Origin of the sequence: Streptomyces sp. NPDC097619, assembly GCF_040302735.1 — a bacterium.
GTDB lineage: Bacteria > Actinomycetota > Actinomycetes > Streptomycetales > Streptomycetaceae > Streptomyces.
Window position 1 is genome coordinate 1 of sequence record NZ_JBEOSD010000003.1, and the last position, 56,372, is coordinate 56,372.

Consider the following 56,372-nt stretch of genomic DNA (forward strand, 5'->3'; position numbering starts at 1 on the left):
CTGCCCGCCCTGTGCCTGAGGGCGCTCCGGATCCGGCGCGCACAGCAGCTGGGCGACCGCAAGGCGGCCGGGGAGCTCTGGCAGGACGGCCGCGGCCTGGTCTTCACCACGAAGTACGGGACGCCGATCGAGCCGGGGAATCTGACCAGGATGTTCCAGCTGCGGGCCGCGCGGGCCGGGATGCGCGTGATCCCGCTCCGGAACACCCGGCACACCTGCGCTGCCCTCCTGGTGGTCCTCAAGGTCCACCCGAAGGTGGCCCAGCGGATCCTGCGGCACTCACAGATCGCGATGACCCTGGAGGTCTACGCGGAAGCCAGCGAGGAAGCTGTACGGGACGCCCTCGGCAAGCTGTCCGAAGCGATGGGTGGCAGCGGCTGAGGCGGTTGCTGTACTTCGCTGCTGTACCGGGACAAGCAGAAGGGCCCGGACTTTGGTCCGGGCCCTTCTGGCTGGTGCACTCGGCAGGATTCGAACCTGCAACCTTCTGATCCGTAGTCAGATGCTCTATCCGTTAAGCTACGAGTGCTTGTGCTTCCCGGGGTTTTTCGCCCCGTTGGCCTTGCGAGAACAACAATACATGGACCTCGCCGAGAGACGAAATCCATTAGCCAAACCGGCCCTGACCTGCGGAAACGCCGCTGCGGATGGTTTTCGGGAGGGCGCGGCGGGCGTCCCGTGGGGCTGACCGGGCGATCGGGAGTGCGGATCCGGAGGGGTGAGGTCCACCGGGGCCCGGCGCCTCCGCGCAAGAGGGCGGAGCGGGCCGGAGCGGGCACGTGAGGCGGGGCGGGTCCCCGCGGTGTCCTGGTGAGGCTGAGCCGTCCGGGTGATCCGCCGCGGGACGGAGACGGCTCGCGCCGGAGACAGCCCGGGACGGACCGGCGGAGACGGACGCGCGGCACCAGGACGCGAGCAGAACGAGACGGGGCGGCGCAGGACGGCGCGGGGCAGCACGGCGCGCACAGGGCGAGGCACTCGGCTCGGCCCCGCTCGCGGGCGGTGCTGCGGGCCCGGAACGCGTCGAAGCCCCGGTCCGTGGGACCGGGGCTTCGACGACCTTCGCGCGGAGGCGGAGGGATTTGAACCCTCGATGGGCTTTAAGACCCAAACCGCATTAGCAGTGCGGCGCCATAGACCGGACTAGGCGACGCCTCCAGCACACCCCCGCGTACGTGGGGTGCGTGCAGATGATGACACAGGGCGGTGGCCCCTCACCAATCCACCCCCACGGTACTAGCCACCGGGTGGCTGGGGCAAAGCCTTAATCACCGGTTCGGGAACCGGTGTCCGCCGCAACACGCACGCGGGCGGGCTCGTTGGGCAGGGCATGTTGCGCAGCCTCGTCCTCGCCTCCGTCGCCTCGGCCGCCCTCGCCTCCGGTCCGCTGCCCCCGCTGCCGTTGGGGCTCCTGCAGGAGCCGGCACCGAAGCCGGACCAGCTCACCGTGACGGTGTCCCGGACCGGCAACCCGCGCGCGGACGGTTCGTACGAGCTCACCTGCAAGCCGGTGGGCGGGACGCACCCCGAGGCCAAGCGGGCCTGCGCGCGGCTGGAATCGTTCGCCGCGGAGGACACCGACCCCTTCGCGCCGGTCTCGACCCGCTCCCTGTGCACCCAGCAGCACGGCGGCCCGGCGACCGCGCGGGTCACCGGGACCTGGCGGGGGAAGCCGGTGGACGCGGCCTTCGACCAGAAGAACGGCTGCGAGATCAGCCGGTGGAAAGATTTGGAACCTGTCCTTCCGAGCGTGCGCTCCTGACCAGCGCGGATGCCGGAGGTCACGTACTTCGGCCGTCGCGCCGCGGGACAGTGCCCTTAGACTCCTCCCGTGACATGCCGGTAGTCAGGGAGGAAGCGTCGTCGTGAGCAGCAGGCCATCCCGAGGCGCTGCTCGCCTCGCAGCAATACTCGACGCGCTCCCGGACGCGCTCCTCCTGGTGAACGCCAACGGCACCGTCGTGAACGCGAACTCCATCGCGCTCGACATCTTCGAGTCACCCGGCACCGGTCTGGTGGGCCGCGGGCTGCTCTCCCTCCTCCCCGAGTTCGACTCGAAGCTCATCCCCGGCTCCATGCGCCGCCCCGGTGACGAACCGGAGGACAGGACGAAGCCGAAGCGGATGACGGCGCGGCGGACCGACGGCAGCGAGTTCCCGGTCCAGGTGACCAGCGCCAACCTGGAGGACGGCCGCGAGGCGTACGCGGACGGGCACCGGTTCACCGGGGACGAGCTCCTGATGCTCGTCGTCCGCGACCTGTCCGGCACCGTGGACACCGAGGTCGAGCTGGCCCGGTCCCAGCGGCAGACCGAGATGATCCTGCGCGCCGCCGCCGAGGGCGTGGTGGGCACCGACACCGACGGCCGCGTGGTGCTGGTCAACCCGGCCGCCGCGCAGATCCTCGGCTACCGGGCCACCGAACTCGGCAACCGCGAACTGCACGCGCTCGTCGTCCACTCCCGCGCCGACGGCTCGCCGTTCCCCTTCGAGGAGTCCCCCCTCGCCGACACCCTGCGCTCGGGCCGCAAGCACCGGGTACGCGGGCAGGTGCTGTGGAACAAGGCCGGCAAGGCCGTCTCGGTGGACCTGACCACCTCCCCGGTGCGGGACGGGGACCAGCTGGTCGGGGCCGTGATGACCTTCACCGACCGGCGCCCGTACGACGCCCTGGCCGCGCGGCACGCGCAGCTGATGGCCCTCGCCGACGAGGCGCTGCGCGGACCGCTGGAGGAGCTGCGCGGGGAGCTGGCGACCCTGGCCGCCGACGACGCGGGCCAGTTGTGGCCGGAGGCGAACCAGCTGCTGCACCACCTGGCCGCCGGGTACTCGCGGATGACGGTGCTCCTCGACAACGTGCTCGGCTTCCAGCGCCTCGACGCGGGCCGGACCAAGCTGGTCAAGGAGAAGGTGCTCCTGGACGGCGTGGTCGCGGCCGGCGTGGAGGGGGCGGTGGAGCTCATCGGGCCGGGCCGCGCCCAGTTCGCCGTGCACGCGCCGACCATCGAGGCCGAGGTGGACCCGGCCCGACTCGCCACCGCCCTGTCCCACCTGATCGCCGACGTGGCGGGGGTGGACGCGACGGGCAAGGCCCCCGTGGCGGCGGGCGCCGGTTACATGGACTCCACGATCGTGGTGGCCGCCGCACAGCGCGGCAGCTCCGTCCGGATCGAGGTGCGCGGGCCGTACGCCGGGGGCAACCCGGTGCACGAGCCGCTGGTGCGGGGCATCGTGACCGCGCACGGGGGCGTGCTCCAGACGCACGAGGTGCCGGGGCAGAGCGGCAACGCGTACGTGCTGGAGGTGCCGCTCGGCGCCGGTGCCGGGACGGTCACCCGACCCGAACCGGAACCCGAGGCGGAATCCTCCGCGGAAGCGGATGCGGAATCGGGCTCGGAGGACAGCGGCACCGCCGAGGTGCCGGTGGCCCCGGCCGGTGGGCCGCGACCCGCGGGCAAGCGGGCCCGCCGTGGCGTGGACGCCTTCCTGGACGAGGAGCCGCCGGCGGCTCCGGCGGGGGAGGGCGGCGCCCTGGCCCTGCCCTCCGGCCGCCGTCGGGCCCCGGGCGCCGACCTGGCGCAGGCCCCCGTGAGCCCGGCCGGTCTGGCCGGTGCCCCCGTGCCGCCGGACGGTACGGGACGGCGTCGGGGCCGGGCCCTGGAGGAGCGGGCCGGTGGCGCCGCGCCGGGCGGTCCCGGTCCGCAGCAGCTTCCGGCGGGCGCTCCGCAGCCCCCGCGTCCCGGCACCCGGGCCCCCGGTCTGCCCGCCCTGCCCGTTCCCGGTCGGCCCGCGGCCGGCCCGGGTGCGCAGCCGCCGCGCGGTCTGCCCGCGCCCGGCGGGGCCCTGCCGGCGGCTCCCGGGGCCGTGCCCCCGCCGCCGCCGCACGTGCCCCCGCCGCCGGTGCACCCCGGGCCCGTCCCGCCGCGGCCCGCCGGTCCGGCCGCTCCCGGTGCCTCCGCCGTACCGGTGCCCGCGCCGGGCCGCCCGGCCGGCCCGGTGCCGCCCGGCAGCGCTCCGGCGGCCGGGCCCGTGCCCGCCCGTGGACTTCCCCTGCCCGGGGCCGCCCCGCAGACCGCCGCCCCGGCTCCGGCCCCGTCGTCGGGGCCCGCGCGGGCCCCGGAGGCCCGGGCCCTGCCCGAAGCCGGCCCCGTGCCGGCCGCCGCGGGCACCGGCCGCCGCCGCGCCCTGGGCGGGGACGGTACGGCCACCGCGCCGGCCCCCGAGGGTCGGCCGATCGCGCTGGAGCCGATCGGCACGCCGGTGGGCACCGCGCCCGGGCGGCCCGCGGAGGCCGCCGAGGGCCCCGGCACGCCCGGAGCGGGACGCCGTCGTGCCCTGGCGACGCCCCCGCAGCCCGGTCCGGAAGCCGACTCCCGTCCCTCCCCGCAGACAGGTCCGCAGGCAGGCCCGCAGTCCGGGCCGCAGGGCACCGCCGACCCGTACGGCGGTCCGGCCGCCGCGACCGCCGAGGCCGGGGCCACCGCCGGGCGCCGGGCCCGACGCCCGCTGGGCGATCCGGCCGCCGCCGAGGACCACGCCTCCGCCGGTCCCGGCGAGGACCACACCCCGCCGCAGCCGCACCCGCTGCCCGGGGCCGAGACCCCGACCGGGCGCCGGCGCGCCCTGCCCCCGACGGCCCCGGCCTGGCCGGTCCCGGCCGCCCGCACCGCGCCGGAGGACTCCGCTCCGGGCGGGCCGGTGCCGCTGCCCCGGCAGGCCCAGGAGGGTCCGGCCGCGCCCGGACCGGTCCGAGCCCTCGGCGCCCTCGGGCAGGGCGGCGCGCCCGCCGCGCCCGTGCCCCCGCAGGGTGCCCCGGAAGGTGGGGGCCGACGCCGCCGCCTCACCGGCGCCGACGACACCGACGGGCCGGGCCGGGCCTACGCCATAGGAGCCCCCGCGGCCGGTTCCGCCGAGGGGCCGGAGCCGTTGGACGGGCCCGGCGGGGCGGTCGAGGTGGTCAGCAGGCCGCCCGTACCGCAGCCCGTGGACGACGAGCTGCCGCCGGAGCCGCTCGACAACCCGCGGCGGCTCCTGGTGTGGCCCGCCCCCGACGTGGCCACCCAGCAGGCGCTGAGCGACCGCGGCTACCGGCCGGTGATCGTGCACTCCCGCGAGGAGGTGGACGCGCAGATCGCCGCGTACCCCGCCGCGCTGTTCGTGGACCCGCTGACCGGCCCGATCACCCGGACCGCCCTCCAGTCGCTGCGCCAGGCCGCCATGGCCGCCGAGGTGCCGGTGCTGGTGACGGCCGGGCTGGGGCAGGCCGGTCGGGAGGCCGCGTACGGGGCCGATCCCGCGGTGCTGCTGAAGGCGCTGGCCCCCCGGGACAGCGAGCAGCACCCCTCGCGGGTGCTGCTGATCGAGCAGCACGAGGAGATCGCCCGTGCCCTGACGGCCGCCCTGGAACGGCGCGGCATGCAGGTGGCGTGGGCGGGCGCGGACACCGACGCGGTGGACCTGGCGAGCCGGATGCGGCCCAACCTCGTGGTGATGGACCTGATGCAGGTGCGGCGCCGTCGGGCCGGGATCGTGGACTGGCTGCGCTCGCACGGGCAGCTCGACCGGACCCCGCTGGTCGTCTACACCTCGGTGGACATCGACAAGACGGACCTGTCCGGGCTGGGTTCGGGCGAGACCGTGCTGTTCCTGGCCGAGCGCGCCACCACCACGGAGGTGCACGGCCGCATCGTGGACCTGTTGGCGAAGATCGGCACCCGTTAGCCACTCTTGCGGCATGGCGATCACCGACGACACCGGCAGCACCGGCCGCCGCGGGGGCACCCGCGGCGGCGGTGCCGACGGCACCGAGCACACCGTCCCCGCCGACGACGGGGAGGTCACCCTGCTCATCGCCCGTCAGGTGGAGCCGGGGTACGAGCACTCCTTCGAGGAGTGGGCGCGGGGCATCCTCGACACGGCGGCCGGGTTCTCCGGGCACCTGGGGTACGGGCTGTTCCGCCCGGCGGCTCCCGGGGCCCCGTGGTTCCTGGTGCACCGCTTCCGCGATCAGGCGGCCTTCGCGGCCTGGCAGGACTCCCCGGAGCGGGCCGCGTGGTTCGCGCGCTGCGAGGGCCACCACCACACGGAGATAGCCCGGCGGGAACTGACCGGCATGGAGACGTGGTTCGCGAAGCCCGGCACGACCCGGCCCGCGCCGCCGCGGTGGAAGATGGCGATCAGCTCGGGGCTGGCGATCTTCCCGATCTCGCTGGCGGGCAACGCCCTGCTCGGCCCGTTCCTGCTGGACCTGCACCTGGTGTTGCGCACGGCGGTGTTCGCGGCGGTGTTCAGCACCCTGATGACGTACGTGGCGATGCCGCTGGTCAGCAGGGCGCTGCGGAACTGGCTCTCCCCGTCGGGCTGACGGCTTCCGTCCGGGACCAGGAATCCGGGACGGGGGTCCGCGCCGGGGATGCGGGACGAGGGATCCGGGACGGGTCCCGGTACCGCGCCCGAGGGTGCGGTACCGGGAGCGGGGCGGCTCAGCCCAGCTTCGTGACGTCCAGGGCGCCGTCCGCGTACCGCTTGCGCAGGACCTTCTTGTCGAACTTGCCCACGCTGGTCTTGGGGACCTCGACGATGCGGGCCCAGCGCTCCGGCAGCTGCCACTTGGCGATGCTCTGTCCGAGGAAGGCGTGCAGGGCGGCGTAGTCGGTCTCGGCGCCCTCCTTGAGGACGACGGTGGCAAGCGGGCGTTCGCCCCACTTGTCGTCGGGCACGGCGACCACGGCGGCCTCGGCCACGTCGGGGTGGGCCATGAGGGCGTTCTCCAGCTCCACGCTGGAGATCCACTCGCCGCCGGACTTGATGACGTCCTTGGCCCGGTCGGTGAGGGTGAGGTAGCCGTTCGCGCTGATCACGCCGACGTCGCCGGTCCTGAGCCAGCCGTCCGGGCTGAACTTGTCCTCGGGGCGCAGCGGCTCGGCGCCGTCCCCGCCGTAGTAGGCGGCGGCGATCCAGTTGCCGCGGACCTCCAGCTCGCCCGCGGACTCGCCGTCCCAGGGGAGGACGTCGCCGGCGGGGCCGACCAGTCGGGCCTCGACCCCGGCGGGGAAGCGGCCCTGGGTGATGCGGTAGGCGCGCTCCTCGCTCTCGGCGAGGCCGGCCGGGGGGTGCGCCATGGTGCCCAGCGGGGAGGTCTCGGTCATGCCCCAGGCGTGCACCACGCGGACGCCGAGCTTGTCGTAGGCGTCCATCAGGGAGGGGGGACAGGCGGCGCCGCCGATGGTGACGTGCTTCATGGCGGAGATGTCGCGCGGGTTCGCGGCGAGTTCGCCGAGGAGGCCCTGCCAGATGGTGGGCACGGCGGCGGCGTACGAGGGCTGCTCGCGCTCGATCATCTCGGCGAGCGGGGCGGGCTGGAGGAAACGGTCCGGCATGAGCATGTTGATGCCGGTCATGAACACCGCGTGCGGCAGGCCCCAGGCGTTCACGTGGAACTGGGGGACCACGATCAGCGCGGTGTCGGCGGCGGTGAGGCCCATCGACTCGGTCATGTTGACCTGCATGGAGTGCAGGTAGATGGAGCGGTGGGAGTAGACCACGCCCTTGGGGTCGCCGGTGGTGCCGGAGGTGTAGCACATGGCGGCGGCCTGGCGTTCGTCCAGCTCGGGCCAGGGGTAGTCGCCGTCCTGGGCGGCCAGCAGCTCCTCGTAGTCGTGCACCCGCACGTCGAGCCCGTCGAGGGCCGAGCGGTCGCCGGGGCCGGAGACGACCACGTGCTCCACGGTGGGCAGGTGCGGCAGCAGGGGGGCGAGCAGCGGCAGCAGGGTGCCGTTGGCGATGACCACCTTGTCCACGGCGTGGTTCACGATGAAGACGAGCTGCTCCGGGGGGAGCCGCAGGTTCAGGGTGTGGAGCACGGAGCCCATGGCGGGGATGGCGAAGTACGCCTCGACGTGCTCGGCGTTGTTCCACATCAGGGTGGCGACGCGGTCCTCGGGGCGGACCCCGAGGACGTCGCGCAGGGCGTGGGCCAGCTGTCCGGCGCGGACGCCGATCTCGGCGAAGCTCCGGCGGTGCGGCTCCGGCGCTCCGGTCCAGGTGGTGACCTGTGACCGGCCGTGGATCCTCATCCCGTGCTGGAGGATGCGGGTCACGGTCAGCGGTACGTCCTGCATGGTGCTCAGCAAAGCGTCCTCCCGATGGGCGCTGCGCGGCGGCAAAGGATGCTGCCGATTCTGCGCGGGCCCCGGCCCCCTGTCACTACCCGGGAGTACAAACGCTGCCAGTGATTCCTGTCAGCGTCCGGGCGCGGGGGCCGATCGCGGAGCGGGAGGGCTCTGAGGGGGTCGCGGGGGAGGTGGTGCACGCGGGGGGAGGGAGGAGGGCCGAGGAGGAGGACCGTTACGGCCGGTGGGGGCGGTGGGGGCGGTGGGTCAGCGGAGCTCGGCGGGGCGCAGTTCCGGGTCCTCGCGGAGCTTGCCGAGGGCGCGGGAGACGGCGCTCTTGACCGTGCCGACGGAGACGCCGAGCAGCTCGGCGGTCTGGGCCTCGCTGAGGTCCTCGTAGTACCTGAGGACGACCATGGCCCGCTGGCGGTCCGGGAGCCGGAGGACGGCGCGCCACATGGCGTCCCGCAGCACCTGGGCCTCGGCGGGGTCGGTGTGGGGCACCCCTTCGGGCTCGGGGAGCTCCTCGCAGGCGAACTCGTCCACCCGGCGCTTGCGCCACTGGGAGGTGCGGGTGTTGACCAGGGCCCGGCGGACGTACCCGTCGAGGGCGCGGTGGTCCTCTATTCGGTCCCAGGCCACGTAGGTCTTGGCCAGGGCGGTCTGCAGGAGGTCCTCGGCGTCGCAGGGGTTGGCCGTGAGGGAACGCGCGGTCCGCATGAGGGCCGTGCCGCGGGTCCGGACGTACGCGGAGAACGTCGGGTACGTCCTCGGGTACGACGGGGCGGACGGGAGGGTGCAGACAGGCGTGGTCATGGCTCCACGCTAGAAGCGCGGACGGCCCCGGGGTATCGGTCCCAGGTGCCGACAACGCATCCCCCTCAGGTTGTACGGGTGGGGTCCGCCCCACCTCCTGAAGAAGGAGAGGGGTCTTCACGCACCGTCCGCTCCCAGGATCAGACCGGAGGTGGGGACGCCCGTGCCGGCCGTGACGAGCACCCGGGAAGCGCCCGCGACCTGGTTGACGGAGGTTCCGCGGAGCTGTCGCACCGCTTCCGCGATGCCGTTCATACCGTGGAGGTACGCCTCTCCGAGTTGGCCGCCGTGCGTGTTGAGCGGGAGGGCGTCGGCGGCCACGAAATCGGCGGCTTCACCGGGCTTGCAGAAACCGAACTCTTCCAACTGCATCAGGACGAAGGGGGTGAAATGGTCGTAGAGGATGCCCACGTCGATGTCGGAGGGGCGCAGTCCGCTGGTCCGCCAGAGTTGCCGAGCCACGACGTCCATCTCCGGCAGTCCGGTGAGGTCGTCCCGGTAGAAGCTCGTCATGGCCTCCTGGCCGCGCCCGGCCCCCTGCGCGGCGGCGGTGATGACGGCGGGCGGGCGGCGCAGGTCACGGGCGCGTTCGGCGGTGGTGACGACGAGGGCCTGGCCGCCGTCGGTCTCCTGGCAGCAGTCGAGCAGGCGCAGCGGTTCCACGATCCAGCGGGAGGCGGCGTGGTCGGCGAGCGTGATGGGTTTGCCGTGGAACCAGGCGGCGGGGTTGTTCGCGGCGTGCCGGCGGGCGGTGACGGCCACATGTCCGAGGGCTTCCGGGGTGAGGCCGTGGGCGTGCAGGTACCGCTGGGCGGTCATGGCCACCCAGGAGGCGGGGGTCAGCAGCCCCCAGGGCAGCGACCAGCCGAGGGCCGCGCCCTCGGCGGACGGCTCGCGGCGCTGGACGCCGGAGCCGAAGCGGCGGCCGGAGCGCTCGTTGAAGGCGCGGTAGCAGACCACGACCTCGGCGACCCCGGTCGCGACGGCGAGCGCGGCCTGCTGCACGGTCGCGCACGCCGCCCCGCCGCCGTAGTGGATCCGCGAGAAGAAGGACAGCTCCCCGGCTCCGATGGCCTGGGCCACCGTGATCTCGGGGCTGGTGTCCATGGTGAAGGTGACCATGCCGTCCACGTCGGCGGGGGTCAGCCCGGCGTCGTCGAGGGCGGCGTGCACGGCCTCGACGGCGAGGGTGAGTTCGCTGCGGCCGGAGTCCTTGGAGAACTCGGTGGCGCCGATTCCGGCGATGGCGGCCCGGCCGCCGAGGGAGTCCCGGTTGCGGACGCTCATCGGGCTTCCTCCGGGGAGTCGTGCCGGGCGGGGGTCGGGAGGTCGGCGGTGACGGTGCCCGTGACGTGCCGGCCGAGTCCGTTGGCTCCCATGACGCCGATCTCCACGGTGTCCCCGGTGCGGGACAGGACGGTGCCGGTGAGCGTCATGGTGTCCCCGGGGTAGTTGGGCGCGCCGAGCCGGATGGCGACCTTGCGGAGCACCGTGCCGGGGCCGAGCCGGTCGGTGACGTACCGGCCGACCAGGCCGTTCGTGGTCAGGATGTTCATGAACACGTCCGGGGAGCCCTTCTCCCGGGCCAGTTCCGCGTCGTGGTGCACGTCCTGGTAGTCGCGGGAGGCGATGGCCCCGGCGACGATCAGGGTGCGCGTGACCGGTATCTCCAGCGGTGCCAGCGCCTCGCCGACTGCGGGGTTCATGCGGTGTCCTCCGGTACGCGGGCGGGGTCGTGGGCGTGGACCGGGAAAGGGCCCGGGTCCGGGGCGGTGAGCACGGTGCCGAGTTCGTCGAGGAGCTCGGGGGCGCCGCCCAGGTGGGCGTCGAGCTGCCGGCCCCACAGGAAGTGGCGGTGCACCGGGTGGTCCACGTCCGCGCCCGCGCCGCCGTGCAGGTGCTGGCCCGCGTGCACCACCCGCTTGCCCGCCTCGGCGGCCCACCAGGCGGCGGTGAGCGCGTGCGGTCCGGCGGGGAGGCCGGCGTCGGTCCGCCAGGCCGCCTCGTAGGCGGTGACCCGGATGGCCTCGGTGTCCATGTGCGCGTCGGCCGCGCGGAGCAGCACCGCCTGGTTGGTGGAGAGGGGGCGCCCGAACTGCTCGCGGGTGGAGGTGTACGCCACGGCCCTGGCCAGCGATCCGGCGCAGACCCCGGCCTGGAGCCCCGCGAAGGCGATCCGGGCGGCGGCCAGCACCCGACGGTACGGCTCGGCACCGGCCGCGGGGCTGCCGACGCGTTCCGCCTCGGCCCCGGCCAACTCCAGCCGCCCCGCCGACCAGGGCGCGGTGGTCTCCACCGCCTCGGTACGGACCCCGGGGGCGTCGGTGCGGACCAGCCACAGGGCCCGGTCGGTGTCGGGCACGAGGACGTGCGTGGCGTCCCGCAGCCACGGGACCAGCGGCAGGGTGCCGTGCAGCCGGGCCCGGGGGGCGGGGGCGGAGCCGGCCGCGAGGGTCCGGCGATCGGGACCGGAATCCTCGGCGGGGGCCTCCGCGGCGGCCGTCGCGGCGCGGGGTTCGGCAAGGTGGTCGGCGAGGGGGTCCGCGCCGGGTCCGTCGAGGGGGTCGGCGCGGACGCGGCCGCGGTCGGGGAAGGCGCCGGTGGCCACGGAGGTGCCCGCGTACAGCTCGGACAGCAGCCGGGCGCGCTGCTCGTCGCTGCCGTGGACGCCGATCGCGTGCGCCCCGTACACGCAGGTCGCCGCGTACGGCACCTGTGCGGTGACGCGGCCCTGCTCCTCCAGCAGGAGCACGAGGCCGAGCAGTCCGACCTCTTCGACGGCGGCGACGAGCCCGGCCCCCGCGAGGGCCTTCCACAGCTCGGCGTCGCTGCCGGTGCCGGCGGCGGCGAGCCGTTCGTGGGTGGAGAGGTCGGTGAAGATGCGGGCGGCGAGGGCGGCGGCGGCCGCCTGGTCCTCGGTGGGACGGAAGTCCATATCAGCTCACGCTCCCCCGGAAGACGGGCAGTTCGAGGTCCTCGTCCACGCGCTGGAACTCCAGCCGCACCGGCATCCCGATGCGCACCTCCTCGGGCCGCACCCCGGTGACCCCGCTGATCATGCGGACCCCTTCGGCCAGCTCGACCAGGGCCACGGCGTACGGCGGGTCGAAGGCGGGGAACGGCGGATGGTGCATGACCACGTAGCTGAAGACCGTGCCCTCGCCCGCGGACTCCACCGTGTCCCACTCCCGGCTCCCGCAGGCGTTGCAGCCGGGCAACCAGGGGAACCGGAGGGTGGTGCAGCGGGTGCAGCGCTGGATCAGCAGCCGGTGCCGGGCCACGCCTTCCCAGAACCCCTCGTTGTCGCGGTTGGTCACGGGGCGGGGACGTCGGGGACGCGGGGCGGTGGTCGGAGCGGAGCTCGCGGTCCCGTCCGGGCCCGGGGCCGGGGTCGCGGTACCGGTCGGGGGCTCCGCCGGGGCCGGGGCGGCGGGGCGGCGCGCGGGCGCGTACTTGAGGATCCGGAAGCGGTGCGTCCCGGCCCGCTCCCCGTCCGCGCGGACGTCCATCCGCGTGGTCACGAAGTGGCCGGTGCCCAACTTGGTGGTCTTGCGCGGGGAGACCGACTCGATGACCGCGTCGAAGGTGATCTCGTCCCCGGGCCGCAGCGGCCGCAGGTACTCCTGCTCGCAGTCGGTGGCCACCACGGAGGTGTACCCGGCCCCGTCGAGGAGTCCGAGGAGTTCGTCGTAGCGGGTGGCGCGGCCGGTACCGTCCCCGTGGCCCGAGAGCCCGCCCATGGTCCACGCCTGGAGCATGGTGGGCGGAGCGACCGCTTCCGGTCCGGTGTAGGCCGGATGCCCGTCGCCCATCGCCTCGCACCAGTGCCGGATCATGGCCGTGTTGACCGGGTCCTTCCCGCGCCCCCCGATCGCCGCCGGCTCGCCCTCGAAGGCCCGCAGCCGCTCGTGGAACGGATCGGCCGCCGACTCCGGGCCCGTCTCGGCCGGGGCAGGGACGGGTGCCCCCGATGCCTGTGCTGTCCGCGTTGCCCGCGCCGCCTGCACAGCCTGCCTTGCCCCCGCTGCCTCCGGACGGCCTTCCGCGGCCGCGCGCTCGCTCACCGCTTCCTCCCCTTCATGCCGAGCCGCATCATCGCGACGATCTCCCGCTGGACCTCGCTGACCCCGCCGCCGAAGGTGTTGATCTGCGCGGCCCGGTTCATCCGCTCCAGCTCCCCGTCCCCGAAGGCCCCGGGGGAGCCGGCGCGCAGGGTCGCGGTCTCTCCCACCGCCTCCTGGCACATCCGGTACACCTCGACGGTGCTCTCGGTGCCGAGGAACTTGACCCCGCTCGCGTCGCCGGGGGCCAGGGTGCCGTCCGCCACGTCTTGGACGAGTCGCCAGTTGAGGAGGCGGACGGCGGCCAGCCGGGCATGGGCCTCGGCGAGCCGGGACCGCACCCACGGCCGGTCGGCGGGGCGCGCGCCGGTGATCGGGTCGGGGGTGCGCGCGTGCGCCAGGGCCCCGTCGAAGAACTCCTCCGCCTGCATCCCGATGGCGGCGAGGGCGACGCGCTCGTGGTTGAGCTGGTTGGTGATCAGGCCCCAGCCGCCGTGTTCGGGGCCGACGAGGTGTCCGGCCGGCACCCGGATGCCGTCGTAGTAGGTCGAGGTGGTGGTGAGTCCGCCGACCGTCTCGATAGGCGTCCAGGAGAACCCGGGGGAGGACGTGGGCACCAGGACGATCGAGATGCCCTTGTGCTTGGGGGCCTCCGGATCGGTGCGGCAGGCCAGCCAGATCCAGTCGGCGTTCTGGGCGTTCGAGGTGAACACCTTCTGCCCGTCCACCACCCATTCCCCCGCCTCGCGGACGGCCCGGGTGCGGAGCGAGGCCAGGTCGGTACCGGCGCCGGGTTCGGAGTAACCGATCGCGAAGACCAGCTCACCGCGGAGGATCCGGGGCAGGAAGAACTCCTTCTGCTCCGGGGTGCCGTACTTCATGAGGGTCGGCCCCACGGTGTTGAGGGTGACCATCGAGACGGGCGCGCCGGCCCGGTACGCCTCGTCGAAGAAGACGAACTGCTCGTCCGCGCCACGGCCGCGGCCCCCGTACTCCTCGGGCCACCCGAGGCCGAGCAGGCCGTCGGACCCGATCCGGCGGAGCAGGGCGCGCTGGTCGGCCGGGTCCTCGGGAGGTCCGTCCGGCATCAGCTCTCGGAAGTACGAGCGCAGCTCGGCGCGCAGCCGCAACTGGCTCTCGGTCGGGGCGAGGTGCACGGCGGGCTGCCTCCTGGCGGGGCTCCGGTGATGTTTTCTGACTGTCCGTCAGATCGAGCGCCGCTGTCAAGGTGCGGGACCCGCCCCCGCACGGCGGAACGCCCGCACGACGGGACCCCAGCCGGTCCGGTCGTACGGGCGTTCCGTGGGAGCCGCGGACTACCACCAGGGGTGGAAGTTGACCGCCACGTTGGTGTTGGACTGGTCGATGGCCGTGAACGCCGATCCGTTGACCTGGGCGGTGTTGTTCTGGTTCGAGGCCCCGGAGCCCGTCGCGACCTGCTGGGAGGTCGAGGAGTTCCCGTGGTTGTTGCCCCCGACACCGCTGCCGACGATGCCGGCGACGCTCGCGTTCGATCCGTCGTTCGCGAACGATCCCCAGCCGTCGTCCGCCTGCGCCACACCGGAGAACAGGGCGGCGGCGAGGGGGAGCGAGGCGACGGCGGCGATGACGCGGGCGGTACGGACGAGTGCCATGTGCGAATTCCTTCCGAGTTCAACTTGGCTGTTTCTCAAGACAGTTGGCCGACCGCTTGAGGTTCTGTTCGTGCTCGACGTCGTGACACCAGAGTTGCCCACCGAATCCCCGGCGAACCACCCCCCAGCGGACGATTCCCCCGCAAGCATGAGCATCTTCGGATAAACCCCGGTCACGCCCCCAAAGGCGCAGATCAGAGCGCCTGAACGCCGAAAAACGGTCCGCCGCAAGGGCTGAACCGTTCCGCCACATCCCCGGGCCCCGACCCTCGGTCCGGACCCGCCCCGCACCCCCTCGCGCTCCCGCGCCCACACCCCCGGCGGCCGCCCCGCACCGCACCCCCAAGCACTGCGCCCCCCGTACGCCCCCGGCGCTCACGACACCGGCGCCCGTACGCGCTCCGTCGACCTCTCCGACTCCGACTCCGACTCCGACTCCGACACCCCCGGCACGGTCGGCTCATCAGCCCGTCGACTGGTCTGCCTGTCCGTTGTTCCGCCTGTCCGTCGGTCTGCTGGTCCGTCGGTCGACTCGTCAAGCGTTCGGGTCATCGGGGATTCGGGTCAGCACGTCACCGTGCGGTCGTCCTATCGCCCGGTCACTTCATCACCCGGTCAGGGGTCCACGTCTTCAGGTACGTCAGGCCCCTCAAGCCCTTCAGGTCCTTCGGGTGCTCCATGTCCTCACATCGTCACGTCTTCACTCGTCACGTCTTCACTCGTCACGTCTTCACTTCGCTGCGCCGCCACTTGCCACGCGTCCACTCCACCGTTCCGCCGCACTACCGCACTACCGCACCGCTTCGCACTGCCGCACTGCTTCGCTCTGCCGCCGGATCACAGGTCCTCGGATCACAGGAGCCTCGGACCACAAGAGCCTCGGGCCACAGGGTCTCGGGCCGTGGTGGGCGTCGAGTCCCCTCTCCGTACCGTCCTACGCGACCAGCCCGAGCGTCCGACCGCCGTCCCGTGCCGAGGTCTTGGCCCGCGTGCCGCCCCGCGCCCCGTCGGTGTCCCCGTTCGTCACGTCCGCGCTGTCCACCCGCTCCGCGACCCCGAGCCCGTTCGCCGCCGCCGTGGTCGAGCGTCGCACCGAGGGAGAGGAGCCGTGCGCCTCGGCCCGGATCCGCTGCGCGATGGTCGGCGGCAGCGAGCGCCCGCGCATCACCTCCCGCCAGGTCCGCCGCAGCCGCACCCGCTCCCGGCGCGCGGCCTGGACCGGCACCACGGCCGGGGCGCCGGCCGTACCGGCGGTGCCGGCGGCCTCGGCGGCGGGGGAGGCGGTACGGGCCGCCGCGGAGCCGAAGCCCAGGGCGGCGAAGAGCGCGACCAGCGCGGCGAGGACGGCGGCCCACAGGGCCGTGGCGCGGTTCTTGTCAGTCATGACGATGACTCCTCATTCCGGATGTTCGGACGGGCCGATCTGAATACATTCGCCATGATGCGGACGCAACCGGAGCGAAGGGGGGCACCACACAGTTCTTCGGACAAACACCACTCATACGGAGCAAAACCTCTGAAAGGACCCACCAATACCGCGCACTGTGACGGAACCCACGACCGCCGCCCACCTCGAATCCGACTCCACCCCCGGCCGCCCACACGACCACGGGTCGCTCGAACTCCCAGCTCAGAAGCACGCGTTCCGCTTCTCCGCAGCGCCATCACCCGCCGGGAATGATCACCTTCACGCGCTTCGTGAAAAATCTCCGACCGGACATGAGTGATCCCGGCCTTTATTCGCTTGAGTGGTCACCAGCGAGCAACAAGCCCGTCGATACCGCCAGTTGGTGTCCACTTCGACCAAGGAAGTGACCGCGATGCGCACTGCTTCCCCGTCCGCCCCGCACCCCGGGGGCCCGTGTGCCTGACGAGACCCGCCTGGGGCCGCGCCGGACCGCGGCCGTACCCCTGCCCCTGTCGGAGGAACCCGTCTCCCCCGTGCCGCTGCCCCTGGACTTCGAAGCCTTCGTCCTCAGCCACCAGGAGTTCTTCCACGCCTACGCGGAGCTGCACTGCGGCAGCCGCGGCACGGCGGAGGCCGTGGTCGACGAGGTGTTCCTGGAGATCCTCTCCGAGTGGAGCGCCCTCCTCCAGGCGGACGAACTGGAGCGGCGCACGCTGGCGGTCCTGCACCGCCACGTCACCCGACGGCTGGCCCGCGAGGGCCGGGACCCCGCGTACATCATCAACGGGCCCATCGGGCAGAGCCTGCGGGCCCTGCGCGGCGAGCTGGAGCTCGCACCGAGCCCGATCGGTCTGTACGAGGCGATAGCGGAGCTGCCCGTCCGCCAGTACACGGTCATCGTCATGCGCTACCTGATGGGCTACTCCACCAAGCAGACCGCCCGCTACATGGACATCGACGAGCGCACCGTCACCCACCACTGCCGCCGCGCCAAGGAGCGCCTCGGCCGGAAGCTGGGCCTGCCCACCCGCGCCTCCGTCCGACTGACGGAAGGGACCCGGTGACCCGCTCCCCCGGCACCATCGACGCGGCCCTGGAGAACGCCGCCGTGAGCCTGGCCGGGAACCCCCGGTACGACGTGGGCGCCTCCCTGCGCCGGCTCGCGGCCGCCGCCAGCCGCACCTCCCCACCGGCCACCAGCCACCTCGCGGACGCCACCCGGGCCGGCAACCAGCTCTCGACCGTCTGCCGCTGGGCCATCAACGCCCCGGACGCGGCCGGACACCTCGGCCGCCTCGCGGAGGTCCCCGCACCGGGGACCCCGGCGGAGTTCGACGTGGAAGGGGCGGGGGTCTTCGGCTGTCTCCTCTTCCTCACGGGGCACCCGGACAGCGCCCAGTTCTGGTGGCAGCTGTCCGCCGGGGCGGGCAACAGGATCGCCGCCTACTGCCTCCACCTCCGCCACCTGGCCCTCGGCGAGCTCCGCGAGGCGGCGCACTGGCGCCACGAGGTGAGCGGAGCCGGGGCCGACGGCGGGATCGACGAGGTCCTCCTGGACTGCCTCGGCACGGTGGCCTCGTACGTCCGCAAGAACGGCTCGGTCGGCAGCACCCCGCCCACCGGCCTCCTGGAGATGGAGGTGGGCCGGCTGGGCGACGAGGCCGGACTGGTCCGTCGCCCCGACCACCGCCTCGTCGAACGCCTCCGGGAGTTCGCCGCCCGCTGACCCCGGGCCCCCGTCCGGGGGCCCGCCCCACCAGGAAGGATCCGGCCATGTCCGCACCATCCGCCGTCCCGCCCGCACGCCCCCGGTGGAAGCGCCCCGTCGGGGCCCTGACCTCCTGGGGCGGCCGTCGCCGCCGCGCCGCCACCGGCCACTTCCTCCGCGGCCTCGCCTACGGCACCGGCACCGCCCTCGCCGGCCTCGTCGGCTACTGGCTCCGCCAGTTCCTCTGACCACGGCCGCACCACCGGCGCACCACCGGTACACCCCGCACGGACCCGCACCACGGCCCCCGGACACGCGGAAGGGGCGTCCCGGAACCGGGACACCCCTTCTGATCAGCTCGACGTCTGACCTGGTGCGGTGGGTGTGGGATTTGAACCCACGGTGACTCGCGCCACGACGGTTTTCAAGACCGTTCCCTTAGGCCGCTCGGGCAACCCACCCGCGCACCGCCGTGATCGGGCGGAGCGGGCTACAGCCTAACGGGTCCGGAGGGGCGCGTGGCGGGTCAGGCGGTCTGGGCCTTGTCGTAGACCGCCTTGGCCTCGTTGCCGAAGTACGGGCCGAACATGCGGTTGGGAAGGAAGGTGTAGCCGAAGCTGTTCACCGAGACCTGGAGGCCGGTGCCCGTGGACTCGTTGAAGTTCTGGAACCACGGGCCGCCGCTGGAGCCGCCGGTCATGTTGCAGCCGAGGCTGTGGTCCTTCGACAGCAGGAAGTCCTTGCCGCTGTTGCCGCTGCAGTAGACCAGCTTGGAGCCGTCGTACGGGGCCGCGGCCGGGAAGCCGAAGGCATACATGGCCTTGTTGTAGCCGCCGTTGAAGAGGACGCCCTGGGCGCCGACGACCTGGCTGAGCTTCTGGCCGTTCAGCGGGGCGACCACCGCGAGGCCCACGTCGTAGTTGATGTCCTCGCTCGCCGCCCACTGGTCGGTGGCGAAGGTCTGGGTGGCGCTCCACTGGCCGTACGGCGCGTTGCCGTTGGCGTAGGCGGGGACGAAGACCCAGTTGGTGTGCCAGGCGCCCTGGTACTTCACGCAGTGCCCGGCGGTGAGGACCGTGCTGCCGTTCTGGCTGGTGACGGAGTCGCCGGAGCAGGAGGCGGTGCGGCCCTGGAAGGTGAAGAAGACCCGGCCGGAGGTGCGGACCACCGCGCCGCCGCCCGTCCACGCGCCGCCGGCCTGCGGGAAGGCGGTGGGGGAGACGCCCGTCGGGGCGGCCGGGGTCGGGGGCACCGCGGTGGGTCGGGCGGCGGAGACGGGGGCCTTGAGGCGGGTGCCGGGGGCGAGCGTCAGGTCGAGCGGGGTCGCCGAGCGCATCCGTTCGGCGGTCCAGAAGCCCTTGGTCTGCCGCTGCTCGAAGCTGGTGGCCGCGGGGGCGGCGGCGGAGGGGGTGGCGGCCGTGAGGGCTCCGGCGAGCAGGGCGCCTGCGGCGAGGAGGACGGAGACGGCCGTGCGGGGACGATTCACGCAGGACTCCTTCTGCCGGGTCCGGGGCGGGGCCCGGGCCAGGTGGGGGTGAAGTGCTGTCGGTGCGGATCGGCGTGCGGTGCGGCCCGTGGGCCGCGGCACTGCGCAGGCAGACTGCCACGGAGCTGATGGATTGTCAGGTACCCGCCGGAACGTTCGGTCCGTTCCGGCCTGTTCCGGCCACGGATTGGCCGGCAACGGACGGCGGGCGGAAGGGGCACGACACGGCGGGGAGCGGTGGAGCGGAGCGGAACCGTGTCCGCTCCGCTTCCCGGGTCTCGTCGTCCGCGCATCCGGCCCTCCGTCGTACGCCGGCTCTCGTCCGCCCTCGTCGTCCGCGCACCCGGCGGTCAGGCCGTCAGGAGGACCCCGGCGTAGGAGACCCCGGCCACGACCACCCAGGCTCCGAGGCCCAGCACCGCCGCCCTGCCTCCGGTCTTGGCGAGGCTCGGGAGGTGGACGGCGCTGCCCAGCCCGAAGAGGGCCGCCGCGAGCAGACCCTCCTGGGCGGTGCGGGCCCAGTCGAGCACCTCGACCGGGAGCAGCCCGGTGGCCCGGACCCCGGCCGCCAGCAGGAAGCCCGCCACGAAGAGCGGTACGGGGGCGGGACGCTTGCCCGAGGCGGTACGGACCCCGGCGCGACGGGCCCGGACCGCGAAGGCCACGGCCGCCACCAGCGGAGCCAGCAGGGCCACCCGCATGAGCTTGACGACGACGGCCTCGCCGAGGGCCGCCGGCCCGGCGGTCTGGGCGGTGGCGACCACTTGCCCCACGTCGTGCACGCTCGCCCCGACCCAGCGGCCGAAGGCGGGGTCGTCGAGGCCGAGGGGCTGGTGGAGCAGGGGAAGTACGGCGATGGCCAGGGTGCCGCAGAGGGTGACCAGGGCCACGGAGGCGGCCACGTCCTCCTCCTCGCTGCCGGAGACCTGACTCACGGCGCCGATTGCGGAGGCCCCGCAGATGGAGTAGCCGGTCGCGATCAGCAGCGGCTGGTCCCCGGGCAGCCCGAGGCGACGGCCGAGCCACAGGGTCCCGAAGAAGGTGGCGGCCACCACGGTGACCACCATGGCGACCGTGCCCCACCCCAGCCGGATCACCTGGTCCAGCCCGAGCCCCAGTCCGAGCAGCACGATCCCGATCCGCATCAACCGCCGCCCGGCCAGGGACAGGCCGGCCCGACCGGGCCCGCGGACGAAGGTCCGGATCCGGGGCAGGTGAGCGGCGGCGATTCCGAGGACGACGGCCACCGTGAGCATGGGCACCGCGGGCAGCGCCAGGTGCACCAGCCAGGCGGCGAAGGCACCGGCCACGGCCGTCAACAGGCCCGGCCGGCTGGATGTTTCACGTGAAACACGGGGCGGCCGGACGACCGGAAGGACGGGACGGGACCGCGGCCGGCCGGGCGGCCGGTTGAGGAGGGCCATCAGTCGGCCGGCAGGGTGTAGACGCGGCGGACGCTGCTGCCCAGCCGGGACACGTCGGCCCCGTACACATGCAGCGAGAGGGCCAGGGTGCGGCCGGAGTTCCGGACCCGGTGGATGTCCCCGGGCGGGGCGAACCCGCAGACGTCGCCCTGGCCGTTGACCACGTCCTCGGTGGGGAGCAACCGCGCGGAGCCGGCGTCCCCGGCGGCCGGGGCCAGCCGGTAGCGGCGCTCGCTCTCCTCCCCCTGGTGGACCCCGGCCACGCACCAGGCCACGTGGTCGTGGATGGAGGTCTGCTGGCCGGGCAACCAGACCAGGGCCACCACCGAGAAGCTGCCGTCGGGCTCGGCGTGCACCACGTGCTGCCGGTAGCGCTCCGGATCGCCCTCCTGCTGGGCCACGGTGAGCAGATCGGGGGCCCCGAGGTGCGGGGCCAGCTTCTCGCCGACGAGGTACGCGGTGAGGTCCGGAGGGAGCCCGCGGTCGACGACCGTGCGTATCTCTTCTATGAGCCCGGTCATCCGCACGGTGACGGCCGGTACCGCGGTCGTGGTCGTGGTCATAGAGGCAGCGTCGGGGGGCCCGTCCATCACGTCCAACGACAGTTTCGACCCCGAATCCCAAGCTGTGCTTATGGGTTCAGCGGTCGGTCATCCGCTCCGTGCCGGCCAGGGGCCGGCGCGTCAGCAGCCGACGCGGTTCGCGGCCACGCGCCGCAGCTCCTCCAGCACCACGGCGGTGGCGGGGATCCGCAGTTGTTCGCGGTAGACGTACGCGGAGATGTGACGACGGGCGGCGGGCTGGAGGCCGCGGCCGGTGACCCGCGTCAGGGAGAGGGAGGGCAGCAGCAGGGCCGGCATCATCGCCACCCCGAGCCCCTGGGACACCAGGGCTTGGACCACCAGGTTGTCGTCGGTGGCGAAGACGATCTCGGGTACGAAGCCCAGCTCCGCGCACTCGTGCAGGAGGTTGGCGCGGCAGCGGGGACACCCGGCTATCCACCGCTCCTCCGCCAGGTCGGCCAGGTGCACGGCCCGGCGCCGGGCCAGCGGGTGCCCGGCGGGCAGCAGGACGGTCAGCTGGTCCTCCAGCAGCCGCACCTCGGTGACCTCCTCCGGTATCTCCTCGTGGAGCCCGGGATAGGTGAAGGCCAGGGTGATGTCGCACTCCCCCCGCTGGAGCCGCCGCAGCGAGTCCGGCGGCTCCCCGTCGAGGAGCTCCACCTGGATGCCGGGATGCTCCTTGGCGAGCCCGCTCAGCGCTTCCGGGACCAGCGTGGCGTTGGCGCTGGGGAACCCGCACAGCCGGACCCGCCCGGTCCGCAGCCGGGCGTACGCCTTCATCTGCTGCTGGGCGGCGGTGAGGCTGCCGAGGATGGACTCGGCGTGCCGGGCCAGGGAGTGTCCGGCCTCGGTGAGCTGCATGCGGCGGCCCACGCGGGTGAACAGCGGGGTGCCGACGGCCCGCTCCAGGGCCTTCATCTGCTGGGTGACGGCCGGCTGGGTATACCCGAGCACCCGGGCGGCCGCCGAATACGATCCGGCCCGGACCACCTCGTGGAACGTCCTGATGTGCCGGGAGTCGAACACGCTCGAAGCATAAGCGGACCTTGGGACCACCCGTAGCCCGATTCCCGCCGGTCCCCCACCCCCTTCGCGTCAGCTCCGCCAGGTCCGGACGGGACGCGGGCGGGACGCGGGCGGGACGCGGAGCGGGGCGGGTCGAAAGGCGGGGCGCGGCCGGACGGGACGCGGCGTGAGGGGGCACGGCCGAGGGCCGGCACCCGGGTGGGGTGCCGGCCCTGGACCGGGTGCCGCGGAGCGGACCGTGGTCCGCGCTCGTACGGGGGCTACTTGTCGCCGACCCGCGAGCCGAGGGTGAGGTCGGCGGTCTGGGTCTTGCCGTCGCGCAGGTAGGTCACCTTGACGGTGTCGCCGGGCTTGTAGGTCCAGATCTCGCTGATCAGCGTCGGGCCGCTGTCCACGGGCTTGCCGCCGAACTGGGTGATGACGTCGCCGGGCTTCAGGCCCGCCTTGCCCGCCGGGCCCGTCGGGTCCACCAGGTCGGTGGCGGAGGCGCCCTGTTCGGAGATCTTCGCCCCGTTCGACTTGTCCTGGAGGTCCACCGAGACCCCGATGACCGGGTAGACCGGCTTGCCGGTCTTGATGAGCTGCTCGGCCACGTTCTTGGCCTGGTTGACCGGGATCGCGAAGCCGAGGCCGATGGAGCCCGCCTGACCGCCGCCGAACCCGCCGTTGCCGGCGGACTGGATGGCGGAGTTGATGCCGATGACCGCGCCCCGGCTGTCGAGGAGGGGGCCGCCGGAGTTGCCGGGGTTGATGGAGGCGTCCGTCTGGAGGGCGCTCATGTAGGAGTTCTTGCCGCCGCTGCCGTCACCGGAGGCCACGGGGCGGTTCTTCGCGCTCACGATGCCGGTGGTGACGGTGTTCGACAGACCGAAGGGGGCGCCGATGGCGATCGTCGAGTCGCCCACGGCGACCTTGTCGGAGTCGCCCAGCGGCAGCGGGGCCAGTCCGGCCGGCGGGTTCTTGAGCTTCAGGACGGCCACGTCGTAGCCCTCGGCCCGGCCGATCACCTCGGCCTCGTACCGCTTGCCGTTCGAGAAGGTGGCCGACAGGCGACCGCCGCCGACCGCCGCGGAGGCCACGACGTGGTTGTTGGTGAGGATGTGGCCCTGCTGGTCGTAGACGAAGCCGGTGCCGGTGCCGCCCTCGCCGTCGCCCGCCTGCGCCTCGATGGTGACGACGCTCGGCAGCGCCTTGGCCGCCAGCCCGGCCACGGAGCCGGGAGCGCGGGTGAGGTCCTTGACCTGCTCGCCGGCGCTGACGGTGGTGGAACCGGAGGTCTCGGTGCGCTCGGCGGCCCAGTACCCGATGCCGCCACCGATGCCGCCCGCGAGGAGCGCCGCGGCCAGTACCGCCGCGACCAGGCCGCCGCGACCCTTGCCCTTGGGCGCGGGGGACTCCTGGCCGAGGGGGGCGCCCCAGACCGGGCCGCCACCGCCGCCGCCCGCGTATCCCGGGACGGTCGGCGGGGCCGGGGGCCAGGCGCCGGTCTGCTCGGGGCCCGGGGCCGGCGGACCCGGCGGCGGAGCGGGGAAGCCCGCCGCGGGGGGACCGGTGGGCGGAAGCTGCTGCGTGGCCGGGTCGGCCGGGTACGCCGGGGCGGGTGCGGTCGGCGGGAGCTGCTGGGTCGGGGGACCGGTAGGCGGCAGCTGCTGGGTGGGCTGCTCGCCCGTCACGGGCAGCTGCTGCGTACGGGGGTCGGCAGCGGGGACGGGCGGGGGCGCGTCGGCCGGGGCCTGCGCGGACGCCGGGGCGTCGGCGGTGGGCTCGGGGCTGGGAGCGGCCACCGGCACGTGCGGCGCGGAGGGGGCCGCGGGGGGCGTGGGGGCCGCGGTGCCCTCGTTCTCGGTGCTCACAGCTCTCTCTCCTCGTCACACACGGCTGCTGGGGTATCGGTCCGGCTGAACGTTCGACGGGCCCTGCGGGTTCCTGTATTGCGCTGCGGAAAGCTTTTCCCATCAACCGTCAGGCCACTGTAAGCCGGACCTGTGCATCCTCTGCCATCCTTTATACCGGGCATTTCGGGCACGCCTCCGGGGCCACCCCGGACGGCCGCACCCCACGGACCGCCGCCACCCACGGACCCCGACCGATGCCCGCGCGACACCCCGACCACTGCCCGACCCGCGCCTCGCCCGGAGCCCGGACGATCGCCCCCGCGGGCGCTCCGGCGGCCCCGCGCCGGGTGACACCATGGCGGGGTGACGCACGCACGGCAGCACCCCGCCCGCCCAAGGATCCAGGTCGTCGCCCACCGGGGCGCCTCGGAGGACGCGCCCGAGCACACCCTGGCCGCCTACCGGAAGGCCATCGAGGACGGGGCGGACGCCCTCGAATGCGATGTCCGACTGACCGCCGACGGCCATCTGGTGCTGGTCCACGACCGGCGGGTGAACCGCACCTCGAACGGGCGCGGCGCCGTGTCCGCACTGGAGCTCGCCGACCTCGCCGCCCTGGACTTCGGCTCCTGGAAGGACCGCGAGGAGTCCCCGGACTGGGACGCGGAAGGGCCCGACCCGGAGCGGACCTCGGTACTGACCCTGGAGCGGCTGCTGGGGCTCGTGGCCGACGCGGGGCGCCCGGTGGAGCTGGCCATCGAGACCAAGCACCCCACCCGTTGGGCCGGACAGGTGGAGGAGCGACTGCTGTTCCTGCTGAAGCGGTTCGGCCTGGACGCCCCGCCCGCGTACCGGCCGGGCGAGCCCTCCCCGGTCCGGATCATGAGCTTCTCCGCCCGTTCGCTGCACCGGGTCCGCGCGGCCGCCCCCACCCTGCCGACCGTGCTGCTGATGCAGTTCGTCTCGCCCCGGATGCGGGACGGCCGGCTGCCCGCCGGCACGCACATCGCGGGGCCCGGGATCCGGATCGTGCGCAACCACCCGGGGTACATCCGCAAGCTCCAGCAGGCCGGATACCCCGTACACGTCTGGACCGTGAACGATCCCGAAGACGTTCAGCTCTGCGCTGATCTGGGCGTGGAAGCGATCATCACCAATCGGCCACGACAGGTTCTGTCCCAACTCGGTCAATAATCACACCAGTTGCACCCACCTCCACCGTCACGGGGTGTGCCCCGGCGCATCCGCTCCGCATCCGACCGTCATGAATGCGTCAGAGGGATGTGGCCAGGCGGTTTCCGGCCCTGGCCGCCGGGGCATCCAGACCATGCGTGGGGCTAAGGAGGTTCCGGGGGTGGCGTTGGTGGTGGCACAAGAGGTGCCCACGTCGTCGTGCATGGCCGTACCCCATGGTCCTGCGGGCGTGGGCAAGGCGAGGCACCGGATGCGCGAACAGTTGCGCATCAGCGGGGTGTCCGATTCGGTCGTGGACGATGCCGTTCTGATCCTTTCCGAACTACTCAGCAACGCCTGCCGGCACGGCAGACCACTGGGGGTCGAGACCGTCGGCGACGGCGACGTCCAAGCGGCGTGGCGGGTGGACCGCACGGGCCGACTGACCGTCGAGGTGACGGACGGCGGGGGTCCGACCCGACCCGTTCCGGCCACGCCGTCGGTGACCGCGCGCGGCGGTCGGGGGCTGAACATCATCAGTGCGCTCGCCCAGGACTGGGGCGTCCGCGACGGCGAACAGGGCGAGGTCACTGTGTGGGTGACCGTCGCCTCCGGACACCGTCACGACGACTTCGCTACGCGCGTCGCACCGCCCCTGCTCGACTTCATGACGGCCTTCGACGACCTGGAGTCCTGCCCGCTCGGCGGCTTCGAGGACTGAACGGGCCGCCGGAGCACCGACCCGGGGACGGGCCGGAGGCGGACCGAGCGGTCGGAGGGCGGATCGAGCGGACCGGAAGCGGACGCACGGTCGGAGCCGGCCCGCGCCGGCCCGACCCGACCCGGGGACGGTTCCGCCACGACCCCCGGCCGCCGCGCACCCGAGTCCATCGCGCATCCGACTCCATCGGCCGCCGCGCACCCGATCCCGCCCTCTCCGGCGGCACCGGGTGCCAGGCGCGTCCGGTGCCCGCGCCCCGGACCGTCCTCTCAGCGATGCCCGCCCCGCGGTACGGCCGGGGGCCCGTGCTCAGCGGATAGGCTCGCGCCGACAGCACGAGCAGCACGAGCCTCAACCGGGAGACACCCACGATGGCCAAGAAGCGCACCCAGACCAAGGCCGCCAAACCGCAGCTCAACGACGGCGAGATCCCTGTGGTGGGTGCCCGCGAGCCGTGCCCCTGCGGCTCGGGCCGCCGCTACAAGGCCTGTCACGGCCGGGCCGCCGCGCACGCGGTGACCGAACTGGTGCAGCGCCCCTTCGAGGGCCTGCCGAGCGAGTGCGACTGGGTCGCGCTCCGCGAGCTGGTCCCCGCCGCCACCGTGCCGCTCACCCTCAAGGACGGCCTGCCCGACGGCGTCCCCTCGGTGACCCTGGCCACCGTCCTGCCGATGGCCTGGCCGGCGCTGCGCCGCGAGGACGGCTCCGTGCTGCTCGGTTTGCAGAACGACACGTCCAGCGGCGACCTCGGCCGCGACCTGGCCGACACCCTCCAGCGCGCTCTGGCCACCGAGCCCGGCAATCCCGTACCGGCCCACCGGGTCGAGCCCGAGGGCCCGCGACTTCAGGACCTGCTCGCCGCGGACGGCTCTTTCGAGCCGGTTGTCCACACGGGATTCGAATTCTGGATTCCGGAGTCGGAGGGCGACGCCACCTCGAGCCCGGAGATCGCCGCTTCCCTGGAGCGGGCCAATGCCGCCGCCATCCCGACCGTGAAGCTGGCCGGGGTCGACGCCGCGTACTGGTGCGAAACCCCGGACAAGAACCACCTCCGCTGGGTCATGCCGCACCCGGAGGAGAAGCTCCTCGACGCCCTCGCCCGACTGCACGCCGCGGGCGAGTCCTCGCTCGGCGAGGGCACCCGACTCGTGGGCTCCTTCCGGGCCCACGGCCTGATGGTCCCGGTCTGGGACCTGCCCACCGGGGTCGGCGCGGACGAGGTCGAGAAGCCCGCGGCCCGGTTCGCGGAGCGCCTGGCCGCCGCGCTGACCGTGGACGCGCCGCTGAGCGCCGACGAGCGGCGGGCCCGCGGCGGACTGACCAACCGCCAGATCACCCTGAGCTGACCGGCCCCTCCGGGCCCACGGGCGGGGTCGTACCCCGGTCCCCCCGCGGGTCCGGGGGGAATCCCCGACCCCGCCAATCCGGAATGGCAGATTCAGCCAGACCGCCGTCAGGTGACTCGGATCACAACTCCCGCTAATCCTCGCTAAATCGGTGTCCGAATATCCGAGATCGAATTTGCGAACACGCGATCTCTTGTTACCGTTCTTGTAGCCCGGTTGCTGGTGCATCCCCCGTCGCCAGCAACCGGGCCTTTCATTTCAACCCTCAACCGGATCTCCCGAGTTGCTGCCGGCACGGAGCAACAGCGGCCTCCGGTCGTCTGGCACGGCGTATTCCGCCACGGCCGTCCAGGCCGCCCCGGTCCGTTGGGCCGGGCCTTCCAACGGCCCCGGCAGCTGCTTCGGGGTCTCGCAGACCCCCGGCTCGTCCCCCGCCGCCACGGCGCAGTGGATCTGCACGACCCGCCCCGCGGGCCCCATCAACGAGAGCACCGCGTCCAGCGGATGACCGGTCGTGTTCCGGTAGTAGCTCCGGGCCCAGGTGCCCTCGCGCCCCGACAGCACGCAGGTCTGCGCCTCCACCCCTTCGGGTGAGGAGAGTTCGGGGCCGCAGCGCGCGTCCGGGTCCGCGGGGGCACCCGGTGCCGCGGCGGCGGGCCGTGGAGCCCGCGCGGGCGGGGACTGCCGGGACGGGTCGTCCCCGGGGGCCGTGCCGGGGGACGCGGCCGCCCCCTCGACCGGGCCTTCGGAGGGCCCCGGGCCCGGGTTCTTCGCCCCGGAGTCGGAGAGGCCGAGTGCGGGCAACAGCCCGCCCTCGCCGCGCACCCCGCCGACCGGTCCGGCGAGCGCTCCGGCGAGCGGGACCGAGAGGACGATCAGCACACCGGCGCCGATGGCGGCCATGCGGAGGTTCATCCGCCGAAGATAGCGACGCGCGCGCGGCCCCCGACGGGCCGCGCGCCCGATTCCCTTGCAACTGGCGCCCGGTCACACCCGTTCGAGTGAAGCGGTGTCGCCCCCTTCAGTAGGCGAGCCTGCTGCCGCCGCCCGAAGCCCCGCTGCTGGCCTCGACCAAAGCGTCCACGACCGCCTCCACGTCCGGCAGCCAGGGCCGGGCGGAACCGGCCAGCGGGGCCCGTTCCCAGTGCACCCGACCCGATCCCGCGGCGGCCGACGGGGGCAGCACCACGTACCCGCCCTCCCCGTGGAAACGGAGCGAGGAGGGCACGGAGTCCTTCGTGTACAACAGTTCGCCCAGTCGCTCCAACGAGTAGGGCGCGACGAGCAGGGCCATCCGGGTGGGCGTCGCGAGCACGGGGCCCAACCGCATGCCCATCGCGTCCAACCGCTCCAGGGCACGGGCCCCGGCGTCCGCGGGAAGGCTGACGGCGCAGGGGGCGGTACCGCCGGTGGCCAGGATCACCGATGCGGCCGGACGGTTGGTCCACCACCAGCGGATCATGCGCCGGTCGGTGGTGGCCGCCAACAGGCCGGGGTCGAAGGGGTGCGCGCCCGGGACCACGCAGCCGGGGTCGGGGCAGGCGCAACGCCGTCCGGAGCCGCGCCCCCCGACGGGATCGGGAGCGAGTCCGACACCCGGCACCACCGGCCAGTTCCAGTCGCCGGCGCAGGCCAGCGCCGTGCCGAGGAGTGCGGGCGACCGGTCGCGCCGGGAGCTCCCCCGCCGACCGACCGGGGTCGCCCCGAGGAGCCGCCGGAGACGCCTTCCGAGGATCTCGCGCATGAGCGCTCGTTCCTTTCCGTTGAACGCCGAGGGCCACTTCACGCCGTGTAGGCGGTCTTCCACCACATGTACGGGTTTCGCGTCACTGCCTGCCAACCGATGCCGCGCACTGCACACGCTTCGTGCGTTCTTGCCGGTCCATGAAACGCCTGGCGGTTCCGGCGCGCGACCGGCGCCGGGGTGGGATCCCCGCGAAACGCGCCGTGGACCCCTCGGGTGCTCTCCCGCTGCTCTCCCGCGGCCCACCTGGGGCGCGGCCTCCGCCGACGAGGACGAACGGACCCCGCCGAGCGGTTCCCACCTGGTCCGGAGCGGCACCGGGCAACCCCGGCCATCACCGACTACGTACCCGTCACGCACGATATGACGCTCTGCGAAGCAGGTTCAGTCGACCGCAAAAGAAGGCCCGTCACAGCATTTTTCGGCCATGTTCATGCCTGGACCGTACGGGGAGTTGTCGCCCCACGGACACCAGGATTCCCACCTGGACAATGCTGGACATCCCTCCTCTCGTGCGTGTAGATGTGGATCCCTTGACTGCGGCGCAGATTGCTCTGGGGGTTTGCGATGCTTTACGGCGAATCACACCAGGTGGAGAGGCGGATGCCATGAGCGCGCCGCATCTGCCGAAAGTGGCTGGAATCGATTCAGCAGTTTCCGCTCCCCCGCACACTGCCGGGCCCACGGCGACCCGCGTGCCCCGCGGTGCGGCGGCCCCACCTCCCCCACCGGCCCCCGGCACTCTGATCCAGGACCGGCTCGCGGGATGGGTCTCCGACCTCACCACCCTGCACGAACTCACCGAACGGCTGGCCCGCGCCACCGGACTCGACGAGTCCCTCCAGGAACTGCTCCGCGCCGGCGCCGCCCTGGTGGGCGCCCGCCGCGGACTGGCCGTCCTCGAACCCTCCGACGGCCACGGCCCCACCCTCACCACCGGCCTCGGCCTGGGCGCCGCCGACCTCGGACACATCGAGACCGTGCCCCGCAGCGCCACCCCCTACGGCCGCATCCTCGACGGCCTCCCCGGAGCCGGCGGCGGCAGCGAGCAGCTGCCCCAGCCGGGCGGGGGCACCGGATACGCCGCCGTCGCGGACCCCCGGCACCGCGAGGTCGCCGCCCGCCTCGGCTACGCCGCCAGCTACGCCCTGCCCCTCGCCGCGGAGACCACCGGCCGCCTCGGCGCAGCCGTCTGGCTCTACGACGAGCAGGCCGAGCCCACCGAACGGCAGCGGCACCTCGCCGGGCTCTACTGCCGGTACGCGGGCGAACACCTCGCCCGGGTCATCGACGCCGACCGGTCCCGCACCCGCTTCGCCACCCTCGCCGAGGAGCTGCTGCCCAGCCGGCTGCCGCGGGTCTCCGGCGTCCGGCTCGCCGCCCGACACCGGACCGGCCCGCTCGGCGGCGGGGACTGGTTCGACGCGCTCGCCCTGCCCGAGGGCGCCCTCGGTCTCGCCGTGGGCTCGGTCACCGGGTCCGGTCCCAGCGCGGTCGCCGCGATGGGCCGGCTGCGCGCCTCCCTGCGCGCGTACGCCGTCATGGAAGGGGAGGACCCGGTCGCGGTCCTGTCCGACCTGGAGCTGCTGCTGCGCCTCACCGAACCGGCCCGCTCGGCCACCGCCCTCTTCGCCTACTGCGAGCCCGCCCGGCGCAAGATCCTCCTCGCCGGGGCCGGTCACACCCCGCCGCTGCTGATCGGGGACCGTCGCACCGAGTTCGTGGAGACCTCGCTCTCGGCACCGCTCGGCATGCTCTCCTGCTGGGAAGCGCCCAGCGTGGAGGTGGAACCCACATCCGGAGAAACGGTGCTGCTGTACACCGACGGGCTGCTGCAGCGCACCGGGGACCCGATGGACCGGGCCTTCGCCCGGCTCCACGCGGCCGCCGCGAGCGTGCCCAAGGCAACCCGCGAGGACCCGGCGGCCCTCTGCGACCACGTGCTCCGCACCGTCCTGCCCGACGGCCGGGACGCCGTGGAATCCGACGAGGACATCGTCCTGCTCGCGGCCCGCTTCGACTGAGCCGGACCCGCCCCGCGTCCGCCCCGCACCCGCCCCGCGACGCCACCGGAACGGCCCGTACCGCCCCCGACCTGCGGGAAGGGATCTTGGTCCCGGGCCTTCCGGCCCTGGGCCTCCTTCCGCACGACCGTACGATGGGAACGGTTCAGCGTCGTACCAGGAGGAGACGGACCCGTGGCGGAAGAGCTCAACCCGGAGACCCCGGAGACCCCGGACAGCCCGGAAGAGGCACAGCCGAAGAAGCACGCGCAGCGGAAGAACGGCCTCTACCCGGCCGTCTCCGACGAACTGGCCGAGAACATGCGCTCCGGCTGGGCCGACACCGAGCTCCACGGCCTGGAGCCCCTCGCGCAGGCCGCCCACACCGCCGAGCGCCGCGCGGCCCTGTCCGCCCGGTTCCCCGGCGAGCGCCTGGTGGTCCCGGCGGGCCGACTGAAGACCCGCTCGAACGACACCGAGTACCCCTTCCGCGCCTCGACCGAGTACGCCTACCTCACCGGCGACCAGACCGAGAACGGCGTCCTGGTCCTGGAGCCCGGCACCGAGGGCCACACCGCGACGATCTACCTGCTGCCGCGCTCGGACCGTGAGAACGGCGAGTTCTGGCTGTCCGGCCAGGGCGAGCTGTGGGTCGGCCGCCGCCACTCCCTCGCCGAGGCCGAGCAGCTGCTGGGCATTCCCGCCCAGGACGTCCGCACCCTGCCCGAGGCCCTCGCCGAGGCCACCGGCCCGGTGCGCGCGGTCCGCGGTCACGACCACGTCATCGAGGCGGCCCTGGCCGACAAGGTCACCGCCGAGACCGACGAGGCCCTGCGCGTGTACCTCTCCGAGGCCCGTCTCGTGAAGGACGCGTTCGAGATCGGCGAGCTCCAGAAGGCGGTGGACTCCACCGTCCGCGGCTTCGAGGACGTGGTGAAGGTCCTCGACAAGGCCGAGGCCACCAGCGAGCGCTACATCGAGGGCACCTTCTTCCTGCGCGCCCGGGTCGAGGGCAACGACGTGGGCTACGGCTCCATCTGCGCCGCGGGCGCCCACGCCTGCACCCTCCACTGGGTCCGCAACGACGGGGCCGTCCGCTCCGGCGACCTGCTGCTCCTGGACGCCGGTGTGGAGACCACCTCCCTCTACACCGCGGACGTCACCCGCACCCTGCCCATCAACGGCACGTACTCCGACATCCAGCGCAAGATCTACGACGCGGTGTACGAGTCCCAGGAGGCGGGCATCGCGGCGGTCAAGCCGGGCGCGAAGTTCCGCGACTTCCACGACGCCTCGCAGCGGGTGCTCGCGGAGAAGCTGGTGGAGTGGGGCCTGCTCGAAGGCCCCGTCGAGCGCGTCCTGGAGCTCGGCCTCCAGCGCCGCTGGACCCTCCACGGCACCGGCCACATGCTCGGCATGGACGTGCACGACTGCGCGGCCGCCCGCACCGAGAGCTACGTCGGGGGCACCCTGGAGCCGGGCATGTGCCTGACCGTCGAGCCGGGTCTGTACTTCCAGGCCGACGACCTGACGGTGCCGGAGGAGTACCGGGGCATCGGCGTCCGGATCGAGGACGACATCCTCGTCACCGAGGACGGCAACCGGAACCTCTCCGCGGGCCTGCCGCGCCGCTCCGACGAGGTCGAGTCCTGGATGGCCGGCCTCAAGGGCTGACCGACCGCACCACCGTCCGACGGGCGGGCCCCCGCGCGGGGGCCCGCCCGTCGGCGTTCCCTCCCGGCACGCGGGCGGAGCGGGGCGGGGCGCACCGCCGGTACGGCGATCAGGACACCTTGAGCAGGGAGTCCTCACGCCACTTCAGGACCTTGTCGAAGCTCACCACGGCGCCGCGGCCGGGCCGGTTCCGGAACCGCACGTGATCGGCGAGCTCCTCGATCAGTCCGAGCCCCCGACCGTGCTCGGCGAGCGGGGGGCGCGGACGGGACGCCGCGTGCGAGGGGAAGCCGGGCCCCGAGTCCGTCACCTCGATCCGACAGCAGTCCCCGTCGAGGAAGGCCGTGACCCGGTAGCCGTCCTCCGGGTCCGGGCCGACACCCGCCCCGCCGTGCTCGACGGCGTTGGCGCAGGCCTCGCTGAGGGCCACCGAGAGCTCGAAGCAGATGTCGGGGTCCACCCCCGCGGTCTCCATGGCCCCGAGCAGCAGACGCCTGGCGAGCGGAACGCTGGCGGCCTCGCGCCGCAAATGGAGGGACCACCAGATGCTCATACCGCTACCTATTGCCGCCCGCCGCCCCCGGTAAGCCACCTGTGGCGCGCACGGCCCCCCTTTGGCGGATGCGCGCCCCTCACTGGCCGGTGTATGCGGGCTGTGAGGGGGCCATGAGGGGGAAAGCGCCGAACGGGACCGATGGGACCTTCCGGACCTGCCGTATGGGCGCGGTGAACGCAGTGCGATGATGACCCGGCCATGCCTCACCCCCGCTTGATGCGCGCCGGAGCCGGACCGCGGCTCCTGAGGGCCGCGGTGTTCACCGCGGTCTGCGTCGTGCTGTCCGCGGCCGGGCACGCCTTCGCCTCCTGCGCCCCGGTCCCGCCGTGGGCCCTCGCGGCGGGCTTCCTCGCGGTGTTCCTGTGCGTGGCCCCCTTCGCCGGGCGGCGCCGCTCGTTGCCGGGGATCTCCCTGGCCCTGGCGGGCGGACAGCTCGGTCTGCACGCGCTCTTCGGCCTCGGCCAGCACACCGCCGCGCCGCGACCTTCGGCGGAGGACTCCCTCGCCGCCCTGGCGGCCCGGCTGCTGTGCGGGGGGAACACCGTCCCGCTGAGTCCTGCGCGGGCCCGCGAGGTGCTCGACGCCGCCGGGATCGACCCGGCCGGGGCGGCCGCCCAGGCCCACGCGGCCGCGGGAGCCGGACACGCGCACCCCGGCGCCGGCGGGACGGCCGAGGGGATCGTCTCGGTCGCCGAACCGGTGACCGGGCTGCTCAGCCTGCCGATGTTCCTCGGTCACCTGCTGGCCGCGCTGGCCGCGGGCTGGCTCCTGGGACGCGGGGACCGGGCGTTGGCCCGGCTGCTGCGGCCGGCCGCGGGCACCCCCGTGCGCTCCCTGCGGGCCGCGCTCGTCTACGCCCATCTGCTCGGCGCGGGGATCGGCCGCGTGGGTCCGACCGGTCCGGAGCGGGCTCCGGCCGAGCGGGCCGGAGCGGTCGGGCGGGGCCGCGAGGCGCTCCACCACAGCGTGATCCGACGGGGACCGCCCGCCGGCTTCGTCCTCGCTGCCTGACGCGGCACCCGCCCCCACGAGGGATCGACGGTGCCGCGGTCCCCGCGCACCCGGTGCGCGGTCCCACCGTCACCGCTTCCCTGTGGAGTTTCTGCCATGAAGACCTCTCGCGTGCCCCTCGCCGCCGCTCTGGCCGCCGGTACCGTCCTTCTCCTGTCCGGCACCGCCTTCGCGCACGTCAGCGTGCAGCCGGGCCAGGCCGAGAAGGGTGGCTACGCCACCATCAACTTCAAGGTCCCCAACGAGCGCGACGACGCCTCCACCAACAAGCTGGAGATCAACTTCCCGACGGACCACCCGCTGGCCTCGGTCATGCCGCAGGACGTGCCGGGCTGGAAGGTCGAGGTCACCAAGAGCAAGCTGGCCAAGCCGCTGGAGCTGCACGGGCGCCAGATCACGGAGGCCGTCACCAAGGTGACCTGGAGCGGCGGGAAGATCGAGCCGGGCAAGTTCCAGCAGTTCCCGCTCTCCGTGGGCCAGCTCCCCGAGAACGCCGACCAGATGGTCTTCAAGGCGATCCAGACCTACGACAACAAGGAGGTCGTGCGCTGGATCGAGGAGGCAAAGGAGGGTGCCGAGGAGCCCCAGAACCCGGCCCCGGTGCTCAAGCTGACCGCGCCGACCGGCGGGGACCACCACGGTGGCGGCACCGCCGACGCGGCGAAGGACGACAAGGCCGCCGAGGACGACAAGGGCGCGGGCCACGAGGAGAAGACCGAGGCCGCCGCCTCCGGCTCCGACACGACCGCCCGGGTCCTGGGCGTCACCGGCATCGTGGTCGGTGCCGCGGGCGTGGCCTTCGGCGCCGCCTCCCGCCGCCGCTCCTCCTGAACGCCGACCATCCCGCACACCCCGAGTACAGGGACACCCCCATGCGCACCACTCGTGTGACGGCCGCCGCCTTCGCGGTGGCGGCCGCGCTCGCCCTCACCGCCTGCGGTGAGGGCTCCGGCTCCGGCAAGAGCGGCTCCGCCGTGGCGGAGGTGAGCACTCCGTCGAAGACGAAGGCCGCCACCGTCCTGGACCGGCCCTTCGAGAAGCCGGCCCTCGTCCTGACCGACCAGGACGGCAAGCCGTACGACCTCCGGCAGCGGACCCAGGGCAAGCCGACGCTCATCTACTTCGGCTACACCCACTGCCCCGACGTCTGCCCGCTGACCATGAGCAACATCGCCGTGGCCCGTCAGGCCCTGCCCAAGGCCGACCAGGACGCGCTCCAGGTCGTGTTCGTCACCACGGACCCGGAGCGGGACACCCCCGCCTCGCTGAAGAAGTGGCTGAAGGGGCAGGACCCGACCTTCATCGGACTCACCGGCGAGTTCAAGACCATCCAGGCCGGCGCCCGCACCCTGGGCATCGGCATCGACCCGGCGAAGAAGTCCGCCGACGGCAGCGTCGTGTCGATGCACGGCGCCCAGGTCATCGCGTTCTCCCCGAAGTCCGACGAGGGGTACGTCCTCTATGGCGAGGACACCACCGCCGAGGACTACACCAAGGACCTGCCGAAGATCATCAAGGGAGAGAACCCGTGAACCGCCGCACCACCACCCTGCTCGCCTCCTCCCTCTCCCTGGCCGCCGCGCTGGCCATATCGGGCTGCTCCTCCGACTCCGGAAAGGCAGCGGACGGCAAGCCCGAGCTGTCGGTGAGCGGGGCCTTCATGCCCGAGCCCGTCAACGCCGACATGGCGGGCGGGTTCCTGATCGTCAAGAACGGTTCGGACACCGCGGACAAGCTGACCTCGGTGACCAGCCCGATCTCGGACGACGTGCAGATCCACGAGACCAAGAACCAGAAGATGCAGCAGGTGCAGTCCCTGGACGTGCCCGCCAACGGAGAGCTGAAGTTGGAGCGCGGCGGCAACCACGTCATGTTCATGGGGCTGAAGAGCACGCCGAAGGTGGGCGAGAAGGTCACCGTCGAGCTGCACTTCCAGAAGGCCGACCCCATCAAGGTCGAGCTGGACGTGAAGGAACGGACCCACAACCCGAAGACCCACTGACGGAACGAGGGACTGACACCCCATGACGGCCACCGCCCCCGCGCCTGTGGCGTCGCTGCTGCGACTGCTGCCGGTCCTCGCCGCCCTGTTGGGCACGCTGCTCGTCACGGCCTCCCCGGCCTCGGCGCACGCCGCGCTGACCGCGAGTGATCCCAAGGACGGGGCGGTGGTCGCCACGGCCCCCGCCCAGGTCACCCTGAGCTTCTCGGAGCAGGTCGCCATGGGCGACGACTCGATCCGGGTCATGGACCCGGCCGGGAAGCGCGTCGACACCGGCGAACACCAGAACCTGTGCGAAGGGTCCATGATCAAGTACGGGGTGCTGCTGCACTCCGGACTGCCCAACGGCACCTACACCGTGGCCTGGCAGGCGGTCTCCGCCGACAGCCACCCCATCTCCGGGGCCTTCACCTTCTCCGTCGGCGCCCCCTCGGCCACCTCCGTGACCTTGCCCGCCCAGCAGGTGGGCGGCGGGCCGGTGGGCCTGGCCTACGGCTTCGCCCGGTACGCGGCCTACGCGGGCTTCACCCTGCTCGCGGGCGGCGGGGCCTTCGTGCTGCTGTGCTGGCGGCGCGGGGTCACGATCTGGGCGGTCCAGCGCGTGGTGCTGTCCGGGTGGGTCACGCTCACCGCGGCCACCCTGGTGATGCTGCTGCTGCGCAACCCGTACACCGGCTCCGGGAAGTTCGCCGACGCCTTCGACATGAGCGGGTTGAAGGCCGTCCTGGAGACCAAGACCGGGGCCTCCCTGGTCTCCCGACTGCTGTTGCTCGGGGCCGCGGCCCTGTTCGTGGCCGTCCTCTTCGGCGCCTACGCCCGCAAGCAGGAGCGGGCGGCCGAGGCCGACGCCCAGGAGAAGAAGGACACCGGCGACCTCACCTTCGGCCTGGCCGTCGGCGGGTCCGTGGTGGCGGCGGGCATAGCCGCGACCTGGGCGCTGTCCGAGCACGCCTCCACCGGCATCCAGCCGGCGATCGCGATGCCGGTGGACATCCTGCACCTACTGGCCGTGGCGGTCTGGCTGGGTGGTCTGGTCACCTTGGTCACGGCCCTCTACCGGGTTCCGGACCTGGAGCGGGAGGCCGTGCTGAAGTTCTCCCGGGTGGCCTTCATCAGTGTCCTGGTGCTGGTGGCGACCGGCATCTACCAGTCCTGGCGGCAGCTGGGCACCTGGTCCGCCCTGACCGGGACGGACTACGGGAAGCTGCTGATCGTGAAGGTCGGCCTGGTCGCGGTCCTGGTGGGGGTCGCGTACGTGTCCCGCTCCTGGACCGCGCGACTCGGCGAGGCCGGCGCCGCCTCGGACACCGTCTCGGACGAACACGAGGCCGTGGACGAGGAGGGCGCGGAGGCGCCGGTCCCGGTGGCGGCGGGGCAGGCGCCCGTCACCGAGGGTGTTTCACGTGAAACCGACGGTGTTTCACGTGAAACGGCGGGCACGGAGACCGGGCACGGGGAGGAGCCCCGGGATCCCGCACGCGAGGCCCAGTTGGCCCGGCAGCGGGTGGCCACGGCGAAGGCTCGGAAGAAGAAGGTCCGGGACGCCGACGGCAACCGGGCCGGGCTGCGCCGCTCGGTCCTGGCCGAGGCCGGTGTGGCCGTGGTCCTGCTGGCCGTCACGACCAATCTCACGAGCACCGAGCCCGGCCGGGCCGCCGAGCAGGAGACGGGCCGTACCGGCTCCTCCAGTGCGGCCGTGCCCAACCGACCCATCAAGATCTCTCTGCCCTTCGACACCGGGGGCGAGGACGGCAAGGGCACGGCGCGGCTGGAGCTGGACCCGGGGCGGACCGGTTCCAACACCCTGCACCTCTGGCTGGACCGGCCCAACGGGCGGCCGCTGGACGCGCCGGAGGTGCGGGTCTCCTTCACCCTGCCCGCCAAGGACATCGGACCCCTGCCGCTCACGCCGGACCACGCCGGAACGGGCCACTGGACCTCCTCCGGGGTGCAGCTGCCGTTGGCGGGCACCTGGCGGATCGACGTGACCGTGCGGACCTCCGACATCGACCAGACCACCGTGAACAAGAACGTCAAGATCGGCTGAGCAGTGACCGAGAGCAAGACCGACATCGAGATCTCCCGGCGGCGGCTCCTCGGCACCGTGGGTGCCGCGGGCGGTGCCGGGCTCGTGCTCGGCGCGGCGGGCGGGGCGCTGGCCCACGCCGCCCTGTCCGAGGAGGGCGGGGCCGGGGGCGCGGCCTCCTCCCTGGGGGCGACGCAGGTGGCCTTCCACGGGGAGCGGCAGGCCGGGATCACCACGCCGCTGCAGCTGAAGGGGCACGTCCTCGCCTTCGACCTGGCCCCCGGGGCCGGGCGCAAGGAGGCCGCGGCCCTGCTGCGGCGTTGGTCGGAGACGGCACGGCGGCTGATGGCCGGGGAGCCCTCCGGTTCCGAGGACACCGGGGTGGCCCTGGACGCCGGTCCCTGCTCGTTGACGGTCACCTTCGGTTTCGGTCGGAGCTTCTTCGACCGGACCGGGCTGGCCGCGCGCCGGCCCGCGGCGCTGGCCCCGCTGCCGGAGTTCTCCGCGGACGCCCTCGACCCCCGGCGGGGCGAGGGGGACCTGTGGGTACAGATCGGCGCCGATGACGCGCTGGTCGCCTTCCACGCCCTGCGGGCCCTGCACAAGGACGCCGGGCGGGCGGCCCGGGTGCGCTGGCAGATGGACGGCTTCAACCGCTCCCCGGGGGCCACGGCGAAGCCGATGACGGCCAGGAACCTGATGGGGCAGGTGGACGGGACCGGCAATCCCAAGCCCTCGGAGCCGGACTTCGACCAGCGGATCTTCGTTCCCGCGGCGGGTCCCGGACCGGCGGAGCACGCCTGGATGGCGGGCGGCTCGTACGCCGTCGTCCGGCGGATCCGGATGCTCCTCGACGACTGGGAGCGGCTGCCGCTGGACCGGCAGGAGCAGGTGATCGGGCGCCGGAAGGCGGACGGGGCCCCGCTGACCGGGGGGACCGAGACCACCGAGTTGGACCTGGACGCGTTCGGCGCGGACGGCAAGCCGGTGATCGCCTCGAACGCGCACGCGCGGATCTCGGCGCCGGAGCAGAACGGCGGTGCGGCGATGTTGCGGCGGCCGTTCTCCTTCCACGACGGGATCGGGGCGGACGGCACCCCGGACGCCGGGCTGCTGTTCATCTGCTGGCAGGCGGACCCGCGGCGGGCCTTCGTCCCGGTGCAGCGGAAGCTGGACCGGGGGGACGCCCTGTCGGAGTTCATCCGGCACGAGGCGAGCGGTCTGTACGCGGTGCCGGGCGGGCCGCGGCCGGGCGAGTACGTGGGCCAGCGGCTTCTCGAAGCGTGAACGGACGGGCCGGGGGTTCTCCGGCCGGTCTAGGCTGATCGCATGTCAGCCACCCGATTCACGTATCTCGGCCCTGAGGGCACGTTCACGGAGGCGGCCCTGCGCACGCTGCCGGAGGCGGCCACCCGGGAGCTGGTGCCGATGGTCTCGGTACCGGCCGCCCTGGACGCGGTCCGCAGCGGCGAGGCGGCGGCGGCGCTCGTGCCCATCGAGAATTCGGTGGAGGGCGGGGTCACGGCCACGCTGGACGAGCTGGCCTCCGGCGAGCCGTTGATGATCTACCGGGAGGTGCGGCTGCGGATCGCGTTCGCCCTGCTGGTGCGGCCCGGGACCGGGCTGTCGGACATCAAGACGGTGACCGGTCACCCGGTGGCCCAGCCGCAGGTGCGGAAGTGGCTGCGGGCGAACCTGCCGGACGCGGTGTGGGAGTCGGCGGCCTCGAACGCCGACGGGGCGCGGCTGGTGCAGGAGGGGCGGTTCGACGCGGCCTTCGCGGGTGAGTTCGCCGCCGCCACCTACGGGCTGGAGCCCCTGGTCACGGAGATCCACGACGCGGAGAACGCGGAGACGCGCTTCGTGCTGGTGGGCCGGCCGGCCCGGCCGGCGGCGCCCACGGGGGCGGACAAGACCTCGGTGGTGATCTGGTTGGGTGACGACCGCCCGGGTGCGCTGCTGGAGCTGCTCCAGGAGTTCGCGGTCCGCGGGGTGAACCTGATGTTGATCCAGTCGCGGCCGACCGGCGAGGGGATCGGCAACTACTGCTTCGCCGTGGACGCCGAGGGGCACATCGCGGACCGGCGGGTCGGGGAGGCCCTGATGGGGCTGAAGCGGATCTGTCCGAACGTCCGGTTCCTCGGTTCGTACCCGCGGGCCGGGGTCTCGCCCGCCGAGGTGGGCGCTCCTCGGGAGGGGACCTCGGACAGTGCCTTCTCGGCCGCGGCGGATTGGCTGACGCGCTGCCTCGACGGGCGGGGCTGAGGGGGCGGTCGGGCCTCGGGGTCTTCCCCACAGCTATCCACACAGTTATCCACAGGGGCACCTTCTCGACCTGGGGATAAGTCGACATCGGAGCCCGGCATGCTCGACAAAACGCACATCTCGCCAGGTGAACACCGGGATCCCGGCAGGCGAACGGTGTCACCCGGTTACCATTGATCAACTCTTTGGAGCGAGGCATTCCCACCCGAATGAGTGTCTGAGTCGGGTTTGAACTTCGAATGACAGCCCCCGAGCCGCCATCGCGAAAGATTCCTCTCCGCATCCACAGCCACTCCCCACAGCCTGTGGATAACTACCGGGGAAGCCCCCGCTCCGCTGTGGACAAGAAGGCCCGACACCCCGCCGCGACCAGCGGCGGGGCCCGCGCCGAAGGATGCCCGCGCGGGGCGAAGCATCCCGTTTCCAGGAATGCGCGGTGGTTTATGAGGATTCCTCCGAGCCGTCGGGATCAAGCCACCCGGAACAGGTTTTCCATTCGCGGCAATTCGGGCATAGCGACACGCAGCGTGATATCGGTGTGAGTCCGTGAACCCCAGGCCGGTAGCCTGGAGGGGTGATTGACCTCCGGCTGCTCCGTGAAGACCCCGACCGTGTCCGCGCCTCCCAGCGCGCTCGTGGAGAGGACGTCGAGCTCGTCGACGCACTGCTCTCCGCCGACGAGCGCCGCAGGTCCTCCGGCATGCGCTTCGACGAACTGCGCAACGAGCAGAAGTCGCTCGGCAAGCTCATCCCGAAGGCCGGTCCGGAGGAGCGCGCGGAGCTGCTGAAGCGCGCCGAGCAGCTCAAGACGGACGTCAAGGCCGCCGAGGCCGACCAGAACGAGGCCGACGAGGCCGCCAAGTCCCTCCTGCTCCGTCTGGGCAACCTCGTCCACCCGGACGTCCCGGTCGGCGGCGAAGAGGACTTCAGCGTCCTGGAGACCCACGGCACCATCCGCGACTTCGCGGCCGAGGGCTTCGAGCCCAAGGACCACCTGGAGCTCGGCGAGGCGCTGGGCGCCATCGACGTCGAGCGCGGGGCGAAGGTCTCCGGCTCCCGCTTCTACTACCTCACCGGCGTGGGCGCCCTCCTGGAGCTCGCCCTCGTCAACGCGGCGATCGCCCAGGCCACCGAGGCCGGGTTCATCCCCATGCTGACCCCGGCGCTGGTCCGCCCGCGCGCCATGGAGGGCACCGGCTTCCTCGGCCAGGCCGCGGAGAACGTGTACCACCTGGAGAAGGACGACTACTACCTGGTCGGCACCTCCGAGGTCCCGCTCGCCGCGTACCACATGGACGAGATCGTAGAGGCCGACAAGCTGCCGCTGCGGTACGCCGGCTTCTCCCCGTGCTTCCGCCGCGAGGCCGGCACGTACGGCAAGGACACCCGCGGCATCTTCCGCGTCCACCAGTTCGACAAGGTGGAGATGTTCTCCTACGTCGCTCCGGACCAGGCCGAGGCCGAGCACCAGCGGCTGCTGGCCTGGGAGAAGCAGTGGCTGAACTCCCTGGAGCTGCCCTTCCAGGTGATCGACGTGGCCACCGGCGACCTCGGGGCCTCGGCCTCGCGGAAGTTCGACTGTGAGGCGTGGATCCCGACCCAGGGCAAGTACCGCGAGCTGACCTCCGCCTCCAACTGCGACAGCTTCCAGGCCCGCCGCCTGTCGGTGCGCATGCGGGAGAACCGCGAGGGCAAGAGCGTGGTCCAGCCGCTGGCCACCCTCAACGGCACCTTGTGCGCCGTCCCCCGGACCATCGTGGCCCTCCTGGAGAACCACCAGCAGGCCGACGGCACGGTGCGGGTCCCCGAGGTGCTCCGGCCCTACCTCGGCGGCCGCGAGCTGCTGGAGCCGATCGCCAAGTGAGCTTCCCGTACCGCCTCGTCGCCACGGACCTCGACGGCACGCTGCTGCGTGGCGACGAAACGGTCTCGGAACGCACCCGTGAAGCACTCGTCGCGGCCACCGCGGCGGGTGCGGCGCACATCGTCGTCACCGGCCGGGCCGTGCCCTGGACCCGGCACATCCTGGACGACCTGGGCTACCAGGGCCTCGCGGTGTGCGGCCAGGGCGCCCAGCTCTACGACGCGGGCAGCCACCGGCTGCTCACCTCGGTGACCCTGGACCGGCAGCTCGCCGGCCTGGCCCTGTCCAAGATCGAGGCCGAGCTCGGACCGGTGGCCATGGCCGCCAGCCGGGACGGGCTCGACGGCCAGGTCCTGGTCGGCCCGGGCTACCGGGTGCAGGAGGGCCCCCTGCCGTACGTGTTCCTGCAGGACACCGCGGAGATGTGGACGGCCCCGCTGAACAAGGTCTACATCCAGCACCCGGACCTGGACGACGACGCCCTGGCCACGACCGCGCGGGCGGCCGTGGGCAGCCTGGTGGACATCGTGATGGCGGGTCCGGGAGTGGTGGAGATCCTTCCGCTCGGCCTGAGCAAGGCCACTGGTCTGTCCCTGGCCGCGCGGCGCCTGAAGGTCAAGGCGGCGGAGACCATCGCCTTCGGCGACATGCCGAACGACATCCCCATGTTCGCCTGGGCCGGGCACGGCGTGGCCATGGCCAACGCCCACCGTGAGCTCAAGGCCGTGGCCGACGAGACCACCACCTCCAACGAGGAGGACGGCATCGCGGTGGTGCTGGAGCGCCTGCTCGGCGCCTGAGGGCTCAGGGGGCGCCCTGCGCCCCCTGGCCCACGGCCGGAAACGCGGCCGACCACGAGGACGTCCACACGACGGGGCCGGGGCGGCCCGCGCCTTCCGGCGCGCTCGAAGCGGCCGCCCCGGCCCTTGTCGTGCTCCCCGCTGACCCCCACTCTGCCGGGGGCGTTCCCGGCTTTCCAGCGAATTTCACCCGGACCGGACGGGGCCGCGGACCGTGCTCAGGCCGGTCCGGCGGGCCGGCTCAGGGGGGCGGACCCCCGGCCGCCGCGGGCTGTGTTTCACGTGAAACACGGGAGGGCGGCGGGTTCCTGGTGAGGGGCCAGGCCAGCAGGCCGATGGACAGGGCGATGGCGTGCCCGAGGTCGGTGAACGTGGCGTCGGTGAACAGGGGCACCCCGAAGAAGGCCACCACCCCGGCCAGATAGAGCCAGCGCCGGCGGCCGGGCAGCCGGTAGGTCAGGACCCCCACGGCGGCGGCGAGCCCGTAGCTGACGCCCACGTCGACCACGTGCACCATGCTGCGCGGCGCCCGGTCGTCCTGGATCGCCATGAGCACCACCTTCTGGCTGATCAGGGTGGCCACGATGTGCCCGGTGGCCACGATCACCAGCCACCGCAGCGTGCCGAGCCACCGCTCCACGGGGGCGTGGAAGAGCTCGAAGAGCACCAGGTAGAGGGGCAGGGAAGCCGGGTTCTCGATCCAGAAGGCGCTGGTCACCAGGGACTGGATCGGATGCTTGACCAGCTCGTGGATGTTGCTGCTGTTGCGGTGCATCAGCACGTGGTCGAGGTGGTCCGGGGCGATCGCCACGATCACGCTGGTGATCGCGATGATCAGCAGCCAGATGTGGGTCCCGGGCGAGGACCGGATCCAGGACCTCACCGGCCGGGAGGGCTCGGGCTCGGGGTGCGACGCCATGGACCGATCATGACCCGCAACGCCGTGCCCCGCCCGGTGTGTACAGCGGGCGGGGCACGGAGCGGGGACGGGGGAGTTCCTACTCCTCGCCCGCCAGGGTCAGCCGGCGCAGCTTCTGGCCCGCGTACACCGTGGCGCCCACGGTGACCACGAGCAGCAGGACCACGGCGGTGGGCAGGCCCACCGCGGAGTCCACGATGCCGGGCCCGGTGATCTTCTCGGCCAGGGCCAGGGACCACTGCTGGACGCTCAGCGTCTTGGCCCCTTCCACCAGGCTGCCGAACAGCGACTCCCAGACCAGGGCGTAGACGAGCCCGAAGACCACGGCGTGCCGGCTGACGGTGCCCAACAGCAGGAAGAGGGCGCTGTAGGCCACGGAGGCCACCAGCGCGGCGACGGTGTACGCCACGGCGATCTGCTGGCCGTTGCCGTTCAGGATGAAGCCGGCGATCAGGGTGGGCACGGCCGAGAAGGCCATGGTCACCGCGATGGCCACGATGAGCTTGGTCATGATGATCGTCGGCCGCTTCACCGGCTTGGCGAGCAGGTAGACGATGGAGCCGTCGTCGATCTCGGGGCCGATGGCCCCGGTGCCGGCGATGACCCCGATCAGCGGGACCATGGTGGCCAGGGCGAATCCGCCCAGCAGCCCGGAGGCCACCCGGTCGTCGACCCCGGTCAGCACCCGCACGGCGAGGGCGATCAGGATCAGCAGGGCGGGCAGGGCGAAGAGGATCAGGGCGCGGCGACGGCCGAGCAGGGCCCGGTAGGTGAGCCGGGCGACGGTGGGGTGGTACATCTCTGCCAGCTCCTTTCAGGCCGAGACGAGGTAGGAGAAGACCGATTCCAGGGACTCGTCCGAGGGCGAGACCGTCAGGAGCCGGATGCCGTGCGCCCGCGCGACGCGGGGCAGCAGCTCGGTGAACCGGCCGAAGTCCACGGCCTGGATACGCAGGGCCCCTTCGGCGTGGTCCACCTCGATGCCCGCGGTGGACGGGTCCGCGATCAGGGCCGCGGCCAGGGCGCGGTCGTCGGTGGAGCGGACGAGGTAGCGGTGCGGCCGGTCCGTCATCAGGCGGCGGATCTTGCGGAAGTCGCCGGAGGCCGCGTGCCGGCCGGCCACGATGACCTCGATGTGGGAGGCGAGCTGCTCCACCTCCTCCAGGATGTGCGAGGAGAAGAGCACGGTGCGTCCCTCGTCGCCCATCCGGCGCAGGAGGTCCATCAGCTGCATGCGCTGGCGGGGGTCCATGCCGTTGAAGGGCTCGTCGAGGAGGAGCACGGACGGGTCGTGGACGAGGGCGGAGGCCATCTTCACGCGCTGCCGCATGCCCTTGGAGTACGTGGCGATCTTGCGGTCCTGGGCGTACTCCATCTCCACGGTGGCGAGGGCCGTGCGGGCGGCCCGCTCGTCCAGTCCGTGGAGTTCGGCGTTGGCCACGACGAACTCGCGGCCGGTGAGGAAGTCGTACATGGACTCGCGCTCGGGCACGACGCCGATGTGGCGGTAGACCGTCTCGTTGCGCCAGATCGGGGCCCCGTCGAGGGTGACGGTGCCGGTGGAGGGGGCCAGGAAGCCGCCCATCATGTTGATCAGGGTGGACTTGCCCGCCCCGTTGGGGCCGAGGAGTCCGGTGACCCCGGGCCCGATGCGCATCGTCACGTCGTTCACCGCGACGACGTTGCCGAACCAGCGGGAGGCGTGGTCGATGTCGATGAGGGTCACAGCCCGGCCTTCCGGTAACGGCCCATCAGGGCGGCGTAGGAGCCGGCGATGAGGGCGAAGACGACCAGCAGGTAGACGAGGCCGGCGCCGGCACCCGGTCCGTAGCCGCCGGGGAAGGCGGAGGTGGCGCCGAGGAAGGCGGTCTGCACGCCGTCGACCAGGGTGATCGGGGAGAACAGGCCCATCCACTCGATGGCGCCGGTGTTCCCGGTCTCGTAGGCCACCGCCTGCACGGCCGAGACCGCGCCGTACGGGATGACCAGGAGGGCGATCACGGCGGCGACGCCGAACCCGCGGCGGGGCGTGAGGGCGGCCATGACCAGCCCGATCCCGGCGAAGAGGAGGGAGAGCAGCACCACGGACACCAGTCCCTGCGCGAACCCCTTGGTCTGGTCCGCGAAGTCGAATTTGGCGAGCAGCGCCCCGATGTACATGACCAGCAGCGGGGCCGCGGTCAGGATGAACAGGGCGGAGAACATGGCCGCGTATTTGGCGAGGACGTAGTCCACGCGCTCGATGGGCCGGGAGAAGTACAGCGGCACCGTCTTGAAGCGCAGGTCGCGGGAGACGGACTGCGGGGCCTGGGAGGCCAGGTACAGGCCGATGACCATCTGCAGGTAGAGGGCGTACGAGGTGTACTTCAGCGGCAGGTCGGTGGAGCCGGGGACGGCGATGGCCACCGCGACGATGATGGCCGCGGGCACGCACATCACGGCGAACAGCAGCATGGGCAGCACCTTGGACTTGGCCGAGCGGCCGAGTCCGTAGGCCCCGCGCAGGGACTGCGAGAACAGCGACCGGCGGGCGTAGGCGCGGCCGAGGCGGGGACCGTCGTACGAGCGGTAGCCGATGTTGTGGATCCGGGTGGAGGCCTCAGGCGCCATCGTGGCCGGCTCCCTTCTGGGCGTGCTGGTGCGGGGCGTTCTGCGCCTGCTGCGGTCCGTCGCGGAACACTTCCGCGATGTGGTGGCGGCGCTGTTCCATCCGGACCAGGCCGAGTCCGAGGGAGACGACGGTGTCGCGGACGGTGTCGTAGGTCTCCTCGCCGGCGGCCTCGACCAGGAGGATGTGCCCGGCACCGGGCAGTCCCTGTTCGGTGCCCGCGTGCAGGGTGACGCCGGCGGCGGCGAGGGCCTCGCGGAGGGCGCGGGTGCCGTCGGGGTGCGCGTCGGAGTCGGTGACCTCCACCGCGAGGGTGGCGGTGGTCTGGGTGAAGTCGCTGGTGGAGCTGGACCTCAGGAGCTTGCCGCCGTCCACGACGACCACGTGGTCGCAGGTCCGCTCCAGCTCGCCGAGCAGGTGCGAGGTGACCAGCACGGAGATGCCGAAGTCGGTGTGGATGCGGCGGATGAGGCCGAGCATCTCGTCGCGGCCGACCGGGTCCAGGCCGTTGGTCGGCTCGTCGAGGAGGACCAGCTGGGGGTCGTGGACCAGGGCCTGGGCCAGCTTGACCCGCTGCTTCATGCCGGTGGAGTAGCCGCCGATGGGGCGGTACCGCTCCTCGTAGAGGCCGACGTGGCGCAGCGTGTCGGCGGTCCGTTCGCGGGCCGCGGTGGGCGGCAGGCCGGACATCCGGGCCATGTGGACGACGAACTCGGTGGCCGAGACGTCGGGGGGAAGGCAGTCGTGTTCGGGCATGTAGCCGACGCGTTCGCGGATGGCGCTGCCATGGGTGGCGACGTCCAGTCCGAGCACGGCGGCGCGGCCCTCGGTGGCGGGGGACAGTCCCAGCAGGATCTTGATCAGCGTGGACTTGCCGGCTCCGTTGGCGCCCACCAGGCCGGTCACTCCGGGCCCGATGTCGAGGGAGAGCCGGTCGAGGGCGGTCACCTTGGTGTACCGCTTGCTCAGGCTTTCGGTCGCGATGACAGTCACGTTCCGAAGGTAGTGGCGCGAACCCGACGGTCGCGTCAGACCTGGAGCCGTACCCGTCTCAGCCTTGAGGCGTACGGGATCCCGCTGAAGGACTACGGGACGGCCGGTGGACACGCGGTCGGGGGGTAGGGGACGGCCCGGAACTTCGGGGCAGTCGGTGCAGGGGCCTTGACGTGATCTCCAGGCATTGTCACATTCATCAGTGTCAAGTTACGGACGCGTACGGCTACTCGGACGGACGGCTGTCATGGCAGGGGTCATCAGGGAACTCTCCGCGGAGCTCCGCGGATTCAGGGAAGTGCAGCGGCTTTCCTACGCCTGTGCGGAGGCGGTCGCGGCACGGCTGGAGCCGGGGATCACCGAGCGGCAGGCGGCCCGGATGCAGCGGGACTGGCTCGGCGAGCACGGGGTGCGGGACTGGTTCCACCTGCCGTTCGCCTGGTTCGGGGACCGCACGGCCTTCGTGGGCTTCCGGATACCCCTGCAGTTCTTCCCCACCGATCGCCGGCTGGAGCCGGGCATGCCGTTCATCCTCGACATGGCCCCGATCCACCGGGGGTACGCGGCCGACGTCGGCTACTCGGGGAGCCTCGGGCTGAATCCGGTGCAGGACCGGCTCATGGACGACCTCCGGGAGCACCGCGAGCTGATCCTGGCCGAGGTCCGTGAGCGTCGCCCGCTGCGGGAGATCTACGAGGACGTGGAGCGGCTGATGGCCCGGCAGGGCCATGCGAACCGGCACCGGGCCTATCCCTTCGGCGTGATCGCGCACAAGGTGGACCGGGTGAAGGAGCGGCGCTGGTCCCCGCGGGTGTTCGGGTTCGGCACCCAGTCCCTCAAGGGGCTGCTGAGCGATGCCGTGCACGGGCACCGGGAGGGCTGGTCCCCCCTGTGGAGCCCGTACAGGTTCTCCGACCACCCCCCACAGCCGGGGCTGTGGGCGGTGGAGCCGCACCTCGGTTTCCGCGGGACCGGGGCGAAGTTCGAAGAGCTCCTGGTGGTCACCGATTCACGGGATCCGCAGGAGAGCGCATTCTGGCTGGACGACGATCTGCCGCACGTGCGGCGCTGGGCGGAGGGGAAGGCGTGAGCATGACGGCGATGGACGGCGCGCGGGAGCGCTGGGTGGCGACCGGTGGGATCGAGCTGTGCGTGGTGGAGCTCGGTGACCCGGAGCGGCCCACCGTCGTGCTGGTGCACGGGTACCCGGACAGCAAGGAGGTGTGGTCGGAGGTGGCCGAGCGGCTCGCCGGCTCCTTCCACGTGGTGCTGTACGACGTCCGGGGTCACGGCCGGTCGGCCGTCCCGAAGCCGTTGCGCGGCGGGTTCACCCTGGAGAAGCTGACGGACGACTTCCTCGCGGTGGTCGACGCGGTCAGCCCGGACCGGCCGGTGCACCTGGTGGGGCACGACTGGGGTTCGGTGCAGGGTTGGGAGTTCGCCACCGTCAAGCGGACCGAGGGCCGGATCGCCTCCTTCACCTCGATCTCCGGGCCTTCCCTGGACCACTTCGGGCACTGGATCAAGAAGCGGATGGCGCGGCCCACTCCGCGGCGGGCCGCACAGCTCCTCGGTCAGGGCGCCAAGTCCTGGTACGTGTACATGCTGCACACCCCGGTGCTGCCGGAGCTGGCCTGGCGGGGCCCGTTGGGCAAGCAGTGGCCGCGGATCCTCCAGCGGGCCGAGAAGCTGCCCGCGGACGGGTACCCGACCGCCTCGCTGCCCTCGGACGCCGCGCACGGGGCCTGGCTGTACCGGGACAACATCCGCGCGCGGCTGTCCCGGCCCCGACCGGACGCCTTCGCGCACGTACCGGTGCAGCTGATCACCCCGACCGGCGACGCCTTCCTCTCCGAGCGGCTCTACGACGAGCTGGAGCTGTGGGTGCCGAGCCTGCTGCGGCGGACCCTGCCCGCCAAGCACTGGGTGCCGCGGACCCGCCCGGACCAGGTCGCCTCCTGGATCACGGAGTTCGTCACGGGCCAGGAGGACCAGCCGGGCGGGGCCGGTGCGGGGGCCGCCGTCGCGGTGACGGGCAAGGCCGCGCGCCGGGCGGCGCGGGCGAGCGGGTACGCGCAGCGCTTCGGCGGACAGCTGGTGCTGGTGACCGGCGCGGCCAGCGGGATCGGCCGGGCCACCGCCTTCGCCTTCGCCGAGGCGGGGGCGCGGGTGGTGGCGGTGGACCGGGACGGCGAGGGCGCCGCCCGGACCGCCGAGATGGCCCGGCTGCTCGGCGCGCCGGACGCCTGGGGCGAGGTCGCGGACGTCAGCGACGAGCAGGCGATGGAGAAGCTCGCCGCGAAGGTGGCCGCCGAGTACGGGATCGTGGACGTCCTGGTCAACAACGCCGGGGTCGGGGTCTCCGGCTCCTTCTTCGACACCTCGGCGGAGGACTGGAAGAAGGTCCTGGACGTCAATCTGTGGGGGGTCGTCCACGGCTGCCGGATCTTCGGCCGCCAGATGGCGGAGCGCGGCCAGGGCGGGCACATCGTGAACACCGCGTCCGCGGCCGCCTACCTGCCCTCGCGCGGGCTGCCCGCCTACAGCACCTCGAAGGCCGCGGTGCTGATGCTCAGCGAGTGCCTGCGCGCCGAGCTGGCGGACAAGTCCATCGGGGTCTCGGCGATATGCCCGGGGATCGTCAACACCAACATCACCGCCACGACCCGGTTCGCCGGGGTGGACGCGGCGGAGGAGCGGCGGCGGCAGCAGCGTTCCTCCCGGCTCTACGGGCTGCGGAACTTCCCGCCGGAGAAGGTGGCGGAGGCCGTGCTGGACGCGGTGGTGCGCAACCGGGCCGTGGTCCCGGTGACCCCGGAGTCCCGGGCCGCGCTGTGGGCCTCGCGGCTGGCTCCGGGGGTGCTGAGGGCCGTCGCACGGTGGGAGCCGCGGCTGTGAGCCCGCATCCGACCGGCCGCGCGGGGTGGAGGCCGGCCGTCGGTCCGGCCCGCGGGACCGGCCGGCGGGCGGGCGCACCGCCACCCGCGTGATCGGCGGGGCGCACCTGCCGCTCCCGGCCGGGGAACGGCAGTCGCCGCGGGCGCGGGCCCGCTCCGCGACGGAGGGGTCGCCGCCCGCCCGGAGAGAGCGCGGCGCGGCCATACCCCGCTCCTTCCGGCGGTCGTACCATCCCTCGCAGGAAGGCTCGCTGCGCAGGGCAGTCGAGCACCCGGCGGCTTCGCCCGCCGCGCGGGCAGCGGCGGGGGCGGCGGGCCGGGCCGCGCCGTCCCGGACGGCGGGCCCGGGCGGGCCGGGGGCGTCTGGCGAGGGAGTGGGTTTGTCCGATCAGGCAACAGCCGAGTACCGGATCGAGGATCTGGCGCACCGCAGTGGTGCCACCGTGCGGACGATCCGGGCGTACCAGGACCGCGGCCTGCTGCCCAGGCCGGAGCGGCGCGGGCGTTCCAATGTGTACGGGGACGCGCATCTGGCCCGGCTGCGGCAGATCGCCGACCTGCTGGACCGCGGGTACACCCTGGCCTCGATCAAGGAGCTGCTGGAGGCCTGGGACGCGGGGCGCGGTCTGGGCGGGGTCCTGGGTCTGGTGGCCGAGGTGCACGGGCCGTGGACGGACGAGGAGGCGGCCCGGATCACCCGGGACCAGCTGAACGACCGGTTCGGCGGGGTCCCGGACGACCGGGCCGTGGACGAGGCCGTGGAGTTGGGGGTGCTGGAGCGGATCCCTGGCCGGGTGGACGAGTTCCTGGTGCCCAGTCCGCAGGAGCTGGCGGTGGCCGCCGAGCTGCACGCGGCGGGGGTGCCGCTGTCGGCCATCACCGGGCACCTGCGGGAGCTGCGGGGCCAGGTGGAGAACATCGCCTCCCGGTTCCTGGAGTTCACCACCGAGCACGTGTTCGCCCGGTACCTCGGCGGTCCCTCCCCCGCCGGTTCGGAGGAGGAGCCTTCGGACGGCGGCGCCCCGGCCTGGACCGGCGAGGTGACCCTGACGGAGGCGGCGGCCACGGAGGCCGCGGCGATGGTCCGGAGGCTGCGACCCCTCGCCCAGCAGACGGTGGACGCCGAGCTGGCGCGGGCCATGCGGCTGTTCGCCACCCGGCACCTGCAACAGCATCTGGGGGCGCCGGGGCAGTCGCCGGTGCCGCAGGGGCCGACCCCGGTGCCGCTGCCCGCCGATACGGTCCGGGCGGTGCAGGAGCTGGTGGGCCCCGACCACGTGGCCGCGTTCGTGCGGGCGGCCACCGAGCGGGAGCTCCAGGCGCGCACGATGAACGAGCTGGCCGGTCGGAGGGGCCGCTGACTTACCCACAGGGTCACCCTCAGCCCCTCACCCATTCGGCTACAAAGGGCACCAAATCGGCTGTGGAAAGCCCGGTTTCCCTGTGGACGGACTCAACTGACGGCCTTGTAGCCGCTGTTGAGCGGGGTCGTCGCGAGAGTCCCGATCACCTCGCGACGGGGCCGTCCGTACAGGAGCAGGGAGAGCACCACCCCGAGGACCCCGCCGACCAGCTGGGCGGCCACGAAGCCGGGCAGGGAGGCCGGCGCGATGCCGGTGAAGGAGTCGCTGAAGGCCCGGCCCAGGGTCCCCGCCGGGTTGGCGAAGGAGCCGGAGGAGGTGAACCAGATCGCCGCCCCGATGTAGGCGGCGACGGCCGCGGGGATCAGCCGGGGGCGGCCGATGCGCCCCAGGCCCTCGATGACGAGCACCAGGCCGGCGGTCGCGACCACCTCGCCGACCAGGAGGTGGCCACCGTCCCGGACCTGCGTGGCCAGCACGCCCGGCACCCGGCCGAACATCGCCTCGGCCAGCACCGCCCCACCGACGGCGCCGGCGGCCTGGGACGCGACGTAGAGGGCCGCTTCGGGGCCCGTGAGACCCTCCCCGCCGGTCCTGCGGGTCCACCAGGAGACCAGGGTGACCACGGGGTTCAGGTGCGCGCCGGAGAGCGGACCGAAGAGGGTGATGATCAGCCCCAGCCCCACCGCGGAGGCGGCCGAGTTGGCGATCAGGGCGGTACCGGTGTCCGCGGCGAGGGCCGCGGCCTGGATGCCTGAGCCGACGACGATCACGAGCAGGGCCGCGGTGCCGACGAATTCGGCCGCGGCCCGGCGCGGCAGGGCGGCGGGAGCGGGCATGGGGAACCCCCTGGGGCAGGTGCGAGGAAACGGCCGGACGGCCAGCGGAAAATGTATTCCGTATCTTGGAAGAGCGATAGAGGGTGTCCAGGCCGGAGCCACCGGCCGCCGGCGCACTCCCCCCACACCCCCGCCCCACCCGCCCGAGCCCCCCGCGAAAAGGGATGGTCCGGGGCCCGGAGGACCGGGCAGGCTGGCCGCATGGACGAACGGCGCACCGTGAAGGTGTCGAAATATGTCTCGAAGCACCTCCGACACCAACCGGAACGGATCGGACTGGTGCTCGACCCCCAAGGCTGGGTCGGAGTCGACGAGTTCCTCGCGGCCGCGGCCGCGCACAGCTTCCCCCTCACCCGGGCCGAGCTCGATCACGTCGTCGCCGCCAATGACAAACAGCGGTTCGCCGTCGAGGACGGCCGGATCCGGGCCAGCCAGGGCCACACCGTCCCCGTGGACCTCGCCCTGCCCGCCGCCGAACCCCCCGCGTACCTCTACCACGGCACCGCCCCCGCGGCCCTGGCGGCGATCCGCTCCGAGGGACTGCGCCCCATGGCCCGCCACCACGTGCACCTCTCCCCCGACCGGGAGACCGCGACCCGGGTCGGGGCCCGCCGCGGCCGCCCCGTCGTTCTGTCCGTGGACTCCGGGGCCATGCACCGCGCGGGCCACGTCTTCCGGGTCAGCGCGAACGGGGTCTGGCTCGCGGAGTCCGTACCGGTGGAGTTCCTGCGCTTCCCCTGAACGCCGTGGGGCTCAGCCCGCGCGGAGGAAAGCGCTGGTGGAGACCCGACCCACCATCTTCAGCCGGGTCCGACCCTCCAGGTGGGCGTCGGTGGCCTCCTGCACCCCCGGCCAGCGGCCGTCCCCGTAGTCGTCGAGCACGACGATCGCGCCCGTGGCCGCGATCTCCTCCACCCAACCCAGATCCCGGGCCACGCCCTCCCGGGAGTGGTCCCCGTCCACCACGATCACCCCGTACCGCCGGTCCGAGACCGCCTCGCGCACCGACGGGTCCTCCGAGAACCCCCGCTGGATCCGCAGCCGCTCGGGATCCACCCCGGCGTACCGCAGATTGGCCCGCACGACCTCCTCCGTGATCGGGGTACCCGAGGGGTCGCGGCTGATCTCGACACCCGGCTGGAGCTGCACCGGCGCGATGGGGTCCACGATTGTCAGCCGATAGTCCAACCCCCGGCGCACCACCTGCCGGACCATCCCGCCCGCGAACAGCCCGTACAGGGTCCCGATCTCCAGGATCTCCCCGTTGGGCGGGCCGAGCAGCGGGGTCGTGGTCAGCTTCCCCAGGATGTTCGCGGTCGAGCCCGCGATCCGACCCACACCCCGGGACTCCACCTCCACCAGGGTGCGGAAGGCCTGCGCGGTCTCCGTCCAGGCCCCCGGCCGCCCCGCCACCGCCGCGATCTCGTCGGAGAGCTTCTTGAACATCTCCCGGCTCGGCATCCGGTCGTTGTGGCGGCCGTCCTTCCCGTACAGCAGGTCGTACGAGAAGGGGCGGCTGTGCCGCTCGGAAAGCTGCTCCTGGGTCCGACGCAGTTCCTGCCGCAGCGCCTCGATCTGCCGGTCGGCAGCGCGCAGCCTCCGGTCGATCCGCCGGTCGATCCGGTCGACCACGGGCTGGAGCAGACGCCGCGCGGGGTGGGCGCGGAGGGGCACATCGGTCATGGCGCACTCCTGGCTACGGGATGTTTCACGTGAAACGACGCTAGTGAGCGGGCCGATCGGACCCAAGGCGCCCTGAGGGAAGTTCGCGCACTGTCACCACCCCAACCCCCTTGCGTCTGCGCCCCGTTCACGCCCGCTCCACCCGGCGCCCGCCGCACCACCCCGGACCACCGCGGGGAGGGCGACGACGTCCGCGCGGTGGCGGACACAGCGGAGGGCGGTGGGACGGAGTCCCCGGAAGAAGGAGCGGGCGCTGAGCGCCCGGCCGTGTCCGCTCAGCGGACGTAGGCTCGTTCCCATGAGCACCTCCCTGCGCCTGAGCACCGTGATCCTCCCCCTTCACCGCTGGCAGGAAGGCGGCCGCGCCCGCTGGCAGCGGGCCGAGGAGCTGGGCTTCCACGCCGCCTACACCTACGACCACCTGTCCTGGCGCTCCTTCCGGGACGGCCCGTGGTTCGGCGCCCTCCCCACCCTCACCGCCGCCGCCGGCGCCACGACCCGGATGCGGCTGGGCACCCTGGTCACCTCACCGAACTTCCGCCACCCCGTGACCCTCGCCAAGGAACTGATCTCCCTGGACGACGTCTCCGGCGGCCGGATCACCCTCGGCATCGGCGCGGGCGGCAACGGCTTCGACGCCACCGCCCTCGGCCAGGAACCCTGGACCCCCCGGGAGCGCGCCGACCGCTTCGCCGAGTTCGTCCCGCTGCTGGACCGGCTCCTCACCGAAGGCGCCGTGTCCGCGCAGGGCACCTTCTACTCCGCGGAGGAGGCCCGCAACCTCCCTGGCTGCGTCCAGCGCCCCCGGCTCCCCTTCGCCGTGGCGGCCACCGGCCCCCGCGGCCTGAAGCTCGCCGCCCGACACGGCCAGGCCTGGGTCACCACCGGGGACCCGAAGCTCTACGAGGCGGGCACCCCCGAACAGTCGGTGGAAGCGCTCCGCGGCCAGCTCGACAAGCTCGGCAAGGCCTGCGCGGACATCGGCCGTGACCCCGCCGAACCGGACAAGATCCTGCTCACCGGCTTCACCCCCGACCGGGGCCGCATCCTGGAGTCCGTGGACGCCTTCGTGGACTTCGCGGGCCGCCACGCGGAGCTGGGCTTCACCGAGATCGTCGTGCACTGGCCGGTCCCCGACTCCGACTTCGCGGCCGACGAGGAGGTCTTCGAGCGGATCGCCACCGAGGCCCTCGCGCAGCTCGGCGGCTGATTCCCCGCCCGACGGGGCCGGACCGCTCCCTCGGTCCGGTCCGGCCCCGGCCGGGGGGACCCCGGAAACGGTGCGGACCAGCCCCGATGTGCGGGGCCGCGCTCTTCTGTGCCGGCCCATGGGTGAAGATGGGCCTGTGACCGCAGCTGCCCAGGAACGCCCCGCCCCCCGCCTGATCGCCACCGACCTGGACGGAACGCTGCTGCGTGACGACAAGTCGGTCTCCGAGCGGACGGTGGCGGCCCTCGCCGCCGCCGAGGCCGCCGGGATCGAGGTCTTCTTCGTGACCGGCCGCCCGGCCCGCTGGATGGACGTGGTGAGCGAGCACGTGCACGGCCACGGGCTGGCCATCTGCGCCAACGGCGCCGCCGTGGTCGACCTGCACGGCGGCCGCCGGTTCGTGGAGGTCCGGGCCCTCGCCCGGCCCGCCGCCCTCCAGGTGGTCGAGGCCCTGCGGACGGTCGCGCCGCACAGTTCCTTCGCCGTGGAGACCACCACGGGCATCAACTACGAACCCGCCTACCCGCCCTTCTACATGGACCCGGGCGCCACCGTGGCCACGGCGGAGAAGCTGCTGCGCGAGCAGACCGACGAGGACAGCGCCCC

At 73.2% G+C, this 56,372-nt stretch carries 51 protein-coding genes and 3 tRNA genes (1 of these 54 running past the window's edge); 27 read left to right on the forward strand and 27 right to left on the reverse strand.

The features are described from left to right. On the forward strand, window positions 1–381 hold a 381-nt coding region (locus ABTZ17_RS01245), incomplete at its 5' end, for a tyrosine-type recombinase/integrase (protein ID WP_352193429.1). Between the two features lie 72 nt (window positions 382–453). On the opposite strand, the gene ABTZ17_RS01250 is transcribed toward ABTZ17_RS01245, so the two are convergent. Next, window positions 454–529, reverse strand: a tRNA-Arg gene (locus ABTZ17_RS01250). A gap of 538 nt (window positions 530–1,067) precedes the next feature. Beyond that, window positions 1,068–1,158 (reverse strand) — tRNA-Ser (locus ABTZ17_RS01255). Between the two features lie 172 nt (window positions 1,159–1,330). Here ABTZ17_RS01255 and ABTZ17_RS01260 point away from each other — a divergent pair. The 3 genes from ABTZ17_RS01260 (at window position 1,331) to ABTZ17_RS01270 (ending at window position 6,363) form a co-directional block, all read left to right on the forward strand. Then, window positions 1,331–1,762, forward strand: coding sequence for an SSI family serine proteinase inhibitor (locus tag ABTZ17_RS01260; protein ID WP_352193430.1), 432 nt, complete (start codon window positions 1,331–1,333; stop codon window positions 1,760–1,762). Between the two features lie 103 nt (window positions 1,763–1,865). Then, window positions 1,866–5,720, forward strand: a complete 3,855-nt coding sequence (locus tag ABTZ17_RS01265; protein WP_352193431.1) for a response regulator — start codon at window positions 1,866–1,868, stop codon at window positions 5,718–5,720. Between the two features lie 13 nt (window positions 5,721–5,733). After that, window positions 5,734–6,363 (forward strand): antibiotic biosynthesis monooxygenase, encoded by a 630-nt coding sequence (locus tag ABTZ17_RS01270; protein WP_352193432.1) that lies wholly within the window; start codon window positions 5,734–5,736, stop codon window positions 6,361–6,363. Window positions 6,364–6,481: 118 nt separating this feature from the next. Here the strand turns inward: ABTZ17_RS01270 and ABTZ17_RS01275 are convergent, their stop codons facing one another. The 9 genes from ABTZ17_RS01275 to ABTZ17_RS01315 form a co-directional block, all read right to left on the reverse strand. Further along, entirely contained in the window at window positions 6,482–8,131 is a 1,650-nt protein-coding gene (locus tag ABTZ17_RS01275; RefSeq protein ID WP_352193433.1) for a long-chain fatty acid--CoA ligase, read from the reverse strand. Window positions 8,132–8,377: 246 nt separating this feature from the next. Further along, window positions 8,378–8,926: a SigE family RNA polymerase sigma factor gene (locus tag ABTZ17_RS01280; protein WP_352193434.1), complete on the reverse strand. Its 549-nt coding sequence runs from the start codon at window positions 8,924–8,926 to the stop codon at window positions 8,378–8,380. Between the two features lie 117 nt (window positions 8,927–9,043). Continuing rightward, on the reverse strand, window positions 9,044–10,213 hold the full coding sequence (locus tag ABTZ17_RS01285) for a lipid-transfer protein (RefSeq protein WP_352193435.1): 1,170 nt from the start codon (window positions 10,211–10,213) through the stop codon (window positions 9,044–9,046). Further along, complete coding sequence (locus ABTZ17_RS01290) at window positions 10,210–10,632, reverse strand: MaoC family dehydratase (RefSeq protein WP_352193436.1); 423 nt, start codon at window positions 10,630–10,632, stop codon at window positions 10,210–10,212. Before ABTZ17_RS01290 ends, ABTZ17_RS01285 begins: the two co-directional genes overlap by 4 nt. After that, complete coding sequence (locus ABTZ17_RS01295; RefSeq protein WP_352193437.1) at window positions 10,629–11,861, reverse strand: acyl-CoA dehydrogenase family protein; 1,233 nt, start codon at window positions 11,859–11,861, stop codon at window positions 10,629–10,631. The genes ABTZ17_RS01290 and ABTZ17_RS01295 overlap by 4 nt, the downstream gene beginning before the upstream one ends. A gap of 1 nt (window position 11,862) precedes the next feature. Beyond that, window positions 11,863–12,828 (reverse strand): bifunctional MaoC family dehydratase N-terminal/OB-fold nucleic acid binding domain-containing protein, encoded by a 966-nt coding sequence (locus ABTZ17_RS01300; RefSeq protein ID WP_352193532.1) that lies wholly within the window; start codon window positions 12,826–12,828, stop codon window positions 11,863–11,865. 158 nt (window positions 12,829–12,986) lie between these two features. Continuing rightward, window positions 12,987–14,144, reverse strand: a complete 1,158-nt coding sequence (locus ABTZ17_RS01305) for an acyl-CoA dehydrogenase family protein (protein WP_352193438.1) — start codon at window positions 14,142–14,144, stop codon at window positions 12,987–12,989. Between the two features lie 159 nt (window positions 14,145–14,303). Further along, complete coding sequence (locus ABTZ17_RS01310) at window positions 14,304–14,621, reverse strand: hypothetical protein (RefSeq protein ID WP_352193439.1); 318 nt, start codon at window positions 14,619–14,621, stop codon at window positions 14,304–14,306. A 934-nt stretch (window positions 14,622–15,555) separates the two neighbouring features. Next, complete coding sequence (locus ABTZ17_RS01315; RefSeq protein ID WP_352193440.1) at window positions 15,556–16,005, reverse strand: DUF6344 domain-containing protein; 450 nt, start codon at window positions 16,003–16,005, stop codon at window positions 15,556–15,558. A 479-nt stretch (window positions 16,006–16,484) separates the two neighbouring features. Here ABTZ17_RS01315 and ABTZ17_RS01320 point away from each other — a divergent pair, with 479 nt between their 5' ends. From ABTZ17_RS01320 to ABTZ17_RS01330, 3 genes are read left to right on the forward strand one after another with little or no spacing between them, the layout of a single operon-like run. Next, window positions 16,485–17,093, forward strand: coding sequence for an RNA polymerase sigma factor (locus ABTZ17_RS01320; RefSeq protein ID WP_352193441.1), 609 nt, complete (start codon window positions 16,485–16,487; stop codon window positions 17,091–17,093). Next, window positions 17,090–17,755 carry a hypothetical protein gene (locus tag ABTZ17_RS01325; protein ID WP_352193442.1) on the forward strand — a complete coding sequence of 222 codons (666 nt, stop codon included), beginning with the start codon at window positions 17,090–17,092 and terminating at the stop codon, window positions 17,753–17,755. The genes ABTZ17_RS01320 and ABTZ17_RS01325 overlap by 4 nt, the downstream gene beginning before the upstream one ends. Window positions 17,756–17,802: 47 nt before the next feature. After that, on the forward strand, window positions 17,803–17,985 hold the full coding sequence (locus tag ABTZ17_RS01330) for a hypothetical protein (RefSeq protein ID WP_352193443.1): 183 nt from the start codon (window positions 17,803–17,805) through the stop codon (window positions 17,983–17,985). Between the two features lie 128 nt (window positions 17,986–18,113). Here the strand turns inward: ABTZ17_RS01330 and ABTZ17_RS01335 are convergent. The 6 genes from ABTZ17_RS01335 to ABTZ17_RS01360 form a co-directional block, all read right to left on the reverse strand. Further along, window positions 18,114–18,198: transfer RNA gene (locus ABTZ17_RS01335), tRNA-Ser, on the reverse strand. A gap of 65 nt (window positions 18,199–18,263) precedes the next feature. Continuing rightward, window positions 18,264–19,223, reverse strand: coding sequence for a trypsin-like serine peptidase (locus ABTZ17_RS01340; RefSeq protein WP_352193444.1), 960 nt, complete (start codon window positions 19,221–19,223; stop codon window positions 18,264–18,266). Between the two features lie 350 nt (window positions 19,224–19,573). Continuing rightward, window positions 19,574–20,647, reverse strand: coding sequence for a YeiH family protein (locus ABTZ17_RS01345; RefSeq protein ID WP_352193445.1), 1,074 nt, complete (start codon window positions 20,645–20,647; stop codon window positions 19,574–19,576). Next, window positions 20,647–21,210 carry a cysteine dioxygenase family protein gene (locus ABTZ17_RS01350; RefSeq protein WP_352193446.1) on the reverse strand — a complete coding sequence of 188 codons (564 nt, stop codon included), beginning with the start codon at window positions 21,208–21,210 and terminating at the stop codon, window positions 20,647–20,649. The genes ABTZ17_RS01345 and ABTZ17_RS01350 overlap by 1 nt, the downstream gene beginning before the upstream one ends. 120 nt (window positions 21,211–21,330) lie before the next feature. Then, window positions 21,331–22,236 (reverse strand): LysR family transcriptional regulator, encoded by a 906-nt coding sequence (locus tag ABTZ17_RS01355; RefSeq protein WP_352193447.1) that lies wholly within the window; start codon window positions 22,234–22,236, stop codon window positions 21,331–21,333. Between the two features lie 260 nt (window positions 22,237–22,496). Beyond that, on the reverse strand, window positions 22,497–24,089 hold the full coding sequence (locus ABTZ17_RS01360) for a S1C family serine protease (RefSeq protein ID WP_352193448.1): 1,593 nt from the start codon (window positions 24,087–24,089) through the stop codon (window positions 22,497–22,499). A gap of 345 nt (window positions 24,090–24,434) precedes the next feature. Here ABTZ17_RS01360 and ABTZ17_RS01365 point away from each other — a divergent pair, with 345 nt between their 5' ends. From ABTZ17_RS01365 to ABTZ17_RS01375, 3 genes are all read left to right on the forward strand, one after another. After that, window positions 24,435–25,265: a glycerophosphodiester phosphodiesterase gene (locus ABTZ17_RS01365; protein WP_352193449.1), complete on the forward strand. Its 831-nt coding sequence runs from the start codon at window positions 24,435–24,437 to the stop codon at window positions 25,263–25,265. A gap of 250 nt (window positions 25,266–25,515) precedes the next feature. Next, window positions 25,516–25,965 (forward strand): ATP-binding protein, encoded by a 450-nt coding sequence (locus tag ABTZ17_RS01370; protein ID WP_502994572.1) that lies wholly within the window; start codon window positions 25,516–25,518, stop codon window positions 25,963–25,965. A gap of 371 nt (window positions 25,966–26,336) precedes the next feature. Further along, complete coding sequence (locus ABTZ17_RS01375; protein WP_352193450.1) at window positions 26,337–27,311, forward strand: DUF5926 family protein; 975 nt, start codon at window positions 26,337–26,339, stop codon at window positions 27,309–27,311. A gap of 258 nt (window positions 27,312–27,569) precedes the next feature. Here the strand turns inward: ABTZ17_RS01375 and ABTZ17_RS01380 are convergent, their stop codons facing one another. Together ABTZ17_RS01380 and ABTZ17_RS01385 are read right to left on the reverse strand one after the other, a co-directional pair. Next, window positions 27,570–28,226 (reverse strand): hypothetical protein, encoded by a 657-nt coding sequence (locus ABTZ17_RS01380; protein WP_352193451.1) that lies wholly within the window; start codon window positions 28,224–28,226, stop codon window positions 27,570–27,572. A gap of 106 nt (window positions 28,227–28,332) precedes the next feature. After that, complete coding sequence (locus ABTZ17_RS01385) at window positions 28,333–29,055, reverse strand: bifunctional DNA primase/polymerase (RefSeq protein WP_352193452.1); 723 nt, start codon at window positions 29,053–29,055, stop codon at window positions 28,333–28,335. Between the two features lie 491 nt (window positions 29,056–29,546). Between ABTZ17_RS01385 and ABTZ17_RS01390 the strand changes: the two genes are divergently transcribed. Beyond that, window positions 29,547–31,079, forward strand: a complete 1,533-nt coding sequence (locus ABTZ17_RS01390; RefSeq protein ID WP_352193453.1) for a PP2C family protein-serine/threonine phosphatase — start codon at window positions 29,547–29,549, stop codon at window positions 31,077–31,079. Window positions 31,080–31,253: 174 nt separating this feature from the next. Continuing rightward, a complete protein-coding gene (locus ABTZ17_RS01395; protein ID WP_352193454.1) occupies window positions 31,254–32,732 on the forward strand; it encodes an aminopeptidase P family protein in 1,479 nt (492 codons plus the stop codon). A 109-nt stretch (window positions 32,733–32,841) separates the two neighbouring features. On the opposite strand, the gene ABTZ17_RS01400 is transcribed toward ABTZ17_RS01395, so the two are convergent. Then, window positions 32,842–33,285, reverse strand: coding sequence for an ATP-binding protein (locus ABTZ17_RS01400; RefSeq protein ID WP_352193455.1), 444 nt, complete (start codon window positions 33,283–33,285; stop codon window positions 32,842–32,844). 201 nt (window positions 33,286–33,486) lie between these two features. Between ABTZ17_RS01400 and ABTZ17_RS01405 the strand changes: the two genes are divergently transcribed. The 9 genes from ABTZ17_RS01405 to ABTZ17_RS01445 all read left to right on the forward strand — a co-directional run bounded on the left by ABTZ17_RS01405 (window position 33,487) and on the right by ABTZ17_RS01445 (window position 43,256). After that, on the forward strand, window positions 33,487–34,299 hold the full coding sequence (locus tag ABTZ17_RS01405; RefSeq protein ID WP_352193456.1) for a hypothetical protein: 813 nt from the start codon (window positions 33,487–33,489) through the stop codon (window positions 34,297–34,299). A gap of 96 nt (window positions 34,300–34,395) precedes the next feature. Continuing rightward, window positions 34,396–35,130, forward strand: a complete 735-nt coding sequence (locus ABTZ17_RS01410) for a YcnI family copper-binding membrane protein (protein ID WP_352193457.1) — start codon at window positions 34,396–34,398, stop codon at window positions 35,128–35,130. A 41-nt stretch (window positions 35,131–35,171) separates the two neighbouring features. Next, window positions 35,172–35,831 (forward strand): SCO family protein, encoded by a 660-nt coding sequence (locus tag ABTZ17_RS01415; protein WP_352193458.1) that lies wholly within the window; start codon window positions 35,172–35,174, stop codon window positions 35,829–35,831. After that, window positions 35,828–36,301 (forward strand): copper chaperone PCu(A)C, encoded by a 474-nt coding sequence (locus tag ABTZ17_RS01420; protein ID WP_352193459.1) that lies wholly within the window; start codon window positions 35,828–35,830, stop codon window positions 36,299–36,301. Before ABTZ17_RS01415 ends, ABTZ17_RS01420 begins: the two co-directional genes overlap by 4 nt. A 22-nt stretch (window positions 36,302–36,323) precedes the next feature. After that, window positions 36,324–38,348, forward strand: a complete 2,025-nt coding sequence (locus tag ABTZ17_RS01425; RefSeq protein WP_352193460.1) for a copper resistance CopC/CopD family protein — start codon at window positions 36,324–36,326, stop codon at window positions 38,346–38,348. Between the two features lie 3 nt (window positions 38,349–38,351). Next, window positions 38,352–39,614, forward strand: coding sequence for an iron uptake transporter deferrochelatase/peroxidase subunit (gene efeB / locus ABTZ17_RS01430; RefSeq protein ID WP_352193461.1), 1,263 nt, complete (start codon window positions 38,352–38,354; stop codon window positions 39,612–39,614). A gap of 42 nt (window positions 39,615–39,656) precedes the next feature. Next, the gene (pheA, locus tag ABTZ17_RS01435; RefSeq protein WP_352193462.1) at window positions 39,657–40,592 is read left to right on the forward strand and encodes a prephenate dehydratase; all 936 of its coding nucleotides are present in this window, start codon (window positions 39,657–39,659) and stop codon (window positions 40,590–40,592) included. A 574-nt stretch (window positions 40,593–41,166) separates the two neighbouring features. Then, window positions 41,167–42,456: a serine--tRNA ligase gene (gene serS / locus ABTZ17_RS01440; RefSeq protein ID WP_352193463.1), complete on the forward strand. Its 1,290-nt coding sequence runs from the start codon at window positions 41,167–41,169 to the stop codon at window positions 42,454–42,456. Beyond that, a complete protein-coding gene (locus tag ABTZ17_RS01445) occupies window positions 42,453–43,256 on the forward strand; it encodes an HAD family hydrolase (RefSeq protein ID WP_352193464.1) in 804 nt (267 codons plus the stop codon). The genes serS and ABTZ17_RS01445 overlap by 4 nt, the downstream gene beginning before the upstream one ends. Before the next feature lie 241 nt (window positions 43,257–43,497). Here ABTZ17_RS01445 and ABTZ17_RS01450 read toward each other — a convergent pair whose 3' ends face one another. The 5 genes from ABTZ17_RS01450 to ABTZ17_RS01470 all read right to left on the reverse strand — a co-directional run bounded on the left by ABTZ17_RS01450 (window position 43,498) and on the right by ABTZ17_RS01470 (window position 47,776). Further along, window positions 43,498–44,175 (reverse strand): rhomboid-like protein, encoded by a 678-nt coding sequence (locus tag ABTZ17_RS01450; protein WP_352193465.1) that lies wholly within the window; start codon window positions 44,173–44,175, stop codon window positions 43,498–43,500. Between the two features lie 79 nt (window positions 44,176–44,254). Continuing rightward, on the reverse strand, window positions 44,255–44,974 hold the full coding sequence (locus ABTZ17_RS01455; protein WP_352193466.1) for an ABC transporter permease subunit: 720 nt from the start codon (window positions 44,972–44,974) through the stop codon (window positions 44,255–44,257). 15 nt (window positions 44,975–44,989) lie between these two features. Further along, window positions 44,990–45,901, reverse strand: coding sequence for an ABC transporter ATP-binding protein (locus ABTZ17_RS01460; RefSeq protein WP_352193467.1), 912 nt, complete (start codon window positions 45,899–45,901; stop codon window positions 44,990–44,992). Further along, on the reverse strand, window positions 45,898–46,785 hold the full coding sequence (locus ABTZ17_RS01465; protein WP_352193468.1) for an ABC transporter permease: 888 nt from the start codon (window positions 46,783–46,785) through the stop codon (window positions 45,898–45,900). The genes ABTZ17_RS01460 and ABTZ17_RS01465 overlap by 4 nt, the downstream gene beginning before the upstream one ends. Further along, a complete protein-coding gene (locus ABTZ17_RS01470) occupies window positions 46,775–47,776 on the reverse strand; it encodes an ABC transporter ATP-binding protein (RefSeq protein ID WP_352193469.1) in 1,002 nt (333 codons plus the stop codon). The genes ABTZ17_RS01465 and ABTZ17_RS01470 overlap by 11 nt, the downstream gene beginning before the upstream one ends. A 247-nt stretch (window positions 47,777–48,023) precedes the next feature. On the opposite strand from ABTZ17_RS01470, the gene ABTZ17_RS01475 reads away from it, so the two are divergent. From ABTZ17_RS01475 to ABTZ17_RS01485, 3 genes are all read left to right on the forward strand, one after another. Beyond that, a complete protein-coding gene (locus tag ABTZ17_RS01475; RefSeq protein ID WP_352193470.1) occupies window positions 48,024–48,866 on the forward strand; it encodes a M24 family metallopeptidase in 843 nt (280 codons plus the stop codon). 2 nt (window positions 48,867–48,868) lie between these two features. Next, on the forward strand, window positions 48,869–50,674 hold the full coding sequence (locus ABTZ17_RS01480) for an SDR family oxidoreductase (protein ID WP_352193533.1): 1,806 nt from the start codon (window positions 48,869–48,871) through the stop codon (window positions 50,672–50,674). 379 nt (window positions 50,675–51,053) lie between these two features. Further along, window positions 51,054–52,034, forward strand: a complete 981-nt coding sequence (locus ABTZ17_RS01485) for a MerR family transcriptional regulator (RefSeq protein ID WP_352193471.1) — start codon at window positions 51,054–51,056, stop codon at window positions 52,032–52,034. A 92-nt stretch (window positions 52,035–52,126) separates the two neighbouring features. On the opposite strand, the gene ABTZ17_RS01490 is transcribed toward ABTZ17_RS01485, so the two are convergent. Continuing rightward, window positions 52,127–52,873 (reverse strand): aquaporin, encoded by a 747-nt coding sequence (locus ABTZ17_RS01490; RefSeq protein WP_352193472.1) that lies wholly within the window; start codon window positions 52,871–52,873, stop codon window positions 52,127–52,129. Window positions 52,874–53,074: 201 nt separating this feature from the next. Here ABTZ17_RS01490 and ABTZ17_RS01495 point away from each other — a divergent pair, with 201 nt between their 5' ends. Further along, the gene (locus ABTZ17_RS01495; protein ID WP_352193473.1) at window positions 53,075–53,614 is read left to right on the forward strand and encodes an RNA 2'-phosphotransferase; all 540 of its coding nucleotides are present in this window, start codon (window positions 53,075–53,077) and stop codon (window positions 53,612–53,614) included. A gap of 12 nt (window positions 53,615–53,626) precedes the next feature. Here the strand turns inward: ABTZ17_RS01495 and ABTZ17_RS01500 are convergent, their stop codons facing one another. Then, window positions 53,627–54,556, reverse strand: a complete 930-nt coding sequence (locus ABTZ17_RS01500) for a class I SAM-dependent methyltransferase (RefSeq protein WP_352193474.1) — start codon at window positions 54,554–54,556, stop codon at window positions 53,627–53,629. A gap of 298 nt (window positions 54,557–54,854) precedes the next feature. Between ABTZ17_RS01500 and ABTZ17_RS01505 the strand changes: the two genes are divergently transcribed. Together ABTZ17_RS01505 and ABTZ17_RS01510 are read left to right on the forward strand one after the other, a co-directional pair. After that, window positions 54,855–55,766, forward strand: coding sequence for an LLM class flavin-dependent oxidoreductase (locus ABTZ17_RS01505; protein ID WP_352193475.1), 912 nt, complete (start codon window positions 54,855–54,857; stop codon window positions 55,764–55,766). Between the two features lie 118 nt (window positions 55,767–55,884). Next, window positions 55,885–56,372, forward strand: partial view of a Cof-type HAD-IIB family hydrolase gene (locus ABTZ17_RS01510; protein WP_352193476.1) — the 5' portion only. 376 nt of this gene lie beyond the right edge of the window; only the first 488 of its 864 coding nucleotides appear in the window; it begins with the start codon at window positions 55,885–55,887; the stop codon falls past the right edge of the window.

What these genes read in the sequence shown, in the direction of transcription:
- ABTZ17_RS01260 (WP_352193430.1), top strand. Translation starts at nt 1,331, where the DNA reads ATGTTGCGCAGCCTCGTCCTCGCCTCCGTCGCCTCGGCCGCCCTCGCC.
- ABTZ17_RS01270 (WP_352193432.1), top strand. Translation starts at nt 5,734, where the DNA reads ATGGCGATCACCGACGACACCGGCAGCACCGGCCGCCGCGGGGGCACC.
- ABTZ17_RS01280 (WP_352193434.1), bottom strand. Translation starts at nt 8,926, where the DNA reads ATGACCACGCCTGTCTGCACCCTCCCGTCCGCCCCGTCGTACCCGAGG.
- ABTZ17_RS01285 (WP_352193435.1), bottom strand. Translation starts at nt 10,213, where the DNA reads ATGAGCGTCCGCAACCGGGACTCCCTCGGCGGCCGGGCCGCCATCGCC.
- ABTZ17_RS01290 (WP_352193436.1), bottom strand. Translation starts at nt 10,632, where the DNA reads ATGAACCCCGCAGTCGGCGAGGCGCTGGCACCGCTGGAGATACCGGTC.
- ABTZ17_RS01295 (WP_352193437.1), bottom strand. Translation starts at nt 11,861, where the DNA reads ATGGACTTCCGTCCCACCGAGGACCAGGCGGCCGCCGCCGCCCTCGCC.
- ABTZ17_RS01310 (WP_352193439.1), bottom strand. Translation starts at nt 14,621, where the DNA reads ATGGCACTCGTCCGTACCGCCCGCGTCATCGCCGCCGTCGCCTCGCTC.
- ABTZ17_RS01315 (WP_352193440.1), bottom strand. Translation starts at nt 16,005, where the DNA reads ATGACTGACAAGAACCGCGCCACGGCCCTGTGGGCCGCCGTCCTCGCC.
- ABTZ17_RS01330 (WP_352193443.1), top strand. Translation starts at nt 17,803, where the DNA reads ATGTCCGCACCATCCGCCGTCCCGCCCGCACGCCCCCGGTGGAAGCGC.
- ABTZ17_RS01345 (WP_352193445.1), bottom strand. Translation starts at nt 20,647, where the DNA reads ATGGCCCTCCTCAACCGGCCGCCCGGCCGGCCGCGGTCCCGTCCCGTC.
- ABTZ17_RS01350 (WP_352193446.1), bottom strand. Translation starts at nt 21,210, where the DNA reads ATGACCACGACCACGACCGCGGTACCGGCCGTCACCGTGCGGATGACC.
- ABTZ17_RS01370 (WP_502994572.1), top strand. Translation starts at nt 25,516, where the DNA reads ATGCGCGAACAGTTGCGCATCAGCGGGGTGTCCGATTCGGTCGTGGAC.
- ABTZ17_RS01375 (WP_352193450.1), top strand. Translation starts at nt 26,337, where the DNA reads ATGGCCAAGAAGCGCACCCAGACCAAGGCCGCCAAACCGCAGCTCAAC.
- ABTZ17_RS01380 (WP_352193451.1), bottom strand. Translation starts at nt 28,226, where the DNA reads ATGAACCTCCGCATGGCCGCCATCGGCGCCGGTGTGCTGATCGTCCTC.
- ABTZ17_RS01385 (WP_352193452.1), bottom strand. Translation starts at nt 29,055, where the DNA reads ATGCGCGAGATCCTCGGAAGGCGTCTCCGGCGGCTCCTCGGGGCGACC.
- ABTZ17_RS01390 (WP_352193453.1), top strand. Translation starts at nt 29,547, where the DNA reads ATGCTGGACATCCCTCCTCTCGTGCGTGTAGATGTGGATCCCTTGACT.
- ABTZ17_RS01400 (WP_352193455.1), bottom strand. Translation starts at nt 33,285, where the DNA reads ATGAGCATCTGGTGGTCCCTCCATTTGCGGCGCGAGGCCGCCAGCGTT.
- ABTZ17_RS01405 (WP_352193456.1), top strand. Translation starts at nt 33,487, where the DNA reads ATGCCTCACCCCCGCTTGATGCGCGCCGGAGCCGGACCGCGGCTCCTG.
- ABTZ17_RS01410 (WP_352193457.1), top strand. Translation starts at nt 34,396, where the DNA reads ATGAAGACCTCTCGCGTGCCCCTCGCCGCCGCTCTGGCCGCCGGTACC.
- ABTZ17_RS01415 (WP_352193458.1), top strand. Translation starts at nt 35,172, where the DNA reads ATGCGCACCACTCGTGTGACGGCCGCCGCCTTCGCGGTGGCGGCCGCG.
- ABTZ17_RS01425 (WP_352193460.1), top strand. Translation starts at nt 36,324, where the DNA reads ATGACGGCCACCGCCCCCGCGCCTGTGGCGTCGCTGCTGCGACTGCTG.
- pheA (WP_352193462.1), top strand. Translation starts at nt 39,657, where the DNA reads ATGTCAGCCACCCGATTCACGTATCTCGGCCCTGAGGGCACGTTCACG.
- ABTZ17_RS01450 (WP_352193465.1), bottom strand. Translation starts at nt 44,175, where the DNA reads ATGGCGTCGCACCCCGAGCCCGAGCCCTCCCGGCCGGTGAGGTCCTGG.
- ABTZ17_RS01455 (WP_352193466.1), bottom strand. Translation starts at nt 44,974, where the DNA reads ATGTACCACCCCACCGTCGCCCGGCTCACCTACCGGGCCCTGCTCGGC.
- ABTZ17_RS01465 (WP_352193468.1), bottom strand. Translation starts at nt 46,785, where the DNA reads ATGGCGCCTGAGGCCTCCACCCGGATCCACAACATCGGCTACCGCTCG.
- ABTZ17_RS01475 (WP_352193470.1), top strand. Translation starts at nt 48,024, where the DNA reads ATGGCAGGGGTCATCAGGGAACTCTCCGCGGAGCTCCGCGGATTCAGG.
- ABTZ17_RS01480 (WP_352193533.1), top strand. Translation starts at nt 48,869, where the DNA reads ATGACGGCGATGGACGGCGCGCGGGAGCGCTGGGTGGCGACCGGTGGG.
- ABTZ17_RS01490 (WP_352193472.1), bottom strand. Translation starts at nt 52,873, where the DNA reads ATGCCCGCTCCCGCCGCCCTGCCGCGCCGGGCCGCGGCCGAATTCGTC.
- ABTZ17_RS01495 (WP_352193473.1), top strand. Translation starts at nt 53,075, where the DNA reads ATGGACGAACGGCGCACCGTGAAGGTGTCGAAATATGTCTCGAAGCAC.
- ABTZ17_RS01500 (WP_352193474.1), bottom strand. Translation starts at nt 54,556, where the DNA reads ATGACCGATGTGCCCCTCCGCGCCCACCCCGCGCGGCGTCTGCTCCAG.
- ABTZ17_RS01505 (WP_352193475.1), top strand. Translation starts at nt 54,855, where the DNA reads ATGAGCACCTCCCTGCGCCTGAGCACCGTGATCCTCCCCCTTCACCGC.